This window comes from Streptomyces sp. AV19 (assembly GCF_015999245.1).
In the GTDB taxonomy this organism is placed as follows: Bacteria; Actinomycetota; Actinomycetes; order Streptomycetales; family Streptomycetaceae; genus Streptomyces.
Map to the genome: position 1 here is coordinate 184,216 of NZ_JAEAMR010000003.1, position 47,941 is coordinate 232,156.

The window sequence follows — 47,941 nt, forward strand, 5'->3', positions numbered from 1 at the left end:
TGTACCCGGCGAACCAGGCGGCCTTGTCCTCCTCCGCCGTGCCCGTCTTGCCGGCCGACGGCCGCCCGGAGTTGCGGGCGGCGGCCCCGGTGCCGCCGGGGCTGTCGACGACGCTCTGCAGGATGGACGTGGTGGTGTCCGCCGCGTCCCGCGGCACGGTCTGCTTCTTCTCGTTGCGGTTCGGCAGCTGGAGGTTCTCGCCGCCCTTGCTGGCCTTCTCGACGAGGGTGTACGGCCCGTGCCGGCCGTGGTTGGCGAGCGTGGCGTACGCCTGGGTCATGTCCAGGACGCTCGCCGTGGCCGGGCCGAGCGCGATGGACGGCGAGGCGGTCAGGTCGGGGGTCTTCTCGGGGACGCCGAGGGAGACGGCCGTGGCCTTGACCTTGCCGGGGCCGACGTCCTGGGCCATCTGCGCGTACACGGCGTTGACCGACAGGTCCGTCGCCTTGGTGACGGTGATGGGCCCGTAGCTGCGGTCGTCCTCGTTGGCGGGGTTGTAGCCGACGGGCCCGTCCGGCCCGATGACCTGCCGTTTGTTGGTGCCGTCGTAGATCGTGTTGGGGGTGATCGGCCGGCCCGACTGCGTGGTGGAGCCGTGCTGCACGGCCGAGGTGAAGACGAAGGGCTTGAAGGTCGAACCGACCTGGTAGTCGCGGCGGGTGGCGTTGTTGACGTACTGCTTGGTGTAGTCGATGCCGCCGTAGAGGGCGACGACCTTCCCCGTCCTCGGTTCGACGGAGGCGCCGCCGGCGCGGACATAGGAGTCGACCTTCCGGGAGTCGCTGAGCTCGTCCATCAGCTCGGACTTCACGGCCTTGACGAAGGCGTCCTGCTTCTTGCGGTCGATGGTCGTGGTGATCCGGTAGCCGCCGGCGGCCAGGGTCTGCTCATCGATGATCTTGTTATTGGTGAGGTAGTCCTTGACCGCCTCGACGAGGTAGCCGCGCTGGCCCGACATGCCCAGCCGCGGCCTGGACTTGCCGGGCGCCGGGAACTTCAGGGAGGCGCGCTCGGCGGGGCTGAGCCAGCCCTTCTTGACCATGCCGTCGAGGACGTAGTTCCAGCGGGCCATGGCCCGCGGCTTGTTCTCGGGGTGGGTCCCGACGTCGTACGCGCTCGGCGCGTTGAGCAACGTCGCGAGGTAGGCGCCCTGCGCGGTGTCGATCTTGTCGGAGTCCTTGCCGTAATACGCCTGGGACGCGGCCTGGATCCCGTAGGCGTTGCGGCCGAAGTAGCTGGTGTTGAGGTAGCCCTCCAGGATGTCGTCCTTGCTGGACTCGCGGTCCAGCTTGATGGCGATGAAGAACTCCTTCACCTTGCGGCTGATGGTCTGTTCCTGGCCGAGGTAGTAGTTCTTGACGTACTGCTGGGTGATCGTGGAGCCGGACTGCTTGCCCTTGCCGGTGACGGTGTTCCACGCCGCGCGGACCATCGCCTCGGGGTTGACGGCCGACTCCGAGTAGAAGTCCCGGTCCTCGGCGGCGAGCACCGCGTGCTGGACGTTCTTGGGGATGCGGCTGAGCGGCACGCTCTCCCGGTTGACCTCGCCGTCGCGGGCGAGCTGGCTCCCGTCCGCGTAGAGGAAGACGTTGCTCTCCGCGGTCGCGGCCTTGTTGGCCGCCGGGATGTTGACCAGGGTGTAGCCCGCGATGAGGCCGCCCGCGACGAGGAGCACGACCAGGACGAACGCCCCGAGCACCATGCGCCACGTCGGCAACAGCCGACGCCATCCGGTGCGCTTGCGGGGGCGGGCGGCCTCGCCTCTCGGCGCCCAGCGCGGCGGCGGGCCGGCAGCCCGGTCACGGGCCCGTTGCTGTGACTGCTCGTTCATCTTTCCTGGAACTCCTCGGCCCGTTGCCGGGGTTGGCCGCGGCGCAGCGGTGTCGTGGTCGTGTCAGGCGGTCCTCGCACCCGGGGAAACGCTGCCGAGCGCGCCCCGGAAGCACTGTCGCATCACGCGTCCCGGCCGGAGGGGTCCAGCGCACCCCGTGCGGTGCGGTGGGGCCGTTCGGGTGAGGCCGACCACACCGGGGGGTGACAAATGCGTGGCTCCGGACTGGGACGTACGGCTACGCTCCTGCGTTTCGGGTGACGGCCCGGCCGGGCGGCGGACTAACAAGGTTCAACGAGCCGAGGGGGGACGGGATGCGGCTGTACGCCGCGGTCGCGGTGAGCGGCTTCCGCCGGTATGCGACGTACCGGATCGCGACCGCCGCCGGTGTCTTCACCAACACGGTCTTCGGCTTCGTCCTCGCCTATACGTTCATCGCGTTGTGGCACGAACGCCCGCACCTGGGCGGCTACGACCGGGCGCAGGCGCTGACGTTCGTCTGGGTCAGCCAGGCGCTGCTGGCGACGGTCTCGCTGCTCGGGGGCGGATTCCAGGAGGAGTTGCAGGAGCGGGTCCGCAACGGGGACATCGCCGTCGACCTCTACCGCCCCGCCGACCTGCAACTGTGGTGGCTGGCGGCGGACCTGGGCCGGGCCGGTTTCCAGCTGCTGGGCCGGGGGGTGGTGCCGCTGGTCGCGGGCGCGCTCTGCTTCGAACTGGCGCTGCCCGCCGACCCCTTGCGGTGGCTGCTGTTCCTGTGCGCGGTGCTGCTGGCCGTCGTCGTCGCCTTCGCCGTGCACTACCTGGTGGGGTTGTGCGCGTTCTGGCTGCTGGACGGGGCGGGTGTGGCGGTGGCCAGTCAGCTGCTGTGCCTGTTCTTCTCCGGCTCGCTGCTGCCGTTGAACGTCTTTCCGGGTCTCTTCGGCGAGGTGGCCCGGGCGCTGCCGTGGGCGGCGATGCTCCAGGTGCCGGTGGACGTGCTGCTCGGCCGGCACGCCGGGCCGGGCGCGGCGGGCGCGCTGGCCTTCCAGGCGGGGTGGGCGGTGCTCCTGCTGGCCCTGGGGCGGCTGATGCAGGCGAGGGCCACACGGAAGGTGGTGGTCCAGGGTGGGTGAGTGGTCGGCCGAGCGGTGGGCCGAGCGGTGGGCGCACGCCCTGCGGTCGTACGGTCTGATCGCCGCGATGTGGGTGCGCTCGACGATGGCGTACCGGCTGTCCTTCGCCCTGACGGCGCTGGGCAACTTCGCCGTGAGCGCGCTGGACTTCGTCGCCATCCTGCTGATGTTCTCGCACATCGACGCGCTGGGCGGCTTCACCCTCCCGGAGGTCGCGCTGCTCTACGGGTCGACCTGCACCTCCTTCGGGCTGGCCGACCTGCTGCTGGGCAACGCGGACCGTGTGGGGCGGCGGGTGCGCGACGGCACGTTCGACCAGTTCCTCGTCCGTCCGGTGCCGGTGTTCGTCCAGGTGGCGGCCGACCGGTTCGCGCTGCGCCGCGTCGGGCGGATCGGTCAGGGGGCGGTGGTGCTGGGGTGGGGCGTGGCGCGGGTGGATGTGGAGTGGACGCCGGGGCGGGTGCTGTTCGCGGTGGTGATGGTGGTGACCGGGGCGGTGATCTTCGCCGCGGTCTTCCTGGCCGGCGCGGCCTTCCAGTTCTGGGCGTCCGACGCCTCCGAGGTGTCGAACTCCTTCACGTTCGGCGGCTGCACGCTGCTGCAGTACCCGCCGACGGTCTTCGCGAAGGAGCTGGTGCGCGGGGCGACCTTCGTCGTCCCCCTCGCCTTCGTCAACTGGCTGCCAGCGCTGTGGCTGCTGGGCCGCGACGACCCGCTGCACCTGCCCGGGTGGGTGGCGTTCTGCGGACCGGCGGTCGCCCTGCTGCTGCTCGCGCTCTCGGGACTGGCGTGGCGGGCGGGACTCAGGAGCTATCGGAGCACGGGGAGTTGAGGAATGACACTGATCGAACTCACCGATGTGGAGAAGGTGTTCGAGGTCCGGCGGCGGGCGGGGCTGCTGCGCCGGGAGCGACGCGAGGTGCGGGCCGTGGACGGCATCAGCTTCCGGGTGCCGCGCGGTGAGATGGTCGGGTACATCGGCCCCAACGGCGCGGGCAAGTCCACGACGATCAAGATGCTCACGGGCATCCTGGTGCCCAGCCGGGGCCGGCTGAGGGTCGCCGGCATCGACCCGTCGCGCGACCGCACGCGCCTCGCCCGGCGCATCGGCGTGGTCTTCGGCCAGCGCACGACCCTGTGGTGGGACCTGCCGCTGCGCGACTCGTACGGCCTGGTGCGCCGCATGTACCGGATCCCCGATGCCCGTTACCGCGCCAACCTGGAGCGCTGCGTCGAACTCCTGGACCTGGCACAGCTGCTGGACGTCCCGGTCCGCCAGCTCTCGCTCGGCCAGCGCATGCGCGGCGACATCGCGGCGGCGCTGCTGCACGACCCCGAGGTGCTCTACCTCGACGAGCCGACGATCGGGCTGGACGTGGTGAGCAAGGCGAAGGTGCGCGGCTTCCTGCGCGACGTCAACGCCGAGCGCGGCACGACCGTCCTGCTCACCACGCACGACCTGACGGACATCGAGCAGCTGTGCCGCCGGGTGATGGTCATCGACCACGGACGGCTCGTCTACGACGGCGCGTTGGAGGGCCTGCACACGGTGGGGGAGAGCGAGCGGATGCTCGTGGTGGACCTGGAACGGGAGTTGCCGCCGATACGGGACGTGCCCGGGGCGCGGGTGGTACGGGTGGAGGGCCCGCGGCAGTGGCTGGCCTTCCCGGCCGGCGGGTCGGCGGCACCGGTGGTGGCGGCGGTGGCGGAGCGGTACCCGCTGGTGGACCTGTCGGTGCGGGAGCCGGACATCGAGCAGGTGATTGCTCGGTTGTACGGGGGGAGGGGCGGGGGGTAGGGGGCGAAGCCCCGCAGGGGGCCAGGGGGTGAGGCCCCCGTGGGGGTGCAGGGGCGAAGCCCCGGTGGGGTGCAGGGGGCGAGGCCTCCATGGGGGTGCAGGGGGTGAGCTCCCGAAGCGGGGGCCAAGGGCCAGGCCCCGCACCGGGGTCCAGGGGGCGGAGCCCCCGGCGGGGTGCAGGGGCGGGGCCCCGCTCATCCGCGCGGAGCGCGGGCCCGGCGCGACCCGCGCCGCCACACCCCCGCCCCGCGGGTGGTGAAGGGGCGCAGCCCCTGCGGAAACGGTGAAAGGGCGGGGCTGGGGATCCTCCCTCCGGCACGACCCCGGGCGCACCCTCACAAACCCGCCACCACCCCACCCCTCCCCAGCACCCCCACATCCACCGCCCCCGCCATCCGCCGGTACCCCGCGTCGTTCGGATGCAGCCGGTCCCCGCTGTCGTACGCCGGCAGCAACCGCTGCGGGTCCGCCGGATCCCGCAGCACCCGGTCGAAGTCCACCACCGCGTCGAACACCCGCCCCGCCCGGATCTCCGCGTTCACCGCCAGCCGCACCGTCTCCTGCCGGGGCACGACCCCGAGGTGCCCGCCGAACGGGGTCAGCGTCGCGCCGACGACCGTCAGCCCGCGCTCGTGCGCCCGCGCCACCAGCTGGTGCAGCCCGGCGAGGATCCGCCGCGGGTCCAACTGCTGCGGCCGCCGCAGGATGTCGTTGACGCCGAGCTCGACCACGACGGCCCGTACGCCCGTACGGTCCAGCACGTCGCGGTCGAAGCGGTCCAGCGCGCCGGGGTTGTTCGCCGGGGCCCGGCCGCGGTTGCTCAGCAGGATGCGGTTGCCGCTGATGCCGGTGTTGAGCACTCCGTAGCGCGGAGCGCCGCGTTCCGTGCGCAGCCGGGCCGCGAGGTGGTCGGTCCACCGCTGGTTGGCGCCGGCGGTCGAGGTGACGCCGTCCGTGATGGAGTCGCCGATCGCGACGACCGCGCCCGCCGCTTGGGTGCCCCAGACGTCGACGGCGGTGACGTACCGCCAGTACGCGGTCCGGGTCGCGTACCGCGCCCCGCCGGCGTCCTCCGTCCGGTCCCCCCGGGCCAGCCAGGACAGCTGCCGGGCGTGCGGGTGCAGCGTCACCGGGCCGGAGGGGGCCGCCGAGTACAGCGTGACCAGCAGGTCGGACGCGGGGGCGACGGGCAGCGGCACGGGATCGCTGAAGGCGGCCCGCCCGGCGGGCACGACCGCGGCGGTCCGGCCGCCGAAGGTCAGCCGGCGCATGGAGCCGGGCACCGCCGCGGCCGTGCCCGGCCCGGCGGAGACGGCGATCGAGGCGTGGGCGATGTGCAGCGGCCGGTTGCCGAAGAGGTTGGAGAGCTGGACGCGGGCCCCGGTGCCGCCGACGCTGGTGTGGATCACGTTGCGGATGGACGTGCCGGCCAGCCCGTTCCGTCCGGTGCGCGGCTCGGCCGCGGCCGGGGCGGCCGCCCAGGTGCCCGTCCACGAACCGGCGGAGGCCGGCGCCGCCTCCGGCGTCCGGCCGGGCGCGGCGGCCCGGTCGTCCTTGCCGCGCCCGCCCGCCGTCCCGAGGAGGACCGCGGCGGAGACCAGCGTCACGACGGCGGCCAGCGCGGCGACCGCGGCGAGCACGGTGCCGCGGGACGACGGGGGACTGGTCATCGCTGGGTCTCCTGGGACGGACGGCGGAGGGCGCCGGGAGGGGCCGCACGGGTGCCCTCACGGAACGATCACCGGGTTTCATGATTCCACGGGGCGCCGGGGAAGGTCCGGACGGCCGGAGCACCGGGGAACCGGAGCACCGGGGAAGACGGGGGGAACTTCGGGGACGTTCCCCGAGTCGTCCGTAGGGGGCCCGCGGAGACAATGGCTTTCCCGAACGAGAGGGGACAGCGTGAACGGGTGGTACGGATGAGGCAGCTCGACTCCGAGGATGTGGCCGCCTTCACCTACAGCGAGGCGGACGCCCTCAAGCGCCGTGGCGTGCGCCGGATGAAGGCCATCGCCACCGGGCTCCTCGTCGCCGTCGCCCTCGTCTACGCGCTCGCCAAATGGGCGCAGTCGGCCGGCGCGGGCCCCTGGGCGGGCTACGTGGCGGCCGCCGCCGAGGCGGGCATGGTCGGCGCGCTCGCCGACTGGTTCGCGGTCACCGCGCTCTTCCGCCGCCCGATGGGCCTGCCCATCCCGCACACGGCGATCATCCCCACCAAGAAGGACCAGCTCGGCCAGAGCCTCGGCGAGTTCGTGGGGGAGAACTTCCTCTCCTCCGACGTGGTGCGGCGCCGGCTGCGCGCCGTCGGCATCGGCTCCCGCCTCGGTGCCTGGCTGGCGGAGCCCGAGCACGCCGACCGGGTGACGGCCGAACTCGCGACCGCGCTGCGCGGCGCCCTGCGGGTGCTGCGCGACGCGGACGTCCAGGCCGTGGTCGGCGAGGCGATCACCCGCCGCGCGGACGCGCAGGAGGTCGCGCCGGGCCTGGGCCGGATGCTGGAGCGCATCGTCACCGACGGCGGCCACCGCAAGGTCGTGGACCTGGTGTGCGTCCGGGCCCGCGACTGGCTCGTCACGCACGGGGACTCGGTGATGCAGGCCGTCTCCGGTGGCGCCCCCGGCTGGACGCCGCGCTTCGTGGACCGCAAGGTCGGTGAGCGCGTCTACAAGGAGCTGCTGCGCTTCGTCACCGAGATGCGTGACATGCCCGACCACCCGGCGCGCGGCGCGGTGGACCGCTTCCTGGCGGACTTCGCGCGCGACCTCCGGTCCGACCCCGACACCCGCGCCCGCGTGGAGCGCCTGAAGTCGGAGGTCCTGGGACGCGGCGAGGTGCAGGACCTGATCGCCTCGGCGTGGGCCTCCGTCCGGGCGATGGTCGTGGCCGCCGCCGAGGACGAACGCAGCGAACTGCGCGTCCGCGCCCGCGCCGCGATCCTCTCGCTGGGCGCCCGCATGTCCTCGGACGAGAAGCTCCGGGCGAAGGTGGACGGCTGGCTGGAGGACGCGGCCGTCCACGTGGTGACGACGTACCGGGACGAGATCACGTCCCTGATCACCGAGACGGTGGCGAGCTGGGACGCGGAACAGACCTCCCGCAAGATCGAGGCCCACATCGGCCGGGACCTCCAGTTCATCCGCATCAACGGCACGGTGGTGGGCGCGCTGGCGGGCCTGCTGATCTATACGGCGTCGAGGATGGTGGGGGCGTGACGGAACCCGTTCCGGCCCGTCTGGGGGTTGCCCCCTCCGGGGAGTTCGAGGACGAGCGGCGGAGCCGCGATGTGAGCCGGTCCGGCGTTTGAGGACGACCGCGCGGAGCGCGGTTGCGGGGGAGCCCCCGCGCAGAGGGCGTGGTCCGGGCCGGGCCGAACCAGCCCGTCCGGGGGTCGCCCCCTCCGGGGAGTTCGAGGACATCGCCCGGAGGGCGATGCGAGTGGCGCGAGGGCGCACCCCCCGCCACGGGGTCCAGGGGCGGAGCCCTGGTGGGGGCGCAGAGGGCGGAGCCCCCGCCCTCCGCGTGGCGGAGCCGCGCCCACGGGTCCGGGGCCCCGCCCCGGGAAACGGTGAAAGGGCGGGGCGGGGAGAAAGAGGCCCCCCACCCGCAACCTAGGGTTGCCCCCGTGCAGAAACGTCCCGCCCTCCTCTGGCTCCTGGCCCCCTACGCCCTCTACCTGGGAGCCCTCCCCCTCGTGGACCGTGTCCACCCCACCGTCCTCGGCCTCCCCTTCCTCTTCTTCTGGCTCCTGCTGGCCACCCTCCTCACCCCGGTGGCCGTCCTCCTGGCACGGCGGGCCGACCGCAAACGAGGCCGGGCATGAGCGGCGACTCCACCGTCGCGACGACCGTCTTCGCGACGTTCATGCTCCTCACCGTCGCCCTCGGCCTCCTCGCCGTCCGGGGCAGGGGCGCCGGCGGCGGCATCACCGAGTGGTCCGTCGGCGGCCGCAGCCTCGGCACGGTGATGATCTGGGTGCTGATGGCCGGCGAGGGCTACACCAGCTTCAGCTACCTCGGCGCGGCCGGCTGGGGCTACAACTTCGGCGCCCCCGTCCTCTACGTCATCGCCTACCTCTCCTGCGGCTACGCGATCGGCTACGTCGTCGGCCCGACCCTGTGGTCGTACGCCCGCGAGCACGGCCTCGTCTCGATCACCGACATGGTCGCCCACCGCTACGGCCGCCCCTGGCTCGGCGCCGTCGTCGCGATCCTCGCCACCGTCTGCCTGCTGCCCTACATCCAGCTCCAGATCACCGGCATGGGCGTCGTCGTCTCGACCATCTCCTACGGCGCGATCAGCCTCGACTGGGCCTATTTCATCGCCTTCGCCGTCACCACGGCCTTCGTCGTGGTCAGCGGACTGCGCGGCAGCGCCTGGGTCTCCGTCCTCAAGGACGTGCTCGTCATCGGCACGCTCGCGTTCCTCGCGATCTACGTCCCGGCGCACTACTTCGACGGCTACGGCCCCTTCCTCGACCGGCTGGTGGCCGAGAAGCCCGAGTGGCTCACCCTCAGCGGGCACGGCGGCAGCGGCCTGGGCGGCACCTGGTTCGCGACGACGAGCTTCCTCAACTCGCTCACCGTCGTCATCTTCCCGACCACCGTGGCCGGTTACCTCGGCGCCCGCAACGCCGAGGCCCTGCGGCGCAACGCCGTCCTGCTGCCGTTCTACAACGTGCTGCTGTTCGTGCCCATGCTGCTCGGCATGGCCGCCCTCTTCGTCGTCCCCGGCCTGACCGGCGCCGGCTCCAACCTGGCCCTGTTCAAGCTGGTCGTGGACTCGCTCCCGGCCTGGCTGGTCGGCCTCGTCGGCGTGGCCGCCGCGCTGTCGTCCATCGTCCCCATGGCCGTGTTCATGCTGGTCATCGGCACGATGTGGGGCAAGAGCGTGCTCGGCCTCATCCCCGCGCTGGACGGGCGCCCACGGCGGCAGCGGTTCGCGGCGCAGACCGTGGTGGTCGCGGCCGGCACGCTGGCCCTGGCCCTGACGTACGCCGCGCCCAACACGCTCGTCCGGCTCTCCCTCATCTCCTACGAGGGCATGGCCCAGCTCGTCCCCATGATCCTTCTCGGTCTGGTGTGGCGGAAGTTGACCCTGTGGGGTGCGCTGAGCGGCCTCGTCGTGGGCGGCGCGCTGGTCTGCGCGCTGGTCTTCACCGAGCACGACCCGCTGTGGGGCGTGAACGCGGGCGCGCTGGCCCTCGGCGTGAACCTCGTGGTCGCGCTCGCGGTGTCCTGGCTGGGCCCGAAACCGGCGGACGACCGGCCGGACGCCGAGGTGCTGGCGAGCGATCCGCACCCGGAACCGCACCCGGAGGGCGCGGCTGTCAGTGGCGGCGTCTAGTATCGGGAACGACTGAACGAATCAAACGCGAGCGCGCCGAGGGGGGAGCATGATCAACCGCGTCGTACGGACGCACGTCGCCGTGCTCCTCGCCGTCCTCTCCGAACTCCTGCTCGTCGAGAGCGGCTTGCTGAGCCTGCTCGCCGGCGCGGTCGCCGTCGCCTCGACGGCGACCGTGGGAGCGGCGCTGACGCTGTGCGCGACGCTCGCCTCCGCCGTCCGCACGGGCCCGCTCCCCCCGACGCGCATACGCACCGCGATACGCGACAGGGAGCTGCGCACCGCCTTCCTCGCCCAGCGCGATCCCGACGGGCGGGGCCGTCGACGGCCCCGGGCACCCGGTCGTCCCCTCCCGACGGCCGCGTAGGCGCTCTCCTTCTCCACCGAGCTGCGTCGCGGCTCGTCACGCCGATACCGCATTCCGGCACGACGAGACCCGTGGAGGGCTCAACCATGTCCTTTTTCGCACCCCTTGGCGCGCTCCTCTCCTCACTGGCAGACGCGCTCGACCCCGTCTTCGGCGCCTCGGCGACGGCCGCGGCCATCGTGGTCCTCACCCTGTGCGTACGGCTCGCCCTGCACCCCCTCGCCCGGTCCGCCGCCCGCGGCGAGCGGGCCAGGTCCGCGCTCGCGCCCCAACTGGCCGAGCTGCGCCGCAAGCACGGGAAGAACCCCGAGAAGCTGCAGCGCGCCACGGTCGAGCTCCACAAGAAGGCGGGCGTGTCCCCCGTGGCGGGCTGCCTGCCCACGCTCGCCCAACTGCCCGTCTTCTACGTGATGTACCACCTGTTCTCCACCGGATCCGGCGGCGACCTGCTCGACCACACCCTGCTCGGCGCCCCGCTCGGCGACCGCTGGGCCGACGCGCTCGGATCCGGCGGCCCGCTGGGGGCCCACGGCCTCGTCTATCTCGGTCTGTTCGCGATCGTCGCGGCCGTCGCCACCTGGACGTACCGGCGCGCCCGCAAGGCGGCCGCCGCGGCCCCCGCACCGGCCGCGGGTGATACGCAGCCGCCGGGTATGGCGGCAATGGCCCGGATCACCCCGCTGCTGTCCTTCGGCACGCTGATCACGGTCGCGGTCGTGCCGCTCGCGGCAGGGCTGTACGTGGTGACGACGACACTGTGGTCGGCGGTGGAACGCGCGTACCTCCACCGCGCTCCGGCCGAACTCCGGGGAGACGAGCGGGTTTCTGTCCCGTCCTGACCGTTCGAGCATGGGTCGGACGCCGTCCATAGACCGAAACGGCCCTTGCCGATCGCCCCTCGGTTCTTGGAGGATCAATCAGTTGTGCCGACATTCCGGAGGGTGGTTGTACCGATGAAGCTGCTCCGAGTCGGCCCGGCGGGGGCGGAACGTCCGGCACTGCTGGACGGGGAGGGCGCCCTGCGCGACCTCTCCTCGATCGTCCCCGACGTGGACGGCGCCCTCTTCGGCGACGCGTCCGTCCTCGACCGCGTACGGGCCGCCGTCGGCGCCCGCATCCTGCCCCGGCTCGACCCGGTGGGCCTGCGCGTCGGCCCGCCGGTCGCCCGGATCGGCAAGATCGTCTGCGTGGGCCTCAACTACCACGGCCACGTGGCGGAGCTGGGCGCCCGGACGCCCGCCGAACCCGCCCTCTTCCTCAAGGCGCCGGACACCGTCGTCGGCCCGGACGACACCGTGCTCATCCCGCCCGGCAGCCGCAAGACCGACTGGGAGGCCGAGCTCGCCGTCGTCCTCGGCCGCACGGCGCGCCGCCTGGAGACCGACGAGGACGCCCTCGCCTGCGTCGCCGGCTACACGATCAGCAACGACGTCTCCGAACGCGCGTACCAGCTCGAACGCGGCGGTCAGTGGGACAAGGGCAAGAACTGCGAGACGTTCAACCCCCTCGGCCCCTGGCTCGTCACCGCCGACGAGGTCCCCGACCCCCAGGCGCTCGCCATCCGCACCCGGGTCAACGGCGAGCCGGTGCAGGACTCCAGCACCGCCGACCAGATCTTCACTGTTGTTCATCTCGTGCGCTACATCAGCCAGTTCATGACCCTCTACCCTGGTGACGTCATCAACACCGGCACCCCGGCGGGCGTCGCCCTCGGCAGACCCGAGCCCAAGCCCTACCTCCGCTCCGGCGACCTCGTCGAACTCGAGATCGAGGGCCTGGGCGGTCAGCGGCAGCAGTTCAAGGACGGGTAACCGGGCGCTCGCGCACCGGCGGAGCGGTGCGTTCGGGGGAACGGGCGCGTGTGCTGCCCGAGGGGGTCGGTTCCCGTGTGCTTATTTTCGGACATGCGGCACAGTATTCGCCGGGCCCGTCTCAGGGCCCGCCCCATGGCCAGAGCGACCCTGGCCGCGACCGCGACGGTCCTCGTGACGACGGTCAGCGGCGCGCTGCTGCTCTGCGCCTTCACGGCGTCGGGCGCCCCGGACGGACGTGCCGCGGCGCGTTGCGCGGCGGGCGCGCCGGGGGCGTGCGTCGGCGGCGCGCCGGCCTCTTCCGACGCCGACCACGACGACTGGGCGTACGCCGCCCCCACGGCCCTTCCGACGGACCCGTCGGCGCGCGCCCGTTACCCGATCACCGTCGCGCCGCTGACGGCGGTCCGCTCGTCCGACGACGGCATCCCGCGTCACAGCGGCCCGCCGATGGACGGGAACATGGCCGTGGGCGGAGGGCTGGTGCTGCTGGGGTCGGGGCTGGCGCTGGGGGTGCTGTACCGGTCGCGGGTGGAGGGGTGACGCCCGCCTGTGGGGGGCGTCGAGGACGGCAGCGTGCTTGTGGACGACCGGACGTCCGACGAACGCGGGATTGGCCGGCCGCGTCGGCCGCGCCGTCACCGCTGACGGAATCGCGGCCGGACTTTCGGCCACCCGCTCCGCGCCCCCCGCTGCGCAGCTCGGCGACCCGTGCCCGTGTCCATGCCGCCGGACTGCGAAGCGGTACCAGGGTCCACCTGAGGAGCACCTGGGTCCACAAGCCCTTTCCTGCTGGCGTGTTGGAATCGATTTGAGGCGGTTTTCGCCGGAAATGACGGAGCGGTTCGCTCTTCAGGGCCGCCGGAGAACGCTGCCGCGACAAGAGATTCGCAGACCCTCGCCACCGCGAGGCAGGGAAGGGAAACTTCCACGTGACGCGTGACAATTCGCCCAAGCACCGGCGCCGGACGGCCACCAGCAGAAGGACCGCGTTCATCGCGGGCACGGTCCTCGCTGCCGTGATGGGCACGACGGCGGCCACCACGGCGGAAGCCGTGGCCGCGCCGGTGACCGCCCAGGACGGCGACTCCGCCGGCGCGGCCACCGAGCAGCGCCGCGGCGCGCGGCAGCTCAAGCCCGGCGTCTTCCACACCCCCATGGGCCTCACAGCGAAGCTGTCCGCCAAGCCGTCTCCGGCCGCGGAGCAGCAGCGCCTGAAGTCCACGCTGCAGTTGAGCAACGCGCAGAGCACCGGCCTGTACCTGCCGCCGCAGAAGCGGTCGGCCGTCATCATCGACGACACTCCGGAGAGCCGGGCCGGAAAGGTGAAGCTGCACATCGGCGTCCCGGGCGCCAAGGAGGACGGGGGCGAGCAGCGCGTCATCACCCTCAAGCCGGGCAGCAACATCCTCCGCGACCGGCCCGGCGGCATGCTCTACCTCTCTGTCGAGGGGGATGCGTCCGCCTCGGCCACCTTGGAGACCATCGGAATGGCGGAGGCCCCGCGCTTTGTGCTCGGTGAGACGAGCAACAAGGAGTTCCGTGAGCTGCTCGACAGGCCCACCAACGTCCCGTGGGTCGAGTACGTCAGCGAGCGGACCGTCCTGACGGTGGACCGGGCCACGGCGCTGAAGTACCGCGACCAGGACCAGAAGCGGCTGATGGAGTCCTACGACACGATCGCCCGCGTGCAGGACGCCGTCAACAACGTCGGGGACGGGAAGAAGACCCGGCAGACGGCCACCAGCCCGCTGGTCCAGCACATCACCCTGGACAGCCGGAAGACGGAGGGCGTGGCCCGGGCCACGGATGGCCGGGTGGCCTTCAACCCTGCCTACGCCGACGTCCTCCTCTCCCCGGGCAAGCTGGCCCAACGCCCTCACGCGATCAGTTCGTCGCTTGTGCATGACAAGCGGACTTGGGATGTCTGGAAGGAGCTGGGCCGCCACCGTCAGCTCGCGCCCCTCGGCGGCGACGGGTTCGGCGAGGCCACGGCGAGCCTCTACGCCACCGCCGTCGAGCGGCACTTCCGCCCTGTCGGAGGGTTCACCGCCGGCATCACTTCGCGGCTCAGCCAGACCCTGGCCAAGCTCCGCGAAGCGGACCCGTCCTCGGCGGATGTGCAGCGGGCCGTCATGCTCGACCAGCTCAGGCTCGCCTACGGCCCGGACTTCTGGCCCAAGGTCAATGATCTGGCCATCAAGGACAAGCCCAAGCACCCGCGCGGCTCCCAGGACAACCTCATCCTGATGACCAGCGTCGTCACGGGTGAGGACCTGCGGGACTTCTTCGCGAAGTCGAAGATGTTCCCGAGCAAGGACGCCGCCAAGGTCCTGGACAAGCTCGATCTCCGCACGCCCAAGCATGATCCGTCCGCTTTCGAGAACGGCAGGCCCAAGGAAGGGCGCGTCGTGGGGCTCAGCGAGTAGGCCGGACCCCCGCACTCGCTGCCCCGGACGGCACCCTCGCCGCCGGGGCGGCGGTGCGTCGTTCGCCGTCCGGGCCGTGCTTCTTGGTGACGGCCCGGCCGTCGGCCTGGGCGTTCGCCGTCCGCCCTGGCAGCCACGGCGCAGCCCGCCCGGCAATGCTTCCGGCAGTCCGGGACGGGGGCCCGGCGGTGAGGGCGGCAAGGGACCGCGGTCCGCTCGCGTCGCGTCCGGGGCCGCTCCTCGGCGAAGTGCCCGAGTTCGGCGCACTCGCCGGCCGTGGACAGGGTGGGGGAGGTTTGCCCCAGCCCCGCCCTTTCACCGTTTCCGCAGGGGCTGCGCCCCTTCGTAACCCCGCAGGGCGGTGGTGAAGGCCGTCCAGGCGGACGGGGGGAAGAGGCAGGCGCCTCGGGGGCGGGATTTGCTGTCGCCGACGGCGACTCGGCCGTCGGCGGTGGGCTGTGATTCGACGCACTGGTCATCAGCGTTGGCGCTGTACGTGGATTTTTTCCAGCCGCGCTCGGGGAGAACGTGACGTATCACGGCAAGTTACCTCACTCAGGTTTCCAGTTCCCGCGCGATCGAGGCGATCATTTCCGTGGACTGACTCGATGACAGCGCCGCTGCTCGAAGCCCGTCGATCGCCCTTTGGTACTTCTTGACGGTTGCATCCTCCTCCAAGTAGAGGGCCCCGTCGAGGTACTCGACCTGCACGACATCGAAGTCCAACGGGTCGGGGTAGGAGAACATGGAGAACGAGCCGCGTGCCCCATCGAAGGCCCCCTGGGAGAAGGGGATGACCTGGATCGTCATCTCGGGAGGCCGGCTCAGGGAGATCAAGTGGCGGAGCTGTTCGGCCAATACCCGTCTGCCGCCGATCTGTTGACGGAGGACGCCTTCGTAAACGATGACCAGATGTCTGGTCGGCTCTTCGCGCTGGAAGATGTCCTGTCGGGCCATTCGAAGGTCGACGTAGAATTCGACTTCCTCCTTGGTCAGTCGCTCGTTGCAGCCACTGATGATGGCGGCGGCGTAGTTGCGGGTTTGCAGTAGTCCCGGTACCACGTGTGCCTGAAACGTCGTGATGCGCGCAGCATCGGCCTCCAGGGACAAGAGCTCTTTGAGGTCGGGACCGATCTTGTCACTGTGCTTCCGCCACCAACTGCGTTTGTTGCCCTCGGCAGCGAGGGCGATCAGCCACTCCCGTAGCTTCTCGTCCTTGACCTCGTAGAGGGCGAACAGCGTCTCCAGCTCCAGGCGCGTTACCCGGTGCCGACCGGTCTCGATGCGGCTGAGCTTGGTGTTGTCGCTGTGGATCGTCTGTGCGGCCTGGGTTGCGGTGATCTCTGCTGCCTCCCGCGCTTCTCTGAGAGCGGTTCCCAGCCTGCGGCGGCGGGCCGTTCGGCGGGCGTTCTGCGGCATGCCTTCCTCCTTCGGGGTGTCGTCCTCAGCCTGGTGCACTTGTGCCTGTCGTCATCGACGTATCGGCAGATGCCACACGGACGAGTGATGCGGCCCAAATTGGGAGTTCTGGTCATGCCGCTGCCTGCACACTGGGCCCCCAAACCAGAGAACGGGAGCGAGGCGTGACCTACCGACCCGGCACCTACGTCGTCGACGTCCGCGAGAAGCGGCTCGTCCAGATCACCGGCACCGCCGGCGACCGTGTGCAGGTGCGCAGACCCGGCGGCGGGCTCGAATGGGAAGTCCCGCCGGACGTCCTGCGGTTGGCCTCGCGGGAGGAGCGCAACGAGGCCGGGCTCCGGCCGTACCAGACCGGGTGCGAGCGGTGCGCCGAGCTCGAAGCCGCCCGCCGCACCGCCGCGTCCGGCGACGACCCGCGCGCGTCGCGCGACGCCACCGCCGAAGCGCTCACCCACTGGGTGATGGAGCACTGCCTGCGCAAGGACAAGGAGAAGCCATGATGAACCAGTGCCAGCACACGGAGGGTTGGGACTCGGGCCGGGGCGAGAGCCGCTGCCGCACCTGCGGCACCCGCCGCTTCACGGACTACGGCGCCCTGCGGCCAAGGGAGTTGCCGCCCGTCGTCAAGCGACCGCTTCACGACCGTATCCGCGCCGACCGCGCCGCCGCGATCGTGATCTCGCGGACCGTGCGGCACATCAGCCGCTGGGGGCGAAGTGACGCCGAATTCGTCTGGGTGGCGGCCTGACATGGTCCCCGACGACCAAACTGCCCGCTATTGCCAGGAGTCACGGCACCCCACGGTCGGCCGCTGTCCTTCACCGCAGGTCATCGCCTTGAGTCCGACGGCCCGGGTGAGGGGGCGTCCGCCGAGGAGCAACTTGCGGGCAGAATGGCTGTCATGGAGGCCGTGGACGACAGTTGGAGCGAGTGCGTAAGGATCGCCGACGTCGTCATCGGCCGGGAAGGGGCGCTCGCCGACGGGCGTTACGGCCGGGAAAGGCGGGCCCGGTTCCGGACTTGGGGAATCTCCCCGGCCACGGGGGACGCCCTGGTGCGCATCTTGATCGTCCTCGCGGTGCGGCAGCAGCAGCCGTCCTCGTACGGCGGCCGTGCGCTGCTCGTGGAGGCTGAGCGGGCGCTCGGTTCGTACCGTCCGCACGAGCTCTTCGCGGGCGTCCCCGCGACCGGCGTCGACGACGCGGACCGCGTCCATGTGGACGCCCTGCGGCTGCTGGTCTACAGCGTGACCGGTCCGTCGATGAGCACCCTCGAACGGCTGCTGACCGAAGCCCGGCAGGTCCTGCGCCGGGTCGTCATCGACCTGTGACGCGCATCACGTTGCCGTGGGTCAATCCGGAGCCATAACTTCCGGATAAGGGCCGCAAGACGAAGTCTTGCAGCCACTACCCCCACACCCCAGGAGTGCCGCCATGCGCCCGTCCACCCTCCTGAGAACCGGCCTCGGCCTGAGCACGGCCATAGCCATCCTCTCCGCGACCGTGCTGCCGGCCTACGCCGCGAGCGACGCCCCGGCCGCCGCGCCGCAGGCGACACAGGTCGTGCAGACGTCCAAGGACACGACTGCCGTCGGCTGGCTGAGCGACGCGGAGCGCAAGGCCCTTGCGCCCTTCGTGAGTTACGGCAGCGGCCGCTACAGCCTCGACGCCAAGGGCGCCCAGGCCGCAGGCATCAGCCAGAAGGCGATCGACGCCGTCAAGACAGCCGTCGCCCGCCTCGACACGCTCGTCGACAAGAACCTCGCCGTCAGCAAGGACAGCGAGGGTGTGGTCGTCGATCCCACGACGGCGGCGATCGCCCCGCGCAGCGGGGAGACGCAGATCGTCGAGGGCATCACCGTGAAGGTGACCTGGTTCGGCCTGCTGATCCACCTGGACCCGTTCGTCACCGGCAAGGTCCAGGCCGGCGTGGATATCACCAAGGACCTCGTCCAGGTCGTGACCAGCGTCGTCACCATCGCGTCGCTCGGCAGCCTGCTCCCCGCCACGATGCTCGTCGCCGCGCTGACGGACCTGGGCTCGAAGGTCGTCTCCTTCTGCACGACGCGCAAGGGCGAGCTGTACGTCTACGTCACCTGGGCGGGCGTCCCGGTCTGCAATCCGTTCGCCTGAGCATCATGGCGAGGTGGCCTTCCCCTTCGGCGAGTTCACGGTAGCCCCACGACCGATACGCCGCTCGTGCGGGCTCCGCCTCGCAGTGGACGGTGAGTACGACGTGCTCCGCGCCGGTGCCGGCGAGGAGCGCGTCGTGCAGCCGGCGGGCGACCCCGCGTCCGCGCCAGGGCGCGCGGACCGCGAGCTCCAGCAGGGCGAGTGTGCGGGGCAGTGGTATGACGCCCTCCGGTAGGAGGCCGTACCAGATGATGTCCGCGCCGAGCGGTCTGCCGAGGGCCATCCCGGCCGGTTCGCCGGAGGCGGCGACGCGGGCGAGGGCCGCGCGGAAGCCGGGGCGGCGGGCCTCCTCCCTGAACCGGCGGAAGGTCAGGGCGACTTCCTCCTCGGACTCGCCGTACGGCGGTTCGGCGAACGCCTCGGCATGGACGAGTCGGAAGGCATCCTCCGTCCGTGCCGCGGTGGCGCCGTCCATGACCTCGACGACTATCGGGGTCACAGCGCCACCGTCCGCCCCTCCTCCGCCGACCGCTTCGCCGCCTCCAGTACCCGCAGTGTCGCGGCGGCCTCCGTCGCCGTGACCGGCGGCTCCCCGCCCTCGCGCACCGCCCGTGCGACGGCCGCGTAGTACGCGGGGTAGTCGCCGGGCAGCGTCGGCACCGGCTCGCCGCCGCCTGTCAGCGGGGACTCGCCCGCGCCGAGCCGGCCCCAGGAGTGCTCCGGCTCGGCGCCCCAGGACGTGGCGCCGGGCCGCAGGCCCTCGCGCAGGGCGGCCTCCTGGGGGTCGAGGCCGTACTTGACGTAGCCCGCGTCGCTGCCCAGCACCCGGAAGCGCGGGCCGAGTTGGGCGGTGACGGCGCTCATCCAGAGGTGGGAGCGGACGCCGTTCGTGTGCCGCAGGGCGATGAAGGTGTCGTCGTCCGCCTCGGCGCCCGCGCGGCGCACGTCCGCCTCGGCGTGGACGGTCTCGGCCGGACCGAAGAGAAACAGGGCCTGGTCCACCAGGTGGCTGCCCAAGTCGTAGAGGATCCCGCCCACTTCGGCCGGATCGCCGGACTCGCGCCAGCCGCCCTTGGGGTGCGGGCGCCAGCGCTCGAAGCGGGACTCGAAGCGCAGGACGCGGCCGAGGGAGCCGTCCGCGACCAGCTTCCGGACGGTGCGGAAGTCGCCGTCCCAGCGGCGGTTCTGGAACGGGCTGATCAGCAACCCGCGTTCCCCGGCGAGCGAGGCCAGCGCCTCCGCCTCGGCGGCGGTCGCCGCGAGCGGCTTGTCGACGACGACCGGCAGCCCGGCCTCCAGCGCGCGGTAGGCGAGCGGGACGTGGGTGCGGTTGGGGGAGGCGACGACGATCAGGTCGAGCTCACCGGCGTCGGCGCGGGCGAAGAGCTCGTCCGGGGAGGCGGCGGTCCGGGACCCCGGGTGCTCGGCACGCACCTGGCGCTGCCGGTCGGGATTGGCGGTCACGACCGTGTCGAGGACGAGGTCCGGGGTGGCCGCGATGAGCGGGGCGTGGAAGAACGAGCCCGCGGTGCCGTAGCCGATGAGGCCCACGCGAAGGGGGGTGCCGGTAGTGCCGGTAGTGCCTGGGGTGCCGTCCATGCCCGCCACTCTGGCACACGGACGGGTGGGTACCGGAGCCGGGGAGTCCACTCGACGTCCCGCGCGTCTCACTCGTCCGAGGGAAGGAATTGCACCCATCCGTACCGTTACCAGGCAACCGCGTTGTTCCTTCCGTGATGCACCTTTCGCGAAGAGGAACCGCCATGAGATCCGCCCTGGTCGCCGTGCCCGCCGCCGTCCTGTTCGTCCTCCTCACGCCCTCCCCGGCGGACGCCGTCCAGCACGGCATTAGCCGGACGTTCACGGTCTCCACGGCCCGGGTCGCCACGCACACGATCTACTGCCCGGGCCACGAGCACACGCACAGCGGAGGGGCGCAGGTCAGCCCGCCCGGCAAGTACTACATGCGGAGCACGCATCCGACGCCGGACCGGAAGGGGTGGTCGGTGACCACCGCGCCGCTCCCCGGGACCACGGGAGGGCGCACGGTCACCCTTTACGCCCTGTGCGCCTGAGCCGGCGCTCCGCCCAACGGGCGGAATCCGACGGCCGGCCGGGGGACTTCCCGCCGTGTCTGTCGCCCTCCGGCGGCGGGACGGGGATGTTCCCGGTGAACCGCGAACGTGACGAGTGAAGCGTGAAGCGTCAAGCGTGAACTGTGAAGCGTGAAGCGGAGCCCCCACCCCGAAGGTTCCTCGATGCTGCTGCCCCGTGCACTGCGGATCACCGCACTGCGGATCACCGTCGCCGGTGTGTTCGCCGCCTGTGCCGTCGGACTCGCCGCCGTCGGATCCGTCCCGGTGTCCGCCTCCGCGGGTGACCGGCAGGAGTGCGGAGACCCGGGCAGCCCGGACTTCCCGATCGTCTCGCGGCTGAGCGGCGGCCCGGCCGTCTACGAGCGCGGCGCCGACGCCCCCGCCTGGGAGCTGGACCTGCGCAACGACACCGGCACCGGGTGCCGGGCCGTGCACCCCGTCGTCGTCCTGTCCGACCGGAGCCGCGCGCTCCGGCCGCAGGACGTGCGGATGGAGTTCTACGACCGCGAGGGCGCCCGCTGGCGGCCCGTGCGCTTCGAGCGGACGGAGGAGGCCGAGAACGTCGGCGTCCTGGAAGGCCGTTCGCCCGACTTCCGGGGCTTCGACGTCCCCGCGCACCGGACGGTCGCCGTCCCCCTGCGCCTCGGTTTCGCCGACGGCGCCCCGGAGGGGCCCGTCACCGCCAACGTCACGGCGGTGCAGCGGCGCGGTGCGGACGGGGCGTGGGTGGGGGAGTCGGAGGACTACACCTTCACGGTCGGACGGGCCGCCGCCGCGCCGGTCGCCCCGGGGCCGACCCCGCGGGCGAGCCTTCCGGGCGGGGAGCGGCCCGGGCCGCCGGTGCTCGCCGAGACGGGGGCTTCGCGCGCGGTGGATCCGGTCGAGGTCGCGCTCCTCGCGCTCGGGTGCGTGGGGGGTGGGGTGGGGTTGCTGCTCTGGGCGCGGCGGATGCGGCGTTGAGGTGGGAGGGGTTTTCTCCCCGCCCCGCCCTTTCACCGTTTCTTCCGGGGCTGCGCCCCTCGGCCCGCTCACCGTGCTCCGCGCGGTGGTGTGGGGGCTTCGCCCCCTGCGCCCCGCTCCGGGGCTGCGCCCCCGCGCCCCGCTCCGGGGCTGCGCCCCCGCGCCCCGCTTCGGGGCTCCGCCCCGCGCCCCGCTTCGGGGCTCCGCCGCTCGTCCTCAATCGCCGGACGGGCTGACTCGAATCGCCGGACGGGCTGACTCGCCACACGGCTGCTGGATTCGGCACCTGCGAGGATCGCGCCGTGGATCAGTCCTACAGCACCCCTGACTCCTACAGTGCCCCCGGCTCCTGCAGCACTCCCGGCGCGCCCCACCGCGACGGCGTCCCCGAGCACGGCCGGGTCCCCAAGTACTACGCGGTCAAGACGCACATCACCGCGCTCCTCGACGAGCTGGGCGAGGGCGGGCTCCTGCCCACCGAGCGGGACCTCGCCGGCCGGTTCGGCGTGGCCCGCGAGACCGTCCGCCAGGCCCTGCGCGAACTGCTGCTGGAGGGGCGGCTGCGACGGCTGGGCCGGGGCACCGTCGTCGCCGGTCCCAAGCTGGAGCAGCCGCTGTCGCTGGCCAGTTACACCGAGGGCGTGCGCCGCCAGGGGCGGCGGCCGGGCCGTTCCCTGGTCGGGCTCGACCGCTTCCCGTGCCCGGAGGCGCTCGCGCCGGACGTGGGGGCGCGTGCCGGGGAGCCCGTCTGGCATATGGAGCGGGTGCTGCTCGCGGACGACGAGCGGGTCGGGCTGGAGAGCACCTACGTCGCGGTGGCCCGGGTGCCGCGGCTGGACGAGGAGTTCGAGCCCGACTCGTCCTTCTACGGCTACCTCCGCGAACGGCTCGGCGTCCGGTTCGGCGACGCGGACGAGCGGCTGGAGACCGTCCTGGCCACGCCGCGCGAGGCGCTGCTCGTCGGGACGCCGCCGGCGCTGCCGATGCTGCTGATCCACCGGGTCTCGCGGGACGCGGACGGCGGGCCGCTGGAGCGGGTCCGCTCGCTCTACCGGGGGGACCGGTTCTCGTTTACCGCCCACCTCCAGGGGTAGTTGGGTAACGGAATCGTAACGGGTCTAGTCCAAGCTTGAGGGCCGGTTCACCCTCCCGTGGCCGGCCGTCCTTTTTGCCGACACCCGCCCCGAGGAGCGTTCCGGACATGCGAGTCATCGTCGTCGGAGCCGGCGTGCTGGGAACCCTGCACGCCTGGCACGCAGTCCAGCGCGGCCACCAGGTCGTGCACATCGAGCGCGAGGCCGAGGCGCGGGGCGCCTCCGTGCGCAACTTCGGCCTCGTCTGGGTCGGCGGCCGGGCCGCCGGGGAGGAGCTGGAAACCGCCCTGCGGGCCCGCGCGTTGTGGGAGGAGATAGGCGCCCGCGTCCCGGGCGTCGGGTTCCGTGCCAACGGATCGCTGACGGTCGTCACCGACGAGGCCGAACTGGCCGTCGCCCGCGCCGCGGCCGCCCGCCCCGACGCCGCCGCCCGCGGCTACGAACTGCTGGACGCGGAGGAGACCCGCCGCCGCAACCCCGCGCTGCGCGGCGAACTCCTCGGCGCCCTGTGGTGCGGGCGCGACGCCGCCGTCGAACCCCGCGTCGCCCAGCGGGCGTTGCGCGAGGCGCTGGCCGCCTCCGGCCGCTACACCTTCCTCGGCGGGCGCGAGGCCCGCGACGTCGTCGGCGAGCACGGCGTCCGCGACGACCACGGCGACGTCCACACCGGCGACGCCGTCGTCCTGTGCACCGGCGCCTGGCTCGGCGGCCTCGTCCGCGAGCTGGCCCCCCAATTGCCCGTACGCCGCGTCCGGTTGCAGATGATGCAGACCGCCCCGCTGGGCGAGCCGCTCCCGACCTCCGTCGCGGACGCCGACAGCTTCCGCTACTACCCCGCCTACCGCTCCCCGGAGCTGGACGCCTTCGCCGCCGCCCGGCCGCAGCCGCCCGTCGCCGCCGAGCACAAGATGCAGCTGCTGATGGTCCAACGGGCCGACGGCGGGCTGACGATCGGCGACACCCACGCGTACGCGACCCCGTTCGCCTTCGACGTGGACGAGGACCCGTACGCCCACCTGACGGCCGTTGCCGAGACGCTCCTCGGCCGCCCGCTGCCGCCCGTCCGGCGCCGCTGGGCCGGGGTGTACGCGCAGTGCCTGGACGCCGGGAAGGTCGTGCACCGCGAACGGGTGCGCGAGGGCGTCTGGCTGGTGACCGGGCCCGGTGGGCGCGGCATGACCTGTTCCCCGGCGATCGCCGGGGCGACCGCCGACGCGCTGGGCTGGTGAGGAGGAGGCATGGAACCGATCACGCTGGTCGTCCTCGACATGGCCGGGACCACCGTCGCCGACGACGGACTCGTCGAACGGGCCTTCGCCGAGGCGGCGTCCGAGGTGCTGGGCACGGAGGGCTTCGCTGAACGACTCGACTACGTCCGCGCCACGATGGGCGAGTCCAAGATCTCCGTCTTCCGGCACCTGAGCGGCGGTGACGAGGGCGTGGCCCGGCGCGCCAACGCCGCCTTCGAGACGGCGTACGCGCGCCTGGTGGACGCCGGGCACTGCGCCCCCGTGCCCGGCGCGCGGGAGGCGATCGAGCGCCTGCGCGGCGAGGGCCGGACCGTGGTCCTCACCACCGGCTTCGCCCGCACCACCCAGGACGCGATCCTCGCCGCCCTCGGCTGGGACGACGGGCCGGCCGACCTCGCCCTGTGCCCCGCCGACGCGGGCGGCCGCGGGCGGCCGTACCCCGACATGATCCTCACCGCGCTGCTGCGCACGCACGCCGCGGACGGCGTCGGCGGCATCGCGGTCGCCGGCGACACCGCGTACGACATCCTGAGCGGACGCCGCGCCGGGGCCCCGGTCGTGGCCGGCGTGCTGACCGGGGCGCACGACGCGGAGGCGTTGCGCGCGGCGGGGGCGACGGCGGTGCTGGACTCGGTCGCCCAACTCCCGGACCTGATCGCCGCGTACGAGGCGGGGGCGGGGGCCGGCGGACCGTGACCGGCATACGCTTCGACTCCGTCTCCGTCGCCTACGACGGCACCACCGTGCTCGACTCCCTCGACCTGGCCGTCGGGCCCGGCGAGGTCATGGCCCTCCTCGGCCCCTCCGGCTCCGGCAAGACCACCGCCCTGCGGGCCGTCGCCGGCTTCGTCCGGCCGTCCTCCGGGCGGGTGTTCATCGGGGACCGCGACGTCACCGGGCTCGCGCCGCACCGGCGGGGCGTGGGGATGGTCGTCCAGCAGTACGCGCTCTTCCCGCACCTGCGGGTCGACGCCAACGTCGCGTTCGGGCTGAAGGCGCGCCGGACGCCGCGCGCCACGGTCGCCGAACGGGTCGCGGAGGCGCTGGAGATGACCGGCATGTCCGCCTTCGCCCGGCGCTACCCGCGCGAGCTGTCCGGCGGCCAGCAGCAGCGCGTCGCGATCGCGCGGGCGCTGGCCATCCGGCCGGGGGTGCTGCTCCTGGACGAGCCGCTGTCCGCGCTGGACGCGCGCCTGCGCTCCGACATGCTCGCGGAACTGGCCCGTCTGCACCGGGAGTTGCCCTCCGTCTCCATGGTGTACGTCACCCACGACCAGGTCGAGGCCCTGACCCTGGCCGACCGCGTCGCGGTCATGGACCGCGCGCGGCTGCGCGACTGCGGGACGCCGCAGGAGCTGTACCGCAGCCCGCGCACGGAGTTCACGGCGTCGTTCGTCGGCAGCGCGAACCTGCTGCCGGTGACCGTCGCCGACGACGGCGTCTCCTTCGCGGGCACGCCCCTGTCGGTCTCCGGCACCTTCTCCGGCGCGGCGGCGACGCTGTGCGTCCGCCCGCACCTGGTCGGCCTCGGCGACGGCCCGAACGCGCTGCGCGGCACGGTGTCCGAGGTCCAGTGGCGCGGCGCGACGCACCGCGTGTGCGCGGACGTGTCCGGCCACCGCCTCCTGGCGGACGTCCGCGAACTCCGCGACCCGCCGCGCCCGGGCGCGCCGGTGACGCTGCACTTCGCGCCGGAGGACGCGGTGCTGCTGCCGGCGGGGGCGGGCCATGCGTAGCCGTCGCGGGGCCGGGGCCCTCGTGCCGTGGGCCCTGGCCCTCCCCCCGGTCGCCGTCCTCGGGCTGTTCTTCCTCTATCCGCTCGGCCTCGTCGTCCGGGAGTCCCTCGGTGGCGACGGCGGCGCGACCACCGCCGCGTACGGCCGTGTCTTCGCGCAGGACGCCTTCCGGGACGCCCTCGGCAACACCGTCGTCATCGCCGCCGGGGCCACCGCCGGCGCCCTGGTCCTCGGCTTCGCGCTCGCGATCGTGATCGCGTTCGTGCCCTTCCCCGGGGGCCGGGCGGTCGGGCGGTTCGTCGACGTCTTCCTCTCCTTCCCCTCGTTCCTCATCACGCTCGCGCTGCTCTTCGTCTACGGGCGGGCCGGCATGGCCAACGGGCTCTGGACGGACGTCACCGGCGCCGCCGCCGGACCGTTCGGCGACTTCCTGCACACCCGGTGGGGCGTGCTGCTCGCCGAGGTCACGTACTTCACGCCGTTCGTGATGCGGCCGCTGCTCGCCGCGTTCTCGCAGCTGGAGACGGCCCAGCTGGAGGTCGCCGCGTCGCTCGGGGCGAAGGCGCCGCGGATCGTGCGGCAGGTGATCCTGCCGGAGGCGCTGCCCGCGCTCGCCGCGGGCGGGTCGCTGGTGCTGGTGATGTGCCTGAACGAGTTCGGGATCGTGCTGTTCACCGGTGCGAAGGACGTCACCACGCTGCCGGTGCTGATCTACGGCAGGGCGATCCTCGACGGCGACTGGACCGCCGCCTGCGTGGTCGCGGTGGTCAACATCGCGCTGTCGGGCGGGCTTTACGCCCTCTACCGCTCCGTCCTGGCCCGAGGCGACCGAGGAGGACTCCGCCGTGCTCGTGCATAGCCGCACCGCCCGCCGCCTGGTGCACGCCGTGTTCCTGACGCTGTTCCTGCCCGTGTTCGCGCTCCCGTTCGCGGTCGTCGTCGCGGCCTCGTTCGCCACCTCCTGGAGCGGAGCACTCCCCTCCGGCGCGACGCTCGCCCACTACCGCGACGTCGCGCACGGCGACGCCCTCCAGGCCCTGACCACCAGCCTGCTCACCGCCCTCGCGGCGAGCGCCCTCGCCCTGGTCACCGGGACGTGGTCGGCGCTGGCCGCCGCCCGGCTCGGCCCGCGCGGACGGCGGCTGGTCGACGGCCTGTTCATGCTGCCCGTGGCCGTACCGTCGGTCGTCGTCGGGCTGTCCCTGCTCGTCGCCTTCTCCCGGCCGCCCCTGCTGCTCAACGGCACCCCGCAGATCGTCGTCGTCGCCCACGCCGTCCTGGTCACGGCCTTCGCACACCAGTCGGTCACGGCCGCGCTGGCCCGCCTCGACCCGGCGTACGAACAGGCGGCCGCGAGCCTGGGCGCGTCCCCGGCGTACGTGCTGTGGCGGGTGCGCCTGCCGCTGCTGCTGCCCTCCCTCGGCGCAGCCGGCGGGCTCTGCTTCGCCCTGTCCATGGGCGAGTTGAGCGCCACGATGATGCTCTACCCGCCCGACTGGCTGCCGCTGCCCGTGAAGATCTTCGGCGCCACCGACCGCGGCGCCCTCTTCGCCGGGGCGGCCCTCGCCGTCGTCCTGATGACCGCGACGCTGCTGGTGCTGCTCGCCGTCTCCCGGGTGCGCACCCGCGCCTCGTACCGATAGGCCCCGTTGAGGAGTTCGACACGCCATGTCCCGTACCCGCACCGGAGGCGTCGCCCTGCTCGCCGCCACCCTCCTCGCCCCGCTCACCGCCTGTGGCGCCACCGGCGGATCCGACGCGAAGGAGATCACGGTCTACAGCGCCGACGGCCTCAAGTCCCAGGACGGCTCCGGCTTCTACGACCGCGTCTTCCGCGACTTCGAGAAGAAGACCGGCATCAAGGTGAAGTACGTCGAGGGCGGCTCGGGGGAGGTGGTGCAGCGGCTGGCCCGGGAGCGGAGCAACACCCGGGCGGACGTGGTCGTCACGCTGCCGCCGTTCGTCCAGCAGGCCGACGGCAAGGGCCTGTTGGAGACGTACCGGCCCAAGGGCTCGGAGAAGGTCGCCGACTCCGACAAGGACCCCTCCGGCAAGTGGACGTCCGTCGTCAACAACTACTTCTGCTTCATCTACAACATGAAGGAGCTCACGACCCCGCCGAAGACCTGGAACGACCTGCTGGACGACCGCTTCGAGGGCAGACTCCAGTACTCCACCCCCGGCGTCGCGGGCGACGGAACGGCCGTCCTGGTCAAGGCGATGCACGACCTCGGCGGCAAGGACGCGGCGATGGAGTACCTGAAAAAGCTCCAGCGGAACAACGTCGGCCCGTCCTCCTCCACCGGCCAGCTCGCCCCGCGCACGGACAAGGGCGAACTCCTGGTGGCCAACGGCGACGTCCAGATGAACTTCGCCAACATGGCGACCATGCCCCACCAGGGGATCTTCTTCCCGGCGGCGGCCGACGGGAAGAAGCCCGGCACCTTCGCCCTGCCCTACGCGGCCGGGCTGGTCAAGGGCGCGCCGCACGCCGACAACGCCCGGAGGTTCCTCGACTACCTGCTCTCCGAGGGCGTCCAGCGGCAGGTCTCCTCGGTGGCCGGCGGCTTCGCGGCCCGTACGGACGTGACGGCGACCGACAGGAACGCGAAGGCGCTCGCGGACATCATGAAGGGGACGGAGATATTCCGCCCGGACTGGGCGGACATCAACCGCAATCTCACCTCGTACGTCGACGCCTGGAAGGCCGCCACCGGGAGCTGATTAGGCTGGAGGGTGCCGGGGCGGCGGGCGAGCCCTGCCGTCCCGGTTCCATCAAGCGCCCCGGGCCCCGAGGCACAGCACGGCAGGAGTTCCGCACGTGGCAGAGCGCAAGCCCATCGAGTCCTGGCTCACCGACATGGACGGTGTGCTGATGCACGAAGGCATCCCGGTGCCCGGCGCGGACGCCTTCGTCAAGAAGCTCCGCGCATCCGGCCGGCCGTTCCTCGTGCTGACCAACAACTCCATCTACACCCCCCGCGACCTGCACGCCCGCCTCCGGCGGATCGGCCTGGACGTCCCCGCCGCCAGCATCTGGACCTCGGCCCTGGCCACCGCCCAGTTCCTGGACGACCAGCGCCCCGGCGGCACCGCCTACGTCATCGGCGAGGCCGGGCTCACCACCGCGCTGCACGACATCGGCTACGTCCTGACCGACGCGGACCCCGACTACGTCGTCCTGGGCGAGACGCGGACCTACTCCTTCGAGGCGCTCACCAAGGCCATCCGGCTGATCAACAACGGCGCCCGGTTCATCGCCACCAACCCCGACGAGACCGGCCCCTCCGCCGAGGGCGCCCTGCCCGCCACCGGCTCCGTCGCCGCCCTGATCACCAAGGCGACCGGCCGCGAGCCCTACTTCGTCGGCAAGCCGAACCCGCTGATGATGCGGTCCGGGCTCAACATGATCGGCGCCCACTCGGAGACCAGCGCCATGATCGGCGACCGGATGGACACCGACGTCCTCGCCGGGCTGGAGGCCGGCATGCGGACCTTCCTGGTGCTCACCGGGCTGACCCGGCCCGACGAGATCGAGCGCTACCCCTTCCGCCCGTCCACCGTCGTCGACTCGATCGCGGACCTCGTCGACCTGGTGTGACCCGTCCGGCCGGTACGCGCATGCGGTTCCGTCACCGATTGGAGTAACGGGTCGACGGAGCGGATGCGCCGCCGGTCCCCGCCGGGTGAACCTCTGAGGGTCAGGAGGTTCACCATGGTTTCAGTCCGCTCCGCACTCTGCGGTGCGCTGACGGCGGTCGCCGTCGGTGCCGCCCCTGCCCATGCCCTCGACGACCCACCCTCGACCCGAGTGGGAACGGTGGAGCTCGTTCCCGTCACCAGCAGGCCCGGGGCCGACGTGCAGCTGCGCGTCTCCGGCTGCTCCGGCGATCGCGCCACGGCCGTCTCGGAGGCGTTCGTGACCGATGCCAGGCTCGCCCGGGACACCACCGGCCACTCCGCCGAGGCCACCGTCCGCTCCACGACGTCCGCCGGCACCTACCCCGTCCGCGTCAACTGCGACGGCCGCGAAGACGTCGCCGAGGGCGTGCTGACCGTCGTCCCCGACGCGGTGCCCGACGGCCGGGACGGCCGCGGGCCCCATGACGGCCGCGACGGGCACGACGGCCACGCCGCCCTCACCGGCCAGGACCACGACCACGAGCACGAGCACGGCGTGCCCGTCGCCCCCGTGCCCGCGGGCGGCGGCGGCACCGCGCCCGTCGCCGCGGCCGACACCCCTGGCACCCCCGGGCTCGTCCTCGGCGGCGCCGGCGTCCTGATCGCCGGCGTCCTGATCTGGTACCGCCGCCGCACCGACGCCGGCCGTCGGTGAGGGGAGGCGATCCCGCGCCATGTCCGAAGCACGCGCCGGCACCGGCGGCCGCCTGCTGACGGGCGTGGCGTGGGCGGCCCTGCTGTTCGCCCTGTGGCTGTGGGGCCGAGAGGTCACCGAGGTGCCGTCCGGGTCCTGGACCGCCACCGGCGACGTCGCCGCCGCGGGCCGCCCGCCGGCGCTCGAACTGCCGCCGCCGCACCCCCCGCTGCCCGGGGCCACGCCACAGCGCCTGGCCATCCGGGCCATGGGCCTGCGCGCCCCGATCGAGGGCCGCGGCCTGACCCGCGAGGGCGCGGCGGAACCGCCGCCGTACGACCGGGCCGGCACCGTCGCCTGGTACCGCGGCGGCCCGCAGCCGGGCAGCCCCGGCGCGGCCGTCCTCGTCGGCCACGTGGACACCGACAGCGCGCCGGCGGTCTTCTACGAACTCGGCGGCCTCAAGCGCGGCGAGACGGTCAGCGTCGCCCGGGCCGACGGCTCCACCGCCGAGTTCACGGTCGACGACGTCGCCGTCTTCAGCAAGGACCACTTCGACGCCGGGCGCGTGTACGGGCCGCACGCCGCGGGCCGGGCCGAACTCCGCCTGATCACCTGCGGCGGCGACTACGACCGGGTCCGCCGCCAGTACAGCGCCAACGTGGTCGTCTCGGCCTACCTGACCGGAACCGGACCGGCGTGAGGAGCCCGCGCACCGCGCCTCCGGTGCTCCTTCAGAGCGATCCGATGTCGTGTCATGAGATGACCGGCCCCGGCCGGGGACCCGGCTGTGCCAGCATGGGGGCGACCGGTCGTTGTCCCGAGGGGCCCGATGCGCTCCCGGAAGTACACCCCAAGGGGGAGTGGATGTACGGCAGTCACACCGGCCACGCCCGTCGGGCCCGCGCGGTCCTCGTCCGGGCGGTCACCGCGGGAGCTCTGGTGCTCCTGGCCGGCTGCTCCTCGTCCTCGGACGACACCTCCGCCCCCGCCGGATCCCCGCGGCCCGCCGTCGCCTCCCCCTCCCAGCTCCCCCGGGCCCAGTCCCCGTACTGGGTGAACCCGGACGGGACCGCCGCCCGGCAGGTCACCCAGCTGCGCAAGGCGGGCAAGGAGCGGGACGCCGTCCTCATCGGGAAGATCGCCCAGCAGCCCGTCGCCGAGTGGATCGGCGTGGACGACCCGGAGAGCCAGACCCGCGGCTTCACCGAGGCCGCCGCGCGGGCCGACCGCGACGCGCTGCTCGTCCTCTACAACATCCCGCACCGCGACTGCGGCCAGTACTCGCAGGGCGGCGCCTCCGACGGGGACTCCTACCGCGCCTGGCTCGACCGCGCGGCCGCCGGCATCGGCGACCGCAGCGCGACGGTGATCCTGGAGCCGGACGCACTGCCGCACATGGAGGACGGCTGTACGCCGCAGCAGTTCCACGAGGAGCGGTACGCGCTGCTGAAGGAGGCCGTCCGCAAGCTGAAGTCCCTGCCGCGGACGAGGGTCTACCTGGACGCGGGGAACCCCAGCTGGGTCACCCCCGCCACGCGGATGGCCGAGCCGCTGCGGCGCGCCGGCATCGACCGGGCCGACGGCTTCGCCCTCAACGTCTCCAACTTCCAGACGACGCGGGACAGCAAGGAGTACGGCTGGGCCCTGTCGACCCTCCTCGGCGACAAGCACTTCGTCATCGACACGAGCCGGAACGGGAACGGGCCGCTGTCCGGGGGCGACCACGAGAAGGCGTGGTGCAACCCGGCGGGCCGGGCCCTCGGCGAGCCCCCGACGACCCGCACGGGTGACCGGCTGGTCGACGCGTACCTGTGGATCAAGCGGCCGGGCGAGTCGGACGGGGCGTGCAAGGGGGGGCCGGACGCGGGGGAGTGGTGGGAGACGTACGCGCTGGAGCTCGCGCGTAACGCGCGGTCGTGAGGGGTGGGGGCGGGGGGCGCGCCTTCTGGACCCCTGGAACCGCGCTCCGCGCGGTTGTCCTCAAGCGCCGGACGGGCTGATTCAGCCGGTCCGGCGCTTGAGGACAACGCCCGAGGGCGATGCGGGCGCCGAGCCAGGAAGGGCACCCCTACTTCTCGGCCACCGGCACCTTCACCCACACCGCCTCCGCCGGCGTGTCCTGATCGTCCACCACCGTCAGCATGTACCAACCCGGCGGCACCAGCGAAGGGTCCTTCGGCAGGGTGACCGTCACCGACGAGTTCCCACCCCGGTCCGCACCGCTCCGCGTCATCTCCAGCGCGATCGACCGCTGTTCGATGTTCGTGACGTGCGTGAACGACCCCGGCCGGATCAGCCGCGCCTTCGCGACCGGACGCGCGGACGCGACCCGGTACGTCGCCTTGTCGCCCAGCTTCACCGTCTGCGGCGCCGTGCTCCTGATCTCGGGACGGCCGTCCCGGAAGAGGTACGGCGGGGTGTAGAGGTCGATCTGCTGCTGGAAGACGCCGGGCATCGTGTTGTCCTTGTCCCGGAAGAGGGAGTCGGAACCGAAGGTCATCACCCGGCCGTCGGGCAGGAGCAGCGCACCCGAGTGGTAATTGCGGCCGACCAGCGGATCGGCCACCGCGTGCGAGGAGTTGGTGCGCGGATCGTAGACCTCGGCCCTGAGGATGTTGGAGTTGCTGCGCCCCCGGTAGTCGCCGGAGCCGTTGGTGGTGAGGACGGTGTCGTCGGGGAGGATGACGCTGCTGGGGTAGCGGGCCTTGGCGTACAGGTCGGGGCCGTCCTTGAAGCGCGGACGGTCCGTGTGCAGGTCCACGAGCCTGGTCCTGGACGTGGACTTCTTGTCCTCGCCGACCCCGCCGCCGCCGAGGACCATGTACCGCTGGTCCTGGGCGGGGGGCAGCAGGACGGACATCGAGGTCTCCAGGACGTCCGGGTCGCTGATGCCGGGGACGGGGATGAAGGAGTTGTTGCCCAGGTCCCACACGCCCGGTTCGCGGCCCTTGTCGGCGGGCCCGTAGCCCGCGTTGGAGCCGGTGTAGAAGATCTTGCCCTTGTCGGTGAGGAAGAGGGCCGGGTAGGTGGGGAAGAAGCGCTCCTGCGGGAGGTAGGTCCACTTCTTGGTCTTCGGGTCGTAGACCTCGTTCTTGCCGGGGACGACCTGGCCGATCTCGTCGAGGCCGGAGACGGAGAGGACCTTGCCGTCCTGGAGGGTGGTCAGCGTCGGGTACCAGCGGGCCTCGTTCATCGGGTCGACGGTGACGTAGCGCTCGGCCACCGGGTCGAACTCGAAGGAGTCCTTGATGCCTTGGAAGTCCTTCTTGTCGAAGGAGAGCTTGTTGGCGATGCCGTAGAAGTTCCGGGAGTCGTCGCCCTTGAGGCCGCCGATGCGGTAGTTGTCGGTGAGGCCGGTGGCGTGCTCCTGGCCCTTCTCGAGCGCCTCGACGTAGACCCGGGCCGTGCTGACCGTGACCTTGACCTTGCCGTCCTTGCCCTGGTCCTTCTTGGCGCGGGGGACGAGCACGGCGTCCTTGGACTCGAAGGACTTGCCGGTCTGCTTGCCGGTGAAGACCGTGCCGGCCGGGAAGGTCATCGGCTTGTCGGGGTTCTCGTTGTGGACGACCATCAGGCCGCCGGCCTTGGTGACGTCGCCGTCCAGCTTCTCGTAGCGCTGGGTGCCGCCGGCGACCAGGAGCCTGCCGTCCGGCAGCTGGGTGTGGCCGGCGCAGAAGAGGTCCTTGGGGGTGGGGACGTTCTTGAAGGTGTTCTCCTTCGGGTCCCACAGGACCGTGCGGAAGGACTTCGCCTGGAAGTTGGCCGCGTTGTTGCCGGAGCCGGCGACCAGGAGCACCTTGCCGGTGTGCAGCAGGGCGGCGTGGATCGTGTTGATCCGGTACTCGTCGGGGACGTCCACGACGTCCCAGTGGCCGTTCTTCGTTTTGTACCCCGGCTGGTTGATCTTGTAGTCGTGGTACTGGCCGGAGGCGTAGCCCCAGATGGCCGGCCCGTTCATGCCCGCCAGGACGAGCACGACCGCCGCACCCACCGCGGTGCGGCGGGTGCGGCGGCTGAGCAGACGGTTCCGGAGTCGCGTGGTCCGGAGTCTCATGTCTGGGCTCCCTCGGGCCGTTTGCCGTGGCGCACGGTCCACCACCAGGCGGCGATGGGCGCGACCGTGATCACGACGGCCAGCGCCGCCCAGGTGCGCATCGCGGCATGGGCGTGACCCAGGAAGAACGAGGCCACCAGCGAACCGCCGAAGATCAACAGGAAGAAGAGGTGGATGCGGAAGGTGCCGAACAGCGTGTCCGGGCTGGCCGAGTCGCCCTTCGGGGTCACCACGAACCGGCTCCTGCGGCGCAGCACGGCGTCCATCAGGGACCGTGCGTAGACGGGTGCGGAGAGCGCGGACATCGCCATGCCGGCCACCCCGCCGGAGCCCTCGGGCTCGTGCGGGGAGACGTTGTGCCGGCGGTTCCAGATGTAGAGGCCGATCTGGAGGGCCGCGGCGTCGCTGTAGAGCATCATCCACACCTGGGAGTCGATCTGGATGCCGGCGGCGCCGAGCCCCAGGAAGAGCGCGCAACTCAGGGCGCCGAGCATCCAGTTGACCGCGGTGATCGGGTAGTAGACGACCATCAGCGTGTAGTTGAGGAAGGGGCCCGGCCGCAGCGTGAAGGGGCCCTTCCAGTACTGCTTGATGATCGTCTCGTAGGTGCCCCGGGACCAGCGCAGCTGCTGGGTGAAGAAGTCCGTCCACGCGTTCGGGCCCTCGCCGACCGCGAGCACGTCGGGCGTGTAGACGGAGCGCCACTTGCGGCCGGTGGCCGGGTTGCGGTGGCGGTGCAGCTCGAAGCCGGTGGCCATGTCCTCCGTGATGGAGTCGAAGAGCCCGCCGATGCCCTTGAGGGCGCTGATGCGCACGGCGTTGTTGGTGCCGACGAACATGGGCGAGCCGTAGCGGTTGCCGGCGCGCTGGATGAGGGCATGGAAGAGGAACTGCTGGCTCTCCGCGGCCTTGGTGACGGCCGCGTCGTAGTTCCCGTACACCTGAGGTCCAACGACGAAGGAGACATCCGGGTCACGGAAGTAACCGAGCATGCGCTCCAGGAAGTTGGGCAGCGGCACGTGGTCGGTGTCCACGGAGGCGAAGAAGTCGTAGTCGTCGCCGTGGGCGTCGAGCCAGGCGTTGTAGTTGCCGTGCTTGGTCTTCGCGCGGTGCGGGCCCTTCGGCCGGTTCCACTTCTCCACGCCCTTGCGGGAGAAGTGGTGGACGCCCAGGCGCCGGCACACCTCCTTGGCCTCGGGGTCGTCGCCCTCGTCGAGGAGCCAGACGTGCACGGGGCCGCGGTGGCGCACCCGGACCGCCGCCTCCAGGGTGCGGGTGACCATCTCGATCGGCTCCTTGCCGGGGACGAACGAGGTGAGGAAGGCGACCCGGGTGCCGGTCTCCGGGACGACCGGTATCGGGTCGCGGGCCACCAGGGTGGCGTGGGCGTTGGAGATGACGTTCAGCGTGCGGAAGACCTCGATCAGGCCGATGGACACGAGCATGACGGCGTCGAGGGCCCGCATCAGCGGGGTCGCGTGGTCCCGGTGCGTCCAGTGCGCGGGCTGGAGGAGCCAGACCAGGAGGACGACGGAGACGACGGGGGCCAGGCCCAGCAGCAGGGCGGCCTGGACGCGGTGCGGCTCGTCGGCCAGGAGGCTGCGGTAGCGCACCCGGTAGGGACCGGGGCCGGGCTGGGTGAGCGGGCCGGCCAGGCGGCTGTAGTGCTCGTAGTCGTAGCGCGGGCGCGTGGCGTGGTGCGGCCGCGGCGGCGGCGGGGCGGGGCGGGGCGCGGGTCTGCGCCGCTCGTCCTCCGGCTCCGGCGGGGCCGGGATGCGCAGCCGGGTGGCGACCGAGGGGTCGCCGACCACGGGATCGTAAGGAGTCGTCCGCCGGGCGTCGGCAGGCGTGGACGTCATGAGTCATTCCCCCCGCATGGTCATTCCCCCCGCACGCAGCGCGGCTGCGTGGTGTGCTGGTGCGTGGGCCCTGCCGGCCCCCCTCGGCCCGGCGCGGGCGCGTCGGCACCGGCTCCCTCCGGCGCCGCCAACTCCCCGCGACGGCGGTGATGTTGGAATACAGCTGTTGGATCAGGATCTCGGACCCCGCGGCATGATCGCAAGGGCGAAACAAGCTGTTTACCGGGCAAAGCGGTACGCCTTTCGTAGGCGTGTACGAATGTCGCAGAAGTGATCGCGAATGGCCTCTTCTGTTCGGATCGCGTCGCCCGCCCGCACGGCCGTGACGATGGCCCGGTGCCGGGCCGAGACCGTCCGCGGGTCCGGGGGCGGCCCGGCCCCGTCCCGCAGCCGGTGGAAGGCGCTCCAGAACGCCTCGGGCACGGCGTCGATCAGCGGGTTGTCCAGCCCACGGCAGAACGCGGCGTGGAAGGCGCGGTCGGTCTCCGTCCGGACGGGCCCGGTCAGCGACTCGTCCTCCATCCGGGTGACGATCGCGTCGAGCTCGGCCAGCTCCGGCTCCGCCAGTCGCCCGGCCAGCCGCCCGGCCAGCCCGGTCTCCACCGCCTCCCGCAGCTCCAGGAGCTGGAGCAGGCTGTCCTCGCCGCGCCGGTGGCCCGCGACGGTGCGGAAGACGAGGCCCTCGGTGATCGGCGCCATGGTCATCGGGCCCACGTAGGTGCCGAAGCCGTGCCGGATCTCGACGATGCCCATCGCCTGGAGCGCCTTGAGCGCCTCGCGCACACAGGTGCGCCCCGTCCCCAGCAGCTCCGTCAGCTCCCGCTCGGTGGGCAGAGGCGCCCCGGGCGGCAGCCGGCGGTCGATGACGATCTGCTTGATCCGCTCCAGGAGGTCACTGGCCATTGGGAGACTGTGCCCTGCCGCCATCCGCTTGGCCAGCACACGAAAGCCTTGGCCAACGCCAAGAGGCCCCTCACTCAGAGTGAGGGGCCTCTTGGCTGTCTGTGCGCCGCCAGGGACTCGAACCCCGGACCCGCTGATTAAGAGTCAGCTGCTCTAACCAACTGAGCTAGCGGCGCCTGCTGACAGAGAAAACTCTACCTCACTCCTGGGAGTGCTTCCGACCACCCTGGCGGAGTACAGCCCGGACCGGGCCGCCCGCGGTCGCTTCCCCTGCTGGTCGGGGCGGTGGGCGGCCGGCCGGGGCGCACCGTGGGGTGCGGGGCGCGCGGACCGCTGAGAAGCTGTGCCGAGCGGTGCCGGGGGCGATCGGAGGCGCCCGCCGGAGCGCGCCGCGGGCCGGGGGTGACGGTCGGCGGAAAGGGCGGACACCGGTGGACGATCCGATATCCGGCGGCCGCGCGCGGCCCGGGGGGTCTGCGGAGAGTGACGACGAAGGGGGCGCCCGGCGCGGTGTCGTGCGCGGGGCCCTGCTGGCGGCGATGGGCGCGGCCGTCATAGCCGGCTCCGGCCCGGCCGCGGCCTGGACCGGGGACCCGCCGGATCCTGTGGTGGTTCCAGTGGCGCAGGATCCGTCGCCGGAGGGCTATCCGGAGCCGGAGGAGGGGGCGCCCGCCCTGGCCGTGGAGGCGGCCGTCCCGGAAGCGGAGGACGGGGCGGAGGAGGGGCTCGAAGCCGTCGGCGAGGAGAGCGCCGAGGCGGCCGCGCCCAAGGGGGTGGAGGCCGCCGTCGCGTACGCCGTGGCGCACATCGGCGATCCGTACGCGCTCGGGGGCCGGGGGCCGCACCGCTGGGACTGCTCCGGGCTCGTACAGGAGGCGTACCGCCGCGCGGGCGTGCGGCTGCCGCGCATCGCCGCCGATCAGTACCGGGCGACCGTCCGCATACCGCGCAGCGCCCTGCGCCGGGGGGACCTCGTCTTCTGGTCCTCCGACGGGCGGGCCTCCGGGGTGCACCACGTGGCGATCTACCTGGGCGGCGGCCGGTACCTGGAGGCGGCGCGGCCGGGGACGAAGGTGCGGATCTCGGCGTTCTCGCGCTACAGCCCGAACCTCTACGGGCGGGCGCGGCCGCCCGCCGGACGCTGAGGGGTCCGGAGCCGGGGGCGGCGCCGATTCGGTGAACGACGGCCGAACCGTTGCCAACTTTGGCCTGGACATGACTATTTGCTCGGCGCTAGCCTCCGTATTGGTCTGGACCGCATGGCCGGTATGCGGCGTTCCCCTGTTCGCTCCGTCGTCCCGGCATCCCCCATCACCGGCTCACCGAACCCCCCACGTTCAGGAGCGAAGCATGCGCAAAAAGATCAGTGCGGTGATCGTCGGCATCGGTGTCACCTGTGTCTCCCTGCTCTCCACCGGCGGTGCGGGGGCGCACGGCTACACCGACGCGCCCACCAGCCGCCAGCAGTTCTGCGCCAACGGCACGGTGCGGGACTGCGGCGAGATCCAGTGGGAGCCGCAGAGCGTCGAGGGCCCGAAGGGTTTCCCCGCTTCCGGGCCCGCCGACGGCACCCTCTGCGCGGGCGGCAACAGCCGCTTCGCCGAGCTCGACGACCCGCGCGGCGGCCAGTGGCCCGCCACGGACCTCGCGGCGGGCCGGCCGGCGGACTTCCGCTGGCGGTTGACGGCCCGGCACGCGACCACCGACTTCCGCTACTACCTCACCAACGACCGTTACGACCCCGCCCGCCCGCTCACCCGGGCCGGCCTGGACCCGCAGCCGTTCCTGACGGTTCCCTACAACGGCCGGACACCGGACGCCACGGTCACCCACCAGGGCACGATCCCCGCCGGGCGGACCGGCAAGCAATTGGTCCTGGCGGTCTGGACGGTCGCCGACACCGGCAACGCGTTCTACGCCTGCTCGGACGTGCGGCTCTCCTGACCGTCGGCCGCGTCCTCCTCCTCGGCGGCGGGCGGGCGGCGCAGCGCGATCCGCGCCAGCACGCCGGCCACCGCGAGCGCGGCGACGGCCAGCAGGACGTAGTCGGGCACGGCGTTGCCCAGCCGGGAGGCGGTCTCCTCGAGGCCCGCCTCCTGGTCCGCGTCCAGCAGCCCGGGCAGCCCGGTCGTGCCGTCGTACAGCAGGAACAGGACGCCGATCCCGATGAAGAACAGCCCGGAGACCAGGGAGGTGGTGTGCAGGCGCAGCCGCCCGAGCCGCAGCTCACGGCCCCGCAGCCAGCGCCGGCGGCCCAGCCCGAAGCGGTCCCAGAACAGGGCGAGGACGAACAGCGGCAGCGCCATGCCCAGCGCGTAGACGGCGAGCATCGCGGCACCGCTCGTCACGTCGCCCCGCATGGCGGTCATCGCCAGCACCGAGCCGAGGATGGGCCCCGCGCAGAAGCCGGCCAGTCCGTACACACAGCCCAGCAGGAAGGTGGACGCGGCCGTGGTCGGGGTGATCCGGCCGGCCGCGGACTGGGCCTTCCGCGAGGCGAAGCCGAGACCGAGGATCTGGGCGGCGCCCAGGGCGATGACGATCCAGCCGCCCGCGGTGACCAGCGCGTCCCGGTGGCCGTTGAAGAGCCGGCTGGCGGCCGTGGAGGCCGCGCCCAGCGGGACGAGGGTGGTGGCCAGCCCCAGGTAGAAGACGCCGGTGCGGGCGAGCAGCCGGCCGGGGCTGGCGAGCGAGTACGCGAAGAACGCCGGGAGCAGCAGCGCGCTGCACGGGCTGACCAGGGCGAGGACGCCGCCGAGGAAGGCGGCGAGGTAGCCGATGTCGCTCACTTGCCGGCCTTCGCGGCCTCGGCGGCGGCCTTGGCCTGCGCGATGGCGGCCTCGAACTCCTTCATCGGCTGGGCGCCCGCGACGGGCCGGCCGCCGACGAGGAAGGACGGGGTGCTGGACACGCCGATCCTGTAGCCCTCCTCCTGGTCCTTCTTGACGGCGTCGGCGGCGGCGGAGCCGTTCAGGTCGGAGCGGAAGCGGTCGAGGTCGCGGACGCCGGCCGTGCGGGCCATGTCCACCAGCTTGTCCTCGGCGAGGGCGTCGCCCTTGCGGGTCTTGGCGTAGAGCTCGTCGTGGAACTGCCAGAAGCGGCCCTGCTGCCCGGCGGACCAGGAGGCGCGGGCGGCGCGGACGGAGGGCTCACCGAAGATCGGGAAGTTGCGGAACTCGATCCGCAGGACGCCCTCGTCGACGTACTTCTTGATCAGTTCCGGCTGGCTCTCGCGCGTGAAGCGGCCGCAGAACGAGCACTGGTAGTCGGCGTACTCCACCAGCACGACCGGGGCGTCCGGCTTGCCGACGGCCATCGGGTCGCCCTTGGCGCGGCGGCTGGTGGTCCGCTCGACCTGGTCGTAGAGGACCTGCTGCGGGTCGGCGGAGGAGGACGCGGACGGCTTGCCGTCGTCGTCGCCGGAGCTCTTGGCGATGGCGATGCCCGCGGCGATCACCGCCACGATCAGGGCGACGACGGCACCGGCGGCGGCGAGGCGGCGGGAGCGGGCGGCCCGGTCCTTGCCGGGACCGGCCTTCTTGGCGGTGCTCTTCTTGGGGGTGGTCTTCTTGGCGTTGGACATGAGGGGGCGAAGCTCCTGAGGTCGTACGGAATCCGGACATGCCGAAGCGCGGCCCGGGGCGGGCCGTGCGGGGCGGGTCTAGATCCGCAGGACGGGGAGGAGCTCGGCGGCACCGGCGGCGGTCGTGGGCGGTGCCCTGGGGACGCCGAGTCGCTGGTGGGGTGCCCGGGGCAGGGGGGAGCGCGCGGCGCCGGCCGCCAGGAGCGGGTCGGTGTGGCCGTGCGCGACGACCGCCTCGGTGCCCTTGAAGGGGACGTCGAGGGGCCGGCAGCTGCCGCCGTTGTCGTCGCGGGAACCGGCGTGCGGGACGACGGCGTACGCGCCGTCGTCCGGCCGGTGGTCCGGCAGGGACCTCGCCGCGGTGGCGGTGGCCGAGGCGGTGGTGGCGGGGGCGGCCGGTCCGGTGCCGGACAGGCCGAGGACGGCGGTGACCATGAGGAGCAGCAGCGTCATCAGGCCGGCTGCCGTCGTGCGGCGGTGCTGGGGCACCTGGCTGCTCCTCTCTCCCCGCTGTCCGATCCCGGTTGATCCGTGTGACCCCGGTTGATCCGTGTGACCCCGGTTGATCCGTGTGACGAAGAAGGCCCCTCACCAAGGTGAGGGGCCTTCTTCTGTCGGTGCGCCGCCAGGGACTCGAACCCCGGACCCGCTGATTAAGAGTCAGCTGCTCTAACCAACTGAGCTAGCGGCGCCTGCTGACGAAGAAAATACTACCTGCTCCCGAGGGGTGCTTCGTACCACCCGTCCCGCAGGGCCCTCCGGCCCCGGAATTCCGTGCTCCTCCGCTGTGCGCTCCCGCCTCAGTGAAGGGCCGGTCTCAGTGAAGGGCCAGCGAGAGCAGCATCGGGGCCGCGTGCCGGTTCAGCTCCTCCGCCGCGCGGCGCAGCCGGTGGGCATGGGCGAGCGGGAGGGAGAGGGCGAGCGAGCCCACGCGCTTCCCGGCGGTGATCGGGACGGCGGCGCAGACCGTGCCCACCGCGTACTCCTGGAGGTCGAGGACGGGCACGGTGGCGGGCTGGGCGGCGAGCCGGGTCAGCAGCGTCCGCTCGTCGGTGATCGTCCGCGAGGTGAAGCGGGCGGTCCGGTGGCGCGCGAGGTGGTCGCGCCGGTCGTCGTGGGCGAGCTGGGTGAGCAGGCACTTGCCGACGGCGCTGGCGTGGGCGGCGGTGCGGAAGTCGACCCATTCGTGGACCCGGGGCGTGCACGGCCCGTCCGCGTATTGGGTGATCCGGACCTCGCCGTCGACGTAGCTGCTCAGGTAGACCGCGGCGCCGATGGTGTCGCGCAGCCGGGAGAGCGAGTCCTGGAGCCGGTGCGTCAGGGCGGTCTCCCGCCCGGCGCCGGTGGCCAGCAGGCCCAGCGCGGGACCCGCGGCGTACGCGCCGTTGCCGACGCGGGCCACGTAGTGCTCGCGGTGGAGCATCGACAGCAGCGGTGCCAGGCGGCCGACGGGCAGGGCGGTCTCGCGGGCGAGCTGGGCCTCGCTGACTCCGCCGACGTGCCTGGTGACCGCCTCCAGGACGCGCAGGGCCTGCTGTACCGAGTGGAACGGTGTGATCGGCTCGGGCTTGAGCGCCACGGTCTCCCCTTGGCTGGTTGCGCGGGTGTTCCGCTTCTCACGATAGGGGCGAAGGGGGCCCTCCGGAGAGGCTGTTGGCGAGAAACGGCGCGGAGTGGGTGCCTCTGTTCTGTGGTGCAGGTCAAAGGCATATGCCTCATGCATGGAGTGCTCGTGGGGAAGAGGGGCGGGAATAAAACGGAGAGTGACTCCGGTTGGCCTCCGTCGAGAACGTCGCGACCCGGGACGTTGTGAGCAGGGAGGCGGGCCACCGTGGCCGAAGCACAGTCCGGAACGACCACTCGCGAAGCGGCCCCGGTGCGGCTGTCCGTACTGGACCTGGCCACCGTCGGCAGCGGCCGGACCGCCGGCCAGGCGCTGGCCACCACCGTCGAGCTGGCCCGTCTCGCCGAGCGGCGCGGCTACCACCGCTTCTGGGTCGCCGAGCACCACTCGATGCCCGGCGTCGCCAGCTCCTCGCCGGCCGTGATCCTCGCCCACCTCGCGGCGCACACCGACCGCATCCGGCTCGGCTCGGGCGGGGTGATGCTGCCCAACCACGCGCCGCTGGTGATCGCCGAGCAGTTCGGCACGCTGGAGGCGTTCGCGCCGGGGCGCATCGACCTCGGTCTCGGGCGCGCGCCGGGCACCGACGGCGCGACCGCGGCCGCGCTGCGCCGTACCGACCGGCTGGGGGAGGGGGCGGACGAGTTCCCGCTGCAGCTCGCGGAGCTGACCCGCTTCCTGGACGACGACTTCCCCGACGGCCATCCCTATGCCCGGATCCACGCCGTGCCCGGCCCGGTCCAGGGCCGGGTGCCCGGCGGTGTCCAGCGGGCCGGCCGGCCGGCGGTGTGGCTGCTCGGCTCGTCCGGCTTCAGCGCGCGGCTGGCGGGGGCGCTCGGCCTGCCGTTCTCCTTCGCCCACCACTTCTCGGCGGCGAACACGCTGCCGGCGCTGGAGCTCTACCGCTCCTCCTTCCGCCCCTCCGCGGTGCTCGACCGCCCCTACGCGAAGATCGGCGTCCAGGCCCTGGCGGCGGACACGGCCGAGGAAGCGCGGCGGCAGGTGATGACCTCCGCCCTGTCGATGCTCCGCCTGCGCGGCGGCCGTCCCGGGCTGGTGCCGACGCCCGAGGAGGCGGAGGCGTACGACTGGAGCGAGCCGGAACGGGAGTTCGTGGCGGACTGGCTGGGGAACGTGGTGCACGGGACGGCGGACGAGGTCCGGGCGGGGCTGGACGCGCTGGCGGCGCGGACGGGGGTGGACGAGCTGATGATCACGGCGAATGTGCATGGCGCCGAGGCGAAGGTGCGGAGCGTTTCGCTGATTGCGGATGCGTACGGGATGCCGGGGGGTGCGGCGTAGGGGGAGTTGCCCCTGTCCCTCCCCCGGAGGGGCAGGGGCAACTCCTCACACCACGGCTCCCGCCCCCGCCCCCAGCAGCGCGGAGATCCGTTCCGCCCCCACCGGCCGCGAATAGAACCACCCCTGCCCCGTGTCGCACCCGATCCGCCCCAGCCGCTCCGCCTGTTCCGCGCTCTCCACGCACTCCGCCGTCACCGTCAGCCCCAGCCGGTGGGCCAGCTGCACCAGTGCCTCGACGATCGTCTCGTCGGCGGGATTCGGGTGTTCGTCCATGCGGAAGCCGTGGACGAACGACCCGTCCAACTTCAGTGTGGAGACGGGCAGTCTGCTGAGGTACGCCAGGTTCGAATAGCCCGTCCCGAAGTCGTCGATCGCGATCGCGACGCCCATGTCGCTGAGTCTGCGCAGCTGTTGGAGGGGCCGCCCCGCCGATCCCATCACCGCGGACTCGGTGAGCTCCAGCTGGAGCAGCCGCGCCGGCAGCCCCGTCCCGTCGAGGATCGCGGCCACGTCCGCGACCAGGTCGGAGTCCCAGACCTGGCGGACCGCCACGTTCACGCTCACCACCAGCGGTTCGTCCGGCCGGTCCAGCTGCCAGCGGCGTGCCTGGCGGCAGGCCGTCTCCAGCACCCAGCGGCCCAGCGGCACGATGGCGCCGGTCTCCTCGGCCAGCCCGATGAACCGATTCGGCGCCAGCGTCCCGAACTGCGGGTGGTGCCAGCGGACCAGCGCCTCCACCCCGCGCACGACCCCGTCGACGAGCCCCACCAGCGGCTGGTACTGCAGGACGAACTCGCCGCGCTCCACGGCCGGCCGCAGCGTGCTGGAGAGCGCCTGCCGGGTCATCCGGTGCGCGTTGCGCTCCGGGTCGAAGAGCGCCCAGCGCGCCTTCCCGTCCGCCTTGGCCCAGTACAGCGTGGTGTCCGCGGCCTGCATCAGCTCGGTCGCGTGCGTGCCGGCCGCCGGACGTTCGACGACGCCGATGCTCGCCGAGACGGCCAGCCGCTGGCCGTCCACCTCGAACGGCCGCTGGATCGCGGCCTGGACGGCGGTGGCGAGCGCGACGAGCTGTTCCGTACCGGCCGACTCCTCGACGAGCAGGGCGAATTCGTCGCCGCCGAGCCGGGCCACCAGATGGCCGCCCGCGGCCGCGCACTCCCGCAGCCGGCGTGCCACCGCGCACAGCAGCCGGTCGCCGGCCCGGTGGCCGAGGGTGTCGTTGACGGCCTTGAACCCGTCGAGGTCCAGGTAGCACAGCCCGATCCGGCCGCGGCCGTCCGCGGCCGCGAGTGCCGCCGCCAACCGCTCGAAGAACAGGCTGCGGTTGGGCAGCCGGGTCACCGGATCGTGCATCCGCAGATGCCGCAACCGGGCCCGCAGGTCGCGCCGTTCGCTGATGTCCGCCACCGACAGCAGGGCGTCGCGGCCGCCCGGCAGCGGGGTCACGGTCACCTCGGCCCAGATCGAGCGGCCGTCGGGACGGCGCAGCCGGCGGGTGCAGTTGAGGCGCGGACGGCGGCCGAGCAGCACTTCCCGGTAGGTGTTCCAGGTCCGGGAGTCCTCGCGCAGGCCGGTGAAATCGGCCGCGGGGCAGCCCTGGAGCCGGGCCGGGTCGGTGCCCAGCAGGGCGCCGAGGGCGTCGTTGGCGACGCGCACCAGACCGTCGGGGCCGACGACGGCCATCCCGAGGTGCGCGGCCCGGAAGGCAGCGCGGAAATCGTTCGCGCTGACGTTACGTTGCGTGACGTTGCGTTCTGTGACGACGGGCACCGTCGCACCCGGCGCGCCGCCCTGGCCGTCGAGGGTTCCGCTCACCGCTCGCTCCCGCGTGGCAATCGTTCCGCACTGTCCGTGCGGCGTTCCGTTCCAGTGCAGTTCCGTGGGCGTGCTCGAAAAGCGTGCTGGAAATGACGGCATATAGCCGTCCGTTGGGGCATTCCATGCTGCAAATGTGGCGATCCGCGTGTCCATGTGCGCCGGGGGCCGGGGTTGTGCGGGCGTGCTCCCCGATGTCGTCTCGATTGACCGTCCGTGACTGAGGGTGATGTACCCAGAAGTCGGCCGAGTCACTCGACCGGGGGATTGGAACAGGGCGTATCACCACAATTCGACTGAGGCTGAAGGCGGTGTCCCGAATCCGTCCGGGAGGTCGACGTGGTGCGTCCGCAGACACCCACGGGGGTGGAACGGCCGCGCCTGCGCCGCCTGGGCGCGATGCTGACCTCGTTGTGCGCCATCGCCGCGACCCTGGTGGCGGGTCCGGCCCGGGCGGTCGGCCCCGGCGGGCCCTGCGCGCTCCCGCGCAGCGAGGCCCACCACTCCGAAGGGATCGACACCTGGAACTCCTCCTACCCGCGCCCCCTCGGCCGGCTGGACGCGGTCATGGTCTTCCTCTCCTTCCCGGACTCCCGCCCGGTCGCCACCCCCGCCCAACTGGCGGCCGACCATTTCCCCGGCACCGCGCGGTTCTTCGAACGGGCCTCCTACGGGCGGTTCACCGTCCGCGCCCACCCGGTGAACCGCTGGTTCCGGATGCCCCGGCCCTCCACCGCGTACCGGATACAGCGCGACTGGGACGGCGAGCTGCGCACCGCCTATCTGCGTGACGCCATCGCCGCCGCGCACGGCGGAGTGGACTTCGGCCGCTACGGCCTCGTCTACCTCGTCGCCGACCCGGACGCCCCCGGGGTGGACTCCGACGCGACCAAGGTCGTCAACCTCGACCGGCCGCTGGAGGTGGACGGCGCCGAGCTGCGCCGCGTCGTCACCGTCTTCGAACACCACCCGCCGGACCGCAACGTCCTCGCCCACGAGACCGGCCACGTGCTGGACCTGCCCGATCTCTACCACCGGCCCACCGAGGGCAAGGGCGACTGGGACACCCACGTCGGCGACTGGGACCTCATGGGCAGCCAGTTCGGGCTCGCGTCCGACCCCTTCGGCTGGCACAAGTGGAAGCTGGGCTGGCTCGACGCCCGACAGGTGGACTGCGTCACCTCCCGGGGTGGCGGCCTGCACACCCTGGTGCCGCTGGAGGCCCCGATGCGGGCGGGGCAGGACCAGCGGGCCCGGCTGCTGGTGGCCCGCACGGGCCCGGCCGGCGCGATCGTCGCCGAGGTCCGCGCCGCGTCCGGCAACGACGCCGCCACCTGCGCGGAAGGGGTGCTGGTCTACCGGGTGAACAGCGAGACGCCGTCCGGTGGCGGGCCCGTACAGGTGGTGGACGGGCATCCGGGCACCCAGGCGTGCCCGGGCGAGGCCGTCTACCCGCCGCTGGCCGACGCCCCGCTGGGTGTGGGCGAGTCCCTGACCGTGAAGCCGGACGGGGTGCGGGTGACGGTCCAGGGGCGGGCACCGGGCGGGGCGTGGACGGTGCGGATGAGCAAGGAGTGAAACAAGAAGACCCCCTCACCGAAGTGAGGAGGTCTTCTCCGTCTGTGCGCCGCCAGGGACTCGAACCCCGGACCCGCTGATTAAGAGTCAGCTGCTCTAACCAACTGAGCTAGCGGCGCCTGCTGACAGAGAAAACTCTAGCACCCTGATCCGGTGGAAAGAAAATCCGTATGTTTGAGACCGGCCCGGGCGGTACGGACGCAGGCCCAGAGCAGGATGTCGGGGCTCGGCAGCCAGGGATGACGCACGTCGGGGGCGACGACCCAGCGGGAGGACGGCGGGGCCGGCTCGGTCTCGTCGGGCGGCAGGGGCGCCGGGACGGTCACGGCGTCGCCCGCGCCCAGGCACAGCAGCGGCGGGACCGCGGCGGCCCACTCCTCCCAGCCGAGCAGCGCGGGCAGCCGCTGGGCCGCGCCCGGGGCGGCGAACAGCAGCAGCCGGCCGTGCTGGGCGGCCACCGGGCCGGAGCCCGGGCCCTGCGACCACAGCCGGTCGAGCATCCGGCGGCCGAACAGCGACGGGACGCCGATCACGTCGAAGGCCGTGCCGCACGGGAGGACGAGCGGTGAGCGGGGATTGTCCGTCCACAGGGCCAGCACGCTGCGGGGGAACGGGCTCGCGGAGGCGAGCCAGTCGGCGCCGGCGGGGGAGACCCGGACGGCGGGGTGCGGGGTGCGGGTGGGGCGCGGGGCGCGCGGCCTGGTGTCCATGTCCCATGATCGGCACCAACATGGCGGCGGGCAAGGGCAGTTGCGGGAATTCGGGACAGTGGGGCGAGGGCTGCGCTAGTTTGGGCCCGCATATGCCAACGGCCCATGAGTGAGGTCATGGGCCGTACGGGACCGGGCGGCGGCGGTCGTCAGTCCGCCGCTCTGCTGCCGCGCAGCAGCTCCCGGCCGAATTCCACCATCTTCCTGGTGTAGTCCTCACTCCACTCGGCCTGCTCCGCGATGGCGGCCGTGGGCAGCCGGTCGAACCGCCGGGGGTCGGCGAGCTGGGCCGCGGCCACCGCCTGGAACTCGACCGCGCGGTCGGCGGCGGCGCGGAAGGCGAGCGCCAGCTCGGTCGAGCGGGCCAGCAGCTCGCGCGGGTCCTCGATCGACTCGAGGTCGAAGAAGTGCTCGGCCTCCGCGACGGCCTCCGGCGGTTCGAAGAGCAGCGGCGCGGGCTTCAGGCGGCGCGGGGCGGACGCTCCACCGCCGCCGGGGCCGGGAGCCTGTTTCGGCTCGCACTCGCACATGTACATACCTCCAGGATCGTCTGCACCGCCCTCCATTGTCGCGCCGCGCGCAAGGGGGCCGGGGGCTTCAGCCCGTCCGGGGGTTGCCCCCTCCGGGGAGTTCGAGGACAACCGCGCGAAGTGCGGTTTCGGGGCCCAGGGGGCGGAGCCCCCGGTCGAGGGGGGGGGGGCGCGCGGCACGCCCCCGGGGGGGGCCGGGCGGAAACGGGGAAGTGGGGGGGGCCCCCCCCCGGGGGGGGGCCGGGCCCCCCCCCCCCCCCCCCCCCCCCCCCCCCCCCCCC

The 47,941-nt window shown here is 72.7% G+C and carries 48 protein-coding genes and 3 tRNA genes (1 of these 51 cut by a window edge); 32 read left to right on the forward strand and 19 right to left on the reverse strand.

Going from position 1 to position 47,941, the window contains the following annotated elements; all coding sequences use genetic code 11:
* A protein-coding gene (locus I5Q34_RS00840; protein ID WP_199890112.1) for a transglycosylase domain-containing protein crosses the window boundary here: on the reverse strand, window positions 1-1,831 show its 5' portion. 452 nt of this gene lie to the left of the window's left edge; 1,831 of the gene's 2,283 nt are visible here — the first part of the coding sequence; it begins with the start codon at window positions 1,829-1,831; the stop codon falls past the left edge of the window.
* Between the two features lie 314 nt (window positions 1,832-2,145).
* Here I5Q34_RS00840 and I5Q34_RS00845 point away from each other — a divergent pair, with 314 nt between their 5' ends.
* From I5Q34_RS00845 to I5Q34_RS00855, 3 genes are read left to right on the forward strand one after another with little or no spacing between them, the layout of a single operon-like run.
* The gene (locus tag I5Q34_RS00845; RefSeq protein ID WP_199890113.1) at window positions 2,146-2,946 is read left to right on the forward strand and encodes an ABC-2 family transporter protein; all 801 of its coding nucleotides are present in this window, start codon (window positions 2,146-2,148) and stop codon (window positions 2,944-2,946) included.
* Complete coding sequence (locus tag I5Q34_RS00850) at window positions 2,939-3,778, forward strand: ABC transporter permease (protein ID WP_277965278.1); 840 nt, start codon at window positions 2,939-2,941, stop codon at window positions 3,776-3,778. The genes I5Q34_RS00845 and I5Q34_RS00850 overlap by 8 nt, the downstream gene beginning before the upstream one ends.
* A gap of 3 nt (window positions 3,779-3,781) precedes the next feature.
* Window positions 3,782-4,744, forward strand: a complete 963-nt coding sequence (locus I5Q34_RS00855; RefSeq protein WP_199890114.1) for an ATP-binding cassette domain-containing protein — start codon at window positions 3,782-3,784, stop codon at window positions 4,742-4,744.
* 335 nt (window positions 4,745-5,079) lie between these two features.
* Here I5Q34_RS00855 and I5Q34_RS00860 read toward each other — a convergent pair whose 3' ends face one another.
* The gene (locus tag I5Q34_RS00860) at window positions 5,080-6,414 is read right to left on the reverse strand and encodes an SGNH/GDSL hydrolase family protein (protein WP_199890115.1); all 1,335 of its coding nucleotides are present in this window, start codon (window positions 6,412-6,414) and stop codon (window positions 5,080-5,082) included.
* Window positions 6,415-6,663: 249 nt separating this feature from the next.
* Between I5Q34_RS00860 and I5Q34_RS00865 the strand changes: the two genes are divergently transcribed.
* The 8 genes from I5Q34_RS00865 to I5Q34_RS00900 all read left to right on the forward strand — a co-directional run bounded on the left by I5Q34_RS00865 (window position 6,664) and on the right by I5Q34_RS00900 (window position 14,694).
* Window positions 6,664-7,956 carry a DUF445 domain-containing protein gene (locus I5Q34_RS00865; protein WP_234428228.1) on the forward strand — a complete coding sequence of 431 codons (1,293 nt, stop codon included), beginning with the start codon at window positions 6,664-6,666 and terminating at the stop codon, window positions 7,954-7,956.
* A gap of 410 nt (window positions 7,957-8,366) precedes the next feature.
* Entirely contained in the window at window positions 8,367-8,564 is a 198-nt protein-coding gene (locus I5Q34_RS00870; RefSeq protein ID WP_199890117.1) for a DUF3311 domain-containing protein, read from the forward strand.
* On the forward strand, window positions 8,561-10,087 hold the full coding sequence (locus I5Q34_RS00875) for a sodium:solute symporter (protein WP_199890118.1): 1,527 nt from the start codon (window positions 8,561-8,563) through the stop codon (window positions 10,085-10,087). Before I5Q34_RS00870 ends, I5Q34_RS00875 begins: the two co-directional genes overlap by 4 nt.
* Window positions 10,088-10,136: 49 nt before the next feature.
* A complete protein-coding gene (locus I5Q34_RS00880; protein WP_199890119.1) occupies window positions 10,137-10,454 on the forward strand; it encodes a DUF6412 domain-containing protein in 318 nt (105 codons plus the stop codon).
* Between the two features lie 86 nt (window positions 10,455-10,540).
* Window positions 10,541-11,293, forward strand: a complete 753-nt coding sequence (locus I5Q34_RS00885) for a YidC/Oxa1 family membrane protein insertase (RefSeq protein WP_199890120.1) — start codon at window positions 10,541-10,543, stop codon at window positions 11,291-11,293.
* Between the two features lie 114 nt (window positions 11,294-11,407).
* Window positions 11,408-12,265, forward strand: coding sequence for a fumarylacetoacetate hydrolase family protein (locus tag I5Q34_RS00890; RefSeq protein ID WP_199890121.1), 858 nt, complete (start codon window positions 11,408-11,410; stop codon window positions 12,263-12,265).
* Window positions 12,266-12,400: 135 nt separating this feature from the next.
* The gene (locus tag I5Q34_RS00895; RefSeq protein ID WP_199890122.1) at window positions 12,401-12,808 is read left to right on the forward strand and encodes a hypothetical protein; all 408 of its coding nucleotides are present in this window, start codon (window positions 12,401-12,403) and stop codon (window positions 12,806-12,808) included.
* Window positions 12,809-13,197: 389 nt separating this feature from the next.
* Entirely contained in the window at window positions 13,198-14,694 is a 1,497-nt protein-coding gene (locus tag I5Q34_RS00900; RefSeq protein WP_199890123.1) for a M60 family metallopeptidase, read from the forward strand.
* Between the two features lie 315 nt (window positions 14,695-15,009).
* Here the strand turns inward: I5Q34_RS00900 and I5Q34_RS34265 are convergent, their stop codons facing one another.
* Window positions 15,010-15,234, reverse strand: a complete 225-nt coding sequence (locus I5Q34_RS34265; protein WP_199890124.1) for a DUF397 domain-containing protein — start codon at window positions 15,232-15,234, stop codon at window positions 15,010-15,012.
* Between the two features lie 15 nt (window positions 15,235-15,249).
* A complete protein-coding gene (locus tag I5Q34_RS00910) occupies window positions 15,250-16,113 on the reverse strand; it encodes a helix-turn-helix transcriptional regulator (RefSeq protein ID WP_199890125.1) in 864 nt (287 codons plus the stop codon).
* 164 nt (window positions 16,114-16,277) lie between these two features.
* Here I5Q34_RS00910 and I5Q34_RS00915 point away from each other — a divergent pair, with 164 nt between their 5' ends.
* The 4 genes from I5Q34_RS00915 to I5Q34_RS00930 all read left to right on the forward strand — a co-directional run bounded on the left by I5Q34_RS00915 (window position 16,278) and on the right by I5Q34_RS00930 (window position 18,248).
* Window positions 16,278-16,616, forward strand: a complete 339-nt coding sequence (locus tag I5Q34_RS00915; RefSeq protein ID WP_199890126.1) for a hypothetical protein — start codon at window positions 16,278-16,280, stop codon at window positions 16,614-16,616.
* The gene (locus I5Q34_RS00920) at window positions 16,613-16,864 is read left to right on the forward strand and encodes a DUF6255 family natural product biosynthesis protein (RefSeq protein WP_199890127.1); all 252 of its coding nucleotides are present in this window, start codon (window positions 16,613-16,615) and stop codon (window positions 16,862-16,864) included. The genes I5Q34_RS00915 and I5Q34_RS00920 overlap by 4 nt, the downstream gene beginning before the upstream one ends.
* A 153-nt stretch (window positions 16,865-17,017) precedes the next feature.
* Window positions 17,018-17,446 carry a hypothetical protein gene (locus I5Q34_RS00925; RefSeq protein ID WP_199890128.1) on the forward strand — a complete coding sequence of 143 codons (429 nt, stop codon included), beginning with the start codon at window positions 17,018-17,020 and terminating at the stop codon, window positions 17,444-17,446.
* Window positions 17,447-17,549: 103 nt separating this feature from the next.
* Window positions 17,550-18,248 carry a hypothetical protein gene (locus tag I5Q34_RS00930; protein WP_199890129.1) on the forward strand — a complete coding sequence of 233 codons (699 nt, stop codon included), beginning with the start codon at window positions 17,550-17,552 and terminating at the stop codon, window positions 18,246-18,248.
* On the opposite strand, the gene I5Q34_RS00935 is transcribed toward I5Q34_RS00930, so the two are convergent.
* Both I5Q34_RS00935 and I5Q34_RS00940 read right to left on the reverse strand, forming a co-directional pair.
* Entirely contained in the window at window positions 18,208-18,747 is a 540-nt protein-coding gene (locus I5Q34_RS00935; protein ID WP_307811627.1) for a GNAT family N-acetyltransferase, read from the reverse strand. The two genes, I5Q34_RS00930 and I5Q34_RS00935, sit on opposite strands and share 41 nt — an antisense overlap.
* The gene (locus tag I5Q34_RS00940; protein WP_199890130.1) at window positions 18,744-19,847 is read right to left on the reverse strand and encodes a Gfo/Idh/MocA family oxidoreductase; all 1,104 of its coding nucleotides are present in this window, start codon (window positions 19,845-19,847) and stop codon (window positions 18,744-18,746) included. The genes I5Q34_RS00935 and I5Q34_RS00940 overlap by 4 nt, the downstream gene beginning before the upstream one ends.
* A gap of 164 nt (window positions 19,848-20,011) precedes the next feature.
* On the opposite strand from I5Q34_RS00940, the gene I5Q34_RS00945 reads away from it, so the two are divergent.
* The 13 genes from I5Q34_RS00945 to I5Q34_RS01005 all read left to right on the forward strand — a co-directional run bounded on the left by I5Q34_RS00945 (window position 20,012) and on the right by I5Q34_RS01005 (window position 31,622).
* Window positions 20,012-20,323, forward strand: coding sequence for a hypothetical protein (locus I5Q34_RS00945; RefSeq protein ID WP_199890131.1), 312 nt, complete (start codon window positions 20,012-20,014; stop codon window positions 20,321-20,323).
* 183 nt (window positions 20,324-20,506) lie between these two features.
* A complete protein-coding gene (locus I5Q34_RS00950) occupies window positions 20,507-21,304 on the forward strand; it encodes a hypothetical protein (protein ID WP_199890132.1) in 798 nt (265 codons plus the stop codon).
* Window positions 21,305-21,606: 302 nt separating this feature from the next.
* Complete coding sequence (locus I5Q34_RS00955) at window positions 21,607-22,398, forward strand: GntR family transcriptional regulator (protein WP_199890133.1); 792 nt, start codon at window positions 21,607-21,609, stop codon at window positions 22,396-22,398.
* Window positions 22,399-22,505: 107 nt separating this feature from the next.
* On the forward strand, window positions 22,506-23,627 hold the full coding sequence (locus I5Q34_RS00960; RefSeq protein WP_199890134.1) for a TIGR03364 family FAD-dependent oxidoreductase: 1,122 nt from the start codon (window positions 22,506-22,508) through the stop codon (window positions 23,625-23,627).
* Between the two features lie 9 nt (window positions 23,628-23,636).
* Window positions 23,637-24,344, forward strand: coding sequence for a phosphonatase-like hydrolase (locus tag I5Q34_RS00965; RefSeq protein WP_199890135.1), 708 nt, complete (start codon window positions 23,637-23,639; stop codon window positions 24,342-24,344).
* The gene (locus tag I5Q34_RS00970; protein WP_199890136.1) at window positions 24,341-25,384 is read left to right on the forward strand and encodes an ABC transporter ATP-binding protein; all 1,044 of its coding nucleotides are present in this window, start codon (window positions 24,341-24,343) and stop codon (window positions 25,382-25,384) included. Before I5Q34_RS00965 ends, I5Q34_RS00970 begins: the two co-directional genes overlap by 4 nt.
* Complete coding sequence (locus I5Q34_RS00975) at window positions 25,377-26,243, forward strand: 2-aminoethylphosphonate ABC transporter permease subunit (RefSeq protein WP_199890137.1); 867 nt, start codon at window positions 25,377-25,379, stop codon at window positions 26,241-26,243. Before I5Q34_RS00970 ends, I5Q34_RS00975 begins: the two co-directional genes overlap by 8 nt.
* The gene (locus I5Q34_RS00980) at window positions 26,230-27,027 is read left to right on the forward strand and encodes an ABC transporter permease (RefSeq protein WP_199890138.1); all 798 of its coding nucleotides are present in this window, start codon (window positions 26,230-26,232) and stop codon (window positions 27,025-27,027) included. The genes I5Q34_RS00975 and I5Q34_RS00980 overlap by 14 nt, the downstream gene beginning before the upstream one ends.
* Window positions 27,028-27,052: 25 nt before the next feature.
* Window positions 27,053-28,108, forward strand: coding sequence for a 2-aminoethylphosphonate ABC transporter substrate-binding protein (locus I5Q34_RS00985; RefSeq protein ID WP_199890139.1), 1,056 nt, complete (start codon window positions 27,053-27,055; stop codon window positions 28,106-28,108).
* A gap of 97 nt (window positions 28,109-28,205) precedes the next feature.
* A complete protein-coding gene (locus I5Q34_RS00990; RefSeq protein ID WP_199890140.1) occupies window positions 28,206-28,985 on the forward strand; it encodes an HAD-IIA family hydrolase in 780 nt (259 codons plus the stop codon).
* A gap of 114 nt (window positions 28,986-29,099) precedes the next feature.
* Entirely contained in the window at window positions 29,100-29,720 is a 621-nt protein-coding gene (locus I5Q34_RS00995) for a hypothetical protein (RefSeq protein ID WP_199890141.1), read from the forward strand.
* A gap of 19 nt (window positions 29,721-29,739) precedes the next feature.
* On the forward strand, window positions 29,740-30,402 hold the full coding sequence (locus I5Q34_RS01000; RefSeq protein WP_199890142.1) for a class F sortase: 663 nt from the start codon (window positions 29,740-29,742) through the stop codon (window positions 30,400-30,402).
* A 164-nt stretch (window positions 30,403-30,566) separates the two neighbouring features.
* A complete protein-coding gene (locus I5Q34_RS01005; RefSeq protein ID WP_199890143.1) occupies window positions 30,567-31,622 on the forward strand; it encodes a glycoside hydrolase family 6 protein in 1,056 nt (351 codons plus the stop codon).
* A 148-nt stretch (window positions 31,623-31,770) separates the two neighbouring features.
* On the opposite strand, the gene I5Q34_RS01010 is transcribed toward I5Q34_RS01005, so the two are convergent.
* From I5Q34_RS01010 to I5Q34_RS01025, 4 genes are all read right to left on the reverse strand, one after another.
* On the reverse strand, window positions 31,771-33,756 hold the full coding sequence (locus I5Q34_RS01010; protein WP_199890144.1) for a kelch motif-containing protein: 1,986 nt from the start codon (window positions 33,754-33,756) through the stop codon (window positions 31,771-31,773).
* The gene (locus tag I5Q34_RS01015; protein WP_199890145.1) at window positions 33,753-35,615 is read right to left on the reverse strand and encodes a glycosyltransferase family 2 protein; all 1,863 of its coding nucleotides are present in this window, start codon (window positions 35,613-35,615) and stop codon (window positions 33,753-33,755) included. Before I5Q34_RS01015 ends, I5Q34_RS01010 begins: the two co-directional genes overlap by 4 nt.
* 219 nt (window positions 35,616-35,834) lie before the next feature.
* Complete coding sequence (locus tag I5Q34_RS01020) at window positions 35,835-36,518, reverse strand: FadR/GntR family transcriptional regulator (protein WP_199890146.1); 684 nt, start codon at window positions 36,516-36,518, stop codon at window positions 35,835-35,837.
* A gap of 102 nt (window positions 36,519-36,620) precedes the next feature.
* Window positions 36,621-36,694 (reverse strand) — tRNA-Lys (locus tag I5Q34_RS01025).
* 255 nt (window positions 36,695-36,949) lie between these two features.
* On the opposite strand from I5Q34_RS01025, the gene I5Q34_RS01030 reads away from it, so the two are divergent.
* Entirely contained in the window at window positions 36,950-37,663 is a 714-nt protein-coding gene (locus tag I5Q34_RS01030; RefSeq protein ID WP_199890147.1) for a C40 family peptidase, read from the forward strand.
* Between the two features lie 205 nt (window positions 37,664-37,868).
* Window positions 37,869-38,462 carry a lytic polysaccharide monooxygenase gene (locus tag I5Q34_RS01035; RefSeq protein WP_199890148.1) on the forward strand — a complete coding sequence of 198 codons (594 nt, stop codon included), beginning with the start codon at window positions 37,869-37,871 and terminating at the stop codon, window positions 38,460-38,462.
* Here the strand turns inward: I5Q34_RS01035 and I5Q34_RS01040 are convergent.
* From I5Q34_RS01040 to I5Q34_RS01060, 5 genes are all read right to left on the reverse strand, one after another.
* Window positions 38,432-39,307: a cytochrome c biogenesis CcdA family protein gene (locus I5Q34_RS01040; protein ID WP_199890149.1), complete on the reverse strand. Its 876-nt coding sequence runs from the start codon at window positions 39,305-39,307 to the stop codon at window positions 38,432-38,434. The two genes, I5Q34_RS01035 and I5Q34_RS01040, sit on opposite strands and share 31 nt — an antisense overlap.
* Window positions 39,304-40,101, reverse strand: a complete 798-nt coding sequence (locus I5Q34_RS01045) for a DsbA family protein (RefSeq protein WP_199890150.1) — start codon at window positions 40,099-40,101, stop codon at window positions 39,304-39,306. The genes I5Q34_RS01040 and I5Q34_RS01045 overlap by 4 nt, the downstream gene beginning before the upstream one ends.
* A gap of 78 nt (window positions 40,102-40,179) precedes the next feature.
* A complete protein-coding gene (locus I5Q34_RS01050; RefSeq protein ID WP_199890151.1) occupies window positions 40,180-40,590 on the reverse strand; it encodes a hypothetical protein in 411 nt (136 codons plus the stop codon).
* A gap of 129 nt (window positions 40,591-40,719) precedes the next feature.
* A tRNA-Lys gene (locus I5Q34_RS01055) sits at window positions 40,720-40,793 on the reverse strand.
* A gap of 125 nt (window positions 40,794-40,918) precedes the next feature.
* Window positions 40,919-41,680, reverse strand: a complete 762-nt coding sequence (locus tag I5Q34_RS01060) for an IclR family transcriptional regulator (RefSeq protein WP_199890152.1) — start codon at window positions 41,678-41,680, stop codon at window positions 40,919-40,921.
* A gap of 252 nt (window positions 41,681-41,932) precedes the next feature.
* On the opposite strand from I5Q34_RS01060, the gene I5Q34_RS01065 reads away from it, so the two are divergent.
* The gene (locus I5Q34_RS01065) at window positions 41,933-43,027 is read left to right on the forward strand and encodes an LLM class flavin-dependent oxidoreductase (RefSeq protein WP_199890153.1); all 1,095 of its coding nucleotides are present in this window, start codon (window positions 41,933-41,935) and stop codon (window positions 43,025-43,027) included.
* 45 nt (window positions 43,028-43,072) lie between these two features.
* Here the strand turns inward: I5Q34_RS01065 and I5Q34_RS01070 are convergent, their stop codons facing one another.
* The gene (locus tag I5Q34_RS01070) at window positions 43,073-44,842 is read right to left on the reverse strand and encodes an EAL domain-containing protein (RefSeq protein ID WP_199890154.1); all 1,770 of its coding nucleotides are present in this window, start codon (window positions 44,840-44,842) and stop codon (window positions 43,073-43,075) included.
* Between the two features lie 339 nt (window positions 44,843-45,181).
* Here I5Q34_RS01070 and I5Q34_RS01075 point away from each other — a divergent pair, with 339 nt between their 5' ends.
* Window positions 45,182-46,420: a M6 family metalloprotease domain-containing protein gene (locus tag I5Q34_RS01075; RefSeq protein ID WP_199890155.1), complete on the forward strand. Its 1,239-nt coding sequence runs from the start codon at window positions 45,182-45,184 to the stop codon at window positions 46,418-46,420.
* Between the two features lie 45 nt (window positions 46,421-46,465).
* Here I5Q34_RS01075 and I5Q34_RS01080 read toward each other — a convergent pair.
* From I5Q34_RS01080 to I5Q34_RS01090, 3 genes are all read right to left on the reverse strand, one after another.
* Window positions 46,466-46,539 (reverse strand) — tRNA-Lys (locus tag I5Q34_RS01080).
* Window positions 46,540-46,557: 18 nt separating this feature from the next.
* On the reverse strand, window positions 46,558-47,130 hold the full coding sequence (locus tag I5Q34_RS01085; RefSeq protein ID WP_199890156.1) for a bifunctional DNA primase/polymerase: 573 nt from the start codon (window positions 47,128-47,130) through the stop codon (window positions 46,558-46,560).
* Window positions 47,131-47,279: 149 nt separating this feature from the next.
* Window positions 47,280-47,666 (reverse strand): hypothetical protein, encoded by a 387-nt coding sequence (locus I5Q34_RS01090; RefSeq protein WP_374192948.1) that lies wholly within the window; start codon window positions 47,664-47,666, stop codon window positions 47,280-47,282.
* Window positions 47,667-47,941: the final 275 nt, after the last annotated feature.

Coding starts and splice junctions, on each gene's coding strand:
- I5Q34_RS00960 (WP_199890134.1), top strand. CDS start 22,506: ATGCGAGTCATCGTCGTCGGAGCCGGCGTGCTGGGAACCCTGCACGCC.
- I5Q34_RS00985 (WP_199890139.1), top strand. CDS start 27,053: ATGTCCCGTACCCGCACCGGAGGCGTCGCCCTGCTCGCCGCCACCCTC.
- I5Q34_RS00880 (WP_199890119.1), top strand. CDS start 10,137: ATGATCAACCGCGTCGTACGGACGCACGTCGCCGTGCTCCTCGCCGTC.
- I5Q34_RS01085 (WP_199890156.1), bottom strand. CDS start 47,130: ATGGACACCAGGCCGCGCGCCCCGCGCCCCACCCGCACCCCGCACCCC.
- I5Q34_RS01015 (WP_199890145.1), bottom strand. CDS start 35,615: ATGACGTCCACGCCTGCCGACGCCCGGCGGACGACTCCTTACGATCCC.
- I5Q34_RS00975 (WP_199890137.1), top strand. CDS start 25,377: ATGCGTAGCCGTCGCGGGGCCGGGGCCCTCGTGCCGTGGGCCCTGGCC.
- I5Q34_RS00875 (WP_199890118.1), top strand. CDS start 8,561: ATGAGCGGCGACTCCACCGTCGCGACGACCGTCTTCGCGACGTTCATG.
- I5Q34_RS01035 (WP_199890148.1), top strand. CDS start 37,869: ATGCGCAAAAAGATCAGTGCGGTGATCGTCGGCATCGGTGTCACCTGT.
- I5Q34_RS00890 (WP_199890121.1), top strand. CDS start 11,408: ATGAAGCTGCTCCGAGTCGGCCCGGCGGGGGCGGAACGTCCGGCACTG.
- I5Q34_RS01010 (WP_199890144.1), bottom strand. CDS start 33,756: ATGAGACTCCGGACCACGCGACTCCGGAACCGTCTGCTCAGCCGCCGC.
- I5Q34_RS00995 (WP_199890141.1), top strand. CDS start 29,100: ATGGTTTCAGTCCGCTCCGCACTCTGCGGTGCGCTGACGGCGGTCGCC.
- I5Q34_RS01090 (WP_374192948.1), bottom strand. CDS start 47,666: ATGTACATGTGCGAGTGCGAGCCGAAACAGGCTCCCGGCCCCGGCGGC.
- I5Q34_RS00945 (WP_199890131.1), top strand. CDS start 20,012: ATGAGATCCGCCCTGGTCGCCGTGCCCGCCGCCGTCCTGTTCGTCCTC.
- I5Q34_RS00920 (WP_199890127.1), top strand. CDS start 16,613: ATGATGAACCAGTGCCAGCACACGGAGGGTTGGGACTCGGGCCGGGGC.
- I5Q34_RS00860 (WP_199890115.1), bottom strand. CDS start 6,414: ATGACCAGTCCCCCGTCGTCCCGCGGCACCGTGCTCGCCGCGGTCGCC.
- I5Q34_RS00845 (WP_199890113.1), top strand. CDS start 2,146: ATGCGGCTGTACGCCGCGGTCGCGGTGAGCGGCTTCCGCCGGTATGCG.
- I5Q34_RS00950 (WP_199890132.1), top strand. CDS start 20,507: ATGCTGCTGCCCCGTGCACTGCGGATCACCGCACTGCGGATCACCGTC.
- I5Q34_RS00910 (WP_199890125.1), bottom strand. CDS start 16,113: ATGCCGCAGAACGCCCGCCGAACGGCCCGCCGCCGCAGGCTGGGAACC.
- I5Q34_RS00865 (WP_234428228.1), top strand. CDS start 6,664: ATGAGGCAGCTCGACTCCGAGGATGTGGCCGCCTTCACCTACAGCGAG.
- I5Q34_RS01020 (WP_199890146.1), bottom strand. CDS start 36,518: ATGGCCAGTGACCTCCTGGAGCGGATCAAGCAGATCGTCATCGACCGC.
- I5Q34_RS01005 (WP_199890143.1), top strand. CDS start 30,567: ATGTACGGCAGTCACACCGGCCACGCCCGTCGGGCCCGCGCGGTCCTC.
- I5Q34_RS00895 (WP_199890122.1), top strand. CDS start 12,401: ATGGCCAGAGCGACCCTGGCCGCGACCGCGACGGTCCTCGTGACGACG.
- I5Q34_RS00925 (WP_199890128.1), top strand. CDS start 17,018: ATGGAGGCCGTGGACGACAGTTGGAGCGAGTGCGTAAGGATCGCCGAC.
- I5Q34_RS00855 (WP_199890114.1), top strand. CDS start 3,782: ATGACACTGATCGAACTCACCGATGTGGAGAAGGTGTTCGAGGTCCGG.
- I5Q34_RS00940 (WP_199890130.1), bottom strand. CDS start 19,847: ATGGACGGCACCCCAGGCACTACCGGCACTACCGGCACCCCCCTTCGC.
- I5Q34_RS01045 (WP_199890150.1), bottom strand. CDS start 40,101: ATGTCCAACGCCAAGAAGACCACCCCCAAGAAGAGCACCGCCAAGAAG.
- I5Q34_RS00930 (WP_199890129.1), top strand. CDS start 17,550: ATGCGCCCGTCCACCCTCCTGAGAACCGGCCTCGGCCTGAGCACGGCC.
- I5Q34_RS00885 (WP_199890120.1), top strand. CDS start 10,541: ATGTCCTTTTTCGCACCCCTTGGCGCGCTCCTCTCCTCACTGGCAGAC.
- I5Q34_RS00965 (WP_199890135.1), top strand. CDS start 23,637: ATGGAACCGATCACGCTGGTCGTCCTCGACATGGCCGGGACCACCGTC.
- I5Q34_RS01000 (WP_199890142.1), top strand. CDS start 29,740: ATGTCCGAAGCACGCGCCGGCACCGGCGGCCGCCTGCTGACGGGCGTG.